Consider the following 57,671-nt stretch of genomic DNA (forward strand, 5'->3'; position numbering starts at 1 on the left):
TCGACGTCCAATAGCACTCGATCCCCCGTCCTGCTCACGAGGCAACGTCCAATAGCACCTAACCCCCCCGTGCTCACAGCCCCCTACAGAACCCGCAAGAAAATCAGCCCATCCGAACATGACGGACAGGCTGATAGCAAACCCTGCAACAACGAACGCGAGCGTTTAATCCACCTTCGCGCCCGACATCTTGACGATTTCCGCCCAACGCGCAATATCCGCCTTGTGCACACGCTCGAACGCAGCGGGGCTGGGATCCGCCGGCGGCGTGATGCCTTGCGTATCGATCAGCCAACGCTTGAACTCAGGCTTGGAAATTTCCTTGATCACCGCATCGCTCATGCGCTTCTGGATATCGGCGGGCAGCTTGGCCGGCCCAAACAGGCCATACCACGTGCTGCTCTCATAGCCCGGCAGCCCGCAGCCCTCGGCCACGGAGGGCACGCCAGGCAGCGCCTCGATCGGTTTGGATACCGTCACACCCAGCGCGCGCACCTGCCCCGAATTCACGGCGGCGATCGATGCCGCGCTCTGATTGAAAAAGAAATCGACCTCGCCCGACAAGAGCGCCGTCATGGCAGGCCCCTGTCCACGATAAGGTACGTGCACAATGTTGACTTTGGCCATCTGCGTGAACAACGCGCCGGCCAAGTGACCCGAGGCCCCATTCCCGGTCGACGAATAGTTCATCTTGCCGGGGTTCTTGCGCGCCAATTCGATCAGATCCTTGCAGGTCTTGATATCGGGGTGCTTTTTCGGGTTGATCAATAACACGTTAGGCACATCGCCCAGCAACGCAATGTGCGTGAAATCGTTCCAGACGTCAAAGTTCAGGCTCTTCTTGTATAGCTCCGCATTGATCGCATGAGTGCCCGCCGTGCCGAACAAAAAGGTATAACCATCAGGCGCTGCTCGCGCCACCATATCCGACGCCACGTTGCCGCCTGCGCCCGTACGGTTCTCCGCCACGATGGGCACACCCAGCGTTTCCGTCAGACCTTGCCCTAATTTGCGGGTATACAGATCCGTCCCCGCCCCCGTCGGGAAACCCCCGACAATGGTAATGGCGTGTGTAGGCCATTTGCTGTCCTGCGCGACGGCCGGCATGGCAGCGGCCAATGTCATAGCCGTCAACGCGGCAATACTGAAACGACGCAACATGATTATTCCCCTTGAAAAAGCATAGCTGCCGAGTCCGGATATCCGAAAATCGTTAGCCTGCGATATTGAATGCGCGTAATGAATCACTATGCGGCAACGACTGCCCGTCGTGACGGACAGCCGTTGCTGCGTTAGCTCAACTGCTCCACTGCCTTTGCAATACGCTCCAACGCCGTCTGCAACTGGGCCTGCGACGTGGCATAGCTGATCCGGAAATACGGCGCCAGGCCAAAAATCGTGCCTGGCACAACAGCCACATCATGATCCTGCAGCAAGTACTCGCAGAAATCCGCATCCGTTTCCAGGCGCTTGCCCTTGGGCGTGGTGCGGCCCAGCACCCCTGCGCAACTGGCGTAGGTATAAAACGCGCCTTCGGGCAGGCGGCAGCTCAAGCCCGGAATCGCATTCAAACCATTCACCACCAAATCCCGCCGCACCTGGAACGAGGCACGGCGTTCTGCCAACACATCCTGCGGTCCGTCCAGCGCCTCGATTGCCGCCGCCTGACTGATCGAGCACGGGTTCGACGTGCTCTGGCTTTGCACCACGGCCATGGCACCGATCAATTCCTTCGGTCCGCCCGCATAGCCCAAGCGCCAACCTGTCATCGCATAGGCTTTCGACAAACCATTCACCGTCAACGTGCGCGACTTCAGATGCGGTTCGACCTGCGCCATGGTCTTGAACGTGAAATCACCATAAATCAGGTGCTCGTAAATGTCATCGGCGAGCACCCAGACATGCGGATGCCGCAACAATACCTCGGCCAGCGCCCGCAGATCCGCTTCGCCATAAGCAGCACCCGTCGGATTGGACGGCGAATTCAACATGACCCAGCGCGTACGCGGCGTGATGGCGCGCTCGAGATCAGCCGGATCCATGCGGAAACCGTTTTCCTCGCGGCATGCGACCTCGACCGTTTTGCCGCCAGCGATGGTGATCATGTCGGCATAAGACGTCCAGTACGGCACGCCCACGATAACCTCATCGCCATCATCCAGCGTAGCCATCAACGCGTTGTGAATCACTTGCTTGGCGCCAGCGCCCACATTGATTTCGTCCAGGCCGTACTTCACGCCATTTTCGCGTTCAAACTTACGCGCGATCGCGGCTTTCAGCGCCAGAGTGCCGTCGAGCAAGGTGTACTTCGTCTCGCCGGCATGTATCGCGCGGATTGCCGCTTCTTTCACATTATCTGGCGTATCAAAGTCGGGCTCCCCTGCACCCAACACGATGACATCGCGTCCTTCGCGCTTTAGCTGGGCAGCGCGCGCGCCGATGCGCAAAATCTCCGACACCGCAATACGGGAGATACGACTGGCGCGGCGAAACGCCGGCGCCTGAGAGTTATCGGTAGACATATCAATCCTGAAAAAACATTCCCGCCTACAACGCGGCGGTCACCATGATTTCGACGAGAATTTCCGGCAGAGCCAGCTCGACAGCGCCGCAGCAACGTGCCGGCGCCTGGCCCGGCACGATCCATGCGTCATAGACCTCGTTCATCGCCTGAAAATCAGACATGTGCTGCAACCAGATCGTGACGTTCAAGAGCTTGGACTTGTCCGTGCCCGAGGCCGCCAACATCTCGTCGATCTTGGCCAGCACCTGACGCGTCTGCCCTGCCGCATCGGCGCTGCGATCGTCTGCCGTATGGCCGGCGAGATACACCGTGCCGTTGTGAATCACCGCTCGCGAACGGCGCGTGTTCTGGTCCAAACGGGTGATAGGCGCGCTCATTGCTGCACTCCCTTGCCCGAAATACGGCGGCAGTGATTCAGCGCGGATTGAATCAGGTTATCGCTCGCCTCGGGGGTACGGAATGCCGAGTGCGCCGACAGGGTCACGTTATCCAGCTTAGTCAGCGGATGGTCCTTCGGCATGGGCTCGGTGACAAACACGTCCAGACCGGCGTGGCCCAGCTTGCCCGACTTCAGCGCGTCGATCATGGCGTCCTCGTCCACCAACGCACCGCGCGCCGTATTGACCAGGATCGCGCCATCACGCATCGCGTTAATGCGCTCACGCGAGATAATGCCGCGCGTCTCGTCCGTCAACAGCAAATGCATCGAGACCACGTGGCTCTTCGCCAGCACCTCGTCCAGTTCCACGAAGCGCACGCCCGGGTGCGATTTCGCACTGCGATTCCAGGCGATGACTTCCATGCCTGCGCCCTGAGCCAGACGCGCGACCTCTGCAGCGATGCCTCCGAAACCAACCAAACCCAGCGTCTTGCCCGTCAATTGCACGGCATCGCTACGCAGCCAATTACCCGCGCGCATTTCACGGTCCATGCGTGCAAAGCCCTTTGCCGACGCCCACATCAAGGCAAACGCACACTCGGCTACGGCCGTATCTCCATACCCTTTGATAATGTGCACCTCGATGCCGATCTCTGCCAATTCCTCAGGATTCATATACGAGCGCGCACCGGTTCCCAGGAACACGACATGCTTCAACCCCTTGCATTGACGAGCAATATCAGTCGGCAGATGCGTATGGTCAATGATGGCGATTTCCGCATCACCCAACACGCCCGGCAGTTGATCCGACGTAATATCCGGTTGACGGTTGATGACCAGCTCCAGATCATCGGCACGATGCAGGCGCTCTGCCACCGCGGACAAAGTAGGATTGGCGTCAACGAAAATAGCTTTCATGAATCTTCCTGGTAAAAGTGAGATGTAAATCAAAACCTGCAATGATGCCGGCTCGCGGCTGGCGTCGAGGAAACGCCCCTCAATCCCTCGTTTCCTTGCCACCATCAGAGGACGCGGCCCAGTCCTCCTGGTGTTCTATAAAACGCGACTCGGCATAATCGGCCAGCGCATTACCCGTATAGATCTCCGCATAACCCGCGCGGGTCAGCTCAATGATGTGATCCAGATGCTTTTCGATATGCTGGCTCATCAACGCCTGCACTGCCGATTGATCACGCGTCTGCAGCGCGCGCACAATATCCGGATGGTCATTGCGGGTCTGCCCGCGCCGGGCTTTCAAATCGATCCAGCGCGGGAAACGCAGGCGCTCGTTGATAGACCGCACCGAACGCAAAAACTCGGGATTGCCGGCCAAACCCGCGAGATGCTCATGAAAAGCCTCATCGCGAGACAATAAGCGCAATGCCTGAGCGTCCGTATCGACTTCGTCCCGGCTGCCTTCGACCATCTTTGCCAAATCGGCCAGTTCTTGATCCGAGGCCCGCATACAGACCAGACGCACAACTCCCAGCTCCACCGTCGCGCGATACTCGTACAGCGCCATCAACTGCTTGGCATCGAGTCCCCTCACGGTGTAACCGCGATTCGGCGTCGCCACCAAAAACCCTTCGGCGGCGATACGGCTGAGTGCCTCGCGTACAGGCGTGCGGCTCACGCCCAGTTGGCGCGACAACTCGAGCTCATTCACTTTTTCGCCCGGGCGCAGGCGGAAAGTAGTCGCCATGGCCTTGATGCGATCGTAGACATGGCTGTGCGAGGCAGCGCGAGAGGCGGAAGATTCAGAAGTCATGCGTCAAATATCAAAAAACTCACGCCGCCATGGCCGCCGGCAAAGACGAACCATGATGCAAGCGTCGTAAAAAGGATTTCAGGCGTTCATTACGCGGATGGCCAAAACTGTACACATATATTGAATATTGTTTTGTATACAGTCAAGTGTTATGCTTTTTGCTCCTCGGGCGAGACGTTATGCCACCCCCTTTATCTCCCGGTCTCGCAATGAGCACAGATCAACACATCGTCATCATTGGCGCCGGCGCGGTCGGTGCTGCAACCGCCGTTCAAGCGCTGAACGCGGGATTGCGCGTCACCTTGGTCGAATCCGGCACGCCCGGCGGCCCACAGGCATCCAGTTATGGCAATGCAGGCTGGCTTTCGTCGCACTCCATTCTTCCCCCAGCCGCGCCCGGGGTCTGGAAACAGGTTCCCACGTGGCTGAAAGACCCGTTGGGTCCACTGGCGATACGTTGGAACTATCTGCCGCGCGCCATTCCTTGGCTGACTCGTTATCTGACCTCGGCCTGGACATGGCCGCGCGTAGAGCGCACCGCTCATGCCTTGCGCTCGCTACTGGCGGGCGCGCCCGCCCTGCATCAAGCATTAGCCGAGCAGGCCGGTGTGTCTCATCTCATCGAGCAACGCGGCCTGTTGCATGCTTATCTCTCGGAACAACATTTCCGCGCCGATCGCCGGGCATGGGACATCCGCCGCAACGAAGGAATCCAGTGGCAAGAATTGGATACCGAGGCCCTGCGCGCGCTGGAGCCCGATCTGCACCCGCGCTACACCTTTGGCGTACTGGTTCCTGAAACTGGCCACTGCCGCAACCCGGGCGCCTACGTAGCGGCCCTGGTACAACTCGCTCAACATCTCGGCGCCGACCTGCGTCACGCGCGCGCCACCGGATTTGACATACAAGCAGGCAAATTGCGGGCCGTGCGCACCGAGAGCGGTGACATTCCCTGCGACAAGGCCGTCATCGCGACCGGCATACGCTCACGCGAACTTGCACGCCTGGCAGGGGATCGCGTGCCGCTTGCGGCCGAACGCGGCTACCACGCCGTCATCAAACAACCAGAGGGTGCGCCGCGCGTATCCACCATGTTTGCCGACTGCAAAGTGGTGATCAACAACATGGAAAATGGCCTGCGAGTCGCAGGCCAAGTCGAAATCGCCGATATCGACGCACCGCCCGACTGGCGGCGTGCCCACATCCTGCGCGACTTGCTGACGTCGATTTATCCCGCATTGCCGGCCAAGCCTGCCGACGAGCGCATCGACTACTGGCAAGGATGCCGCCCCAGCATGCCCGATGGCCTGCCCTGCATAGGCGCGGCGTCAGCGAGTCCTGATATCGTGCATGCGTACGGACACGGCCACGTCGGGCTGGTCGGATCCGCGCGCACAGGAGAACTCGTCGTGCAATTGCTTCAGGGCCTGGCCACAACGATTCCTCTAGAGCCCTTCAGTCCGCGTCGTTTCGCGTGACTACTTCCCCGTCCCTCAAGGCACCCGTCATGTCCACGCTTTCCTCACCCGGCCGCATTGCCCGCGGCGGCAAATCGCTATACGGCGCCCCGCTGGGCATCCTGATGCTGGATGCGCGTTTTCCTCGGATCCTCGGCGACATGGGCAATGGCCAGACGTGGCCATTCCCCGTTCTATACCGGGTCGTACGCGGCGCCAGTCCGGAAAAAGTCGTTTTACAAGGTGCGCGTGGCACATTGGACGCCTTCATCAAGGCCGGTCGGGAACTGGTCGATCTGGGCGCAGAGGCCATCACCACGAACTGCGGCTTCCTGGCCCTCTTCCAACAAGAATTCTCACAGGCGCTGGGCGTCCCCGTCGCCACGTCCTCAATGATGCAAGTGCCATGGGTGCAAGCCACCCTGCCTCCAGGCAAGCGCGTAGGACTAGTCACTGTCAGCGGATCCACCTTGTCCCCGGCGCATCTGGCCGCGGTCAACGTCCCGGCTGACATCCCGGTCGCCGGCACCGAGAACGGCAAAGAGTTCTTCCGTGTCCTCATCAAAGCCGAGAAACAGGACATGGACATCGATCTCGCGCAACAAGACATCCTGGAGGCTGGGCGGGACCTGGTGCGCCGCCACCCTGAGGTCGGTGCGATCGTGTTGGAATGCACCAACATGCCGCCGTACGCCGCCGCGCTGCAAGCCGACCTCGGGTTGCCGGTCTACGATATCTACTCAATGATTACGTGGTTCCATGCAGGGTTGCGCCCCCGAGCGTTTGGTTAGGACCATATCGAACCGGTTCGCGCACATCTCGCTTGTGGCGCGGCAGCCATACCCCTCAACAAAAAAACAAAGAGATACAAATCTCTGCTTGCCTCACCTATCTACTAGTAGATAACATACGTCTCATGGTTGGGCAGTAAACAAATCACCCAACCACCGCGCGATAGAGCAGTCACTAAGCGCGTTTTTATTTCCCTCGTAATCTACCTATAGGTAGATAGTTTTAAAGACCTTTTACTTTAAAGAGAACCATCATGAAAACCATTGCTTCCGTACTGCTGATTTCCGCTTCCCTGGCTGGCACCGCTGCCTATGCTGCCGAACCCTCCGGCGATCTGGACTATCCGCCCACCATCACCCAGACCAGCCAATTGAGCCGCGCTCAAGTCGTCGCTGAACTGCAACAAGCCCGTGCCGCTGGCCAAATCACCTTTGGCGATATCGACGAACCCGTTACGCAAGTGGCCGCCAGCACCGTCACCCGCGCCCAAGTCCACGCCGAAGCCGTTCAAGCCAATACCCACGGCCCTGTCGCATTCGGCGGCGAAGGCTACCCCAACACCGGCGCTTGATCGATTTTTTATTTGACCACAAACCTACCTATAAGTAGATAGCTTTTTAAAGAGAACCATCATGAAAACCATTGCTTCCGTACTGCTGATTTCTGCTTCCCTGGCTGGCACCGCTGCCTACGCTGCCGAACCCTCTGGTGAACTGGACTACCCGCCCACCATCACCCAGACCAGCCAACTGACCCGCGCGCAAGTCGTCGCTGAACTGCAACAAGCCCGTGCCGCTGGCCAAATCACCTTTGGCGATATCGACGAACCCGTTACGCAAGCAGCCGCCAGCACCCTCACCCGCGCCCAAGTCCACGCCGAAGCCGTTCAAGCCAACGCCCAGGGCTCTGCCGCATTCGGCGGTGAAGGCTACCCCAACACCGGTGCCTGATGCGGTCGATCCGACCAAGCCTCTAGCGATAAACGACTAATTTTTTAAAGAGAATCATCATGAAAACCCTCGTATCCGCAGTGATGTTGTCGATGACCATGATGGGCGCTGCCTATGCTGGCGAACCCTCGGGAGAGTTGGACTATCCGCCCGTTCAAAGCAGCATCGGAACGGTCAGCCGCGCCCAGATCCAGGCTGAATTGCAAGCCGCGACAGCAGCTGGTCAAGTGACGTTCGGCGAATTGGAACAACCTGCCGCCTACAACGCCGGCCCGGTTCCTACCCGCGCCGAAGTCCAGGCCGAAGCACAAGCCGCCCGCGATAACGGCAGCGATGCGTTTGGCGAACTCGACTATCAAGCCAGCAATGGCGTGAATTCTTCGTCCCGCAGCTAAGGACAGCACATGTTGTGTACCGCGGCGCCGCCCTGCCTGCATACGGCGGCCCGCCTTTATTCCGTTACTTGAGGAGCCTATCCGCCCCTTTTCTATCAACCCTACACCTACCCGGTAGCGTCCCGACTATGAAATCCGAAAACACCCGCGAACAAATCGTGCAACATGCCCAGCGTCTGATTCAGGAACGCGGCTACAACGGTTTCAGCTACCGCGACTTGGCCGACCTGATCGGCATCAAGACATCCAGCATCCACTATTATTTTCCGCAGAAAGAAGACCTGCTGCTGGCCGTCGTAGAGCAATACCAATCGCGCTGGAATGCAGCCATACAAGAGATCGATCCGACGTTGAGGGCCGACGCGAAATTGCGAGCTTATGTCGATGCGCACCGTCGCGCCTTCTGCGGTACCGAGCGTATATGCCTGGGTGCAGCGCTGGCAGCGGAACTCGGCGCCCTGCCCGGCTGTGCACGGCAAGCATTGCAGAATTTCTACGCTGCAAACGAAACCTGGCTCACCAAACTATTGGAACAAGGCGCCCACGAAGGCAGCCTGCGCGTACCAGGAGACCTGCGCGCATCGGCCCGCGCGCTATATGCCGCCCTGCAAGGCAGTCTGGTCAGCGCCCGCCTTTTTAAAAACGCAGAGCGCGTGGAAGACCTCTTGCCCGCAGTGATGGCTTAACGCAAAGCATCAAAACAAGGCCTGTGCACACGCGCAGGCCTTGTTGCATGATGCGGGCAAATGCCCCGTAACGACGGTGGAATCTCCAGCGCGCACGGGCACGGCCTTTTACCGCACGATGCGGGGCCGTGGTCACCTCAACAGAATCAACTAGGCAGCCACGCCGTGTTTGCAACACACGGCGGTGATCACATCATCCAGGCGTTGCTGGTCCTGAAACAGACGCGAGCCCATCAGCGCCCCCTGGAACGCGGCAAACAGCCAACGACCATCAGCCGCCGTATCGCCGCAAGATTTCAGCGAGCCGGCCTCTACTCCGGCAGCGACGACGTCGGCCAGCCAGGTTTCGTGCATGCGGAAAAATGCCTGCACCGATTGCCGTGCCCGGTCCGACAGCGAGGCAAAATCCGCAGCCAGCATGCCGCATAGACAGATCTGGTCGGAGGGTCCGCCCCGGAACAACGCGGCATAACGTGCCAGCCGCTCGTTGGCGGGCAGGGACTTGTCGATGCCGTGCAACATTGCATAGACCTGCCCCGCGTACTTGTCGATAACGGCGATCAACAGGTCGTCTTTGGCGGGGAAATAATAGTGAATACTGGCGGTTTTCACCCCCACGTGATCGGCCAGGTCCCGGTAGCTAAAGCCGTTATAGCCCCGCCGCCTGATCAGGCACTGGGCATGTTCCAGAAGTTGGTCGCGGGTGGTAGCAGTATTCATAGTAGGGATATTGTTACCTACTAGTAGATCGGGGGTCAAGGCTAGCGAGTATCCTAGACATTATTGTCGTTTTCTCCGCCACAAAGTGGCCGATTATTTACATTCACCCCTGCTGATGTCCGACACTCTAGCCGCCTGGATTCCCCGTTTAACCGCCATTGCCGCCTCAGACAACCAAGACGACGGCGCGCATGATCTGAATCATCTGCAACGTGTCTGGCGTGTCGCCCGGACATTGCTGGACAGCTACCCCGAGGCTGACGCGCTGGTCGTCCTGACCGCCTGCTATCTGCACGATCTGGTCAACCTGCCCAAGAATCACCCGGAACGCGCCCAGGCCTCGCGTCTGGCCGCACTCGAAGCCCGGCACCGTCTGGCCCAGACAGACTTTCCGGCCGACAAGCTCGATGCAGTTACCCACGCCATCGAGGCGCACAGTTTCTCGGCCGGCATTACGCCCATGACTCTGGAGGCAAAGATCGTGCAAGACGCGGATCGTCTCGATGCCTTGGGCGCCGTCGGCCTCGCCCGGCTGTTTTATACCGCCGGCCGCATGGGTTCGGCGTTTGCGCACCCCGACGACCCTTTAGCGCGCAATCGCCCTCTGGACGATCGTACCTATGCCTTGGATCACATTGAAGCCAAGCTCGCAACGCTGCCCCCGACGATGCATACTGCGGCCGCGCGCGCGATGGCAGAGGCTCGGCTGGCATGGCTACGAGAGTTTCGCGATACGTTCGTGCACGAGTGGAGCCATCAGAGGTGATCATTGGACCGGATAGAAACCAACTCATTCCGGCCCCACTTCAATGCGAACGCGTTCGCCGGGGCACCCCATAATATGTCGACGCACATTCAGGTCCGGAGTTATCTATCGACAAACGACACAAACTCATGCAGCTCCAGCTTTTCTAGACTCATATTGTTTTCGGGCACGGTGTTATCAGCATAGCCAAGTGACATGCCCGCCACCACCATCTCTCCATCCGGGATTCCCAAAACGTTCCGCAGCACAGCCGATTGCAGCGACCAGATCTGTTGCGGGCAGGTGTCCAATCCCTGCGCATGAGCAGCCAGCATAATGTTCTGCAAAAAACAGCCATAACAAATAAAGCTCGCCCATTCCAAGCGGCGATCCATCGTAAAGATCAATCCCACTGGCGCCCCGAAAAACTGGAACTGGCGTTCTACGTCTCGCCTTCGTCCCGCCAGATCACTGCGATGTACGCCCTGCGCATCACCGAGCATGCCGCGAAAGGCATTGAAGCGTGACGAGAACGGCACGGGCAGCTCCTTTGGAAAGAAAGGATACTGGGGTGCGAGGGTTTCCGGCCCGGCGCGATATGCCTCGACTGCCGCCGCTGTGACCTTTTCACGCGCCTGACCGGTCAAGACGTAGCAGCGCCATGGCTGTGTGTTGCTCGAACTGGGTGCGTGCTTTGCGACCGAAAGGATCTGCCGTACCACAGCCAGCGGTACCGGCCGATCCAGAAATTTTCTTTTGCTACGCCGTCCGCGAATCAACTCTGCGACAAGACCCGGTTTATCAAACTGCTCGACCGTTGTCGTTTCCATCATTATCTCCATGTCCGTCTTCTCCTTGGCCTGCTCGTCGATTGTGGCCGTGTTGAAAATGATAGACAGATAGCAGTCATCCAACAGCTGGGAAGACTTGCCTTTTGCGTTCATATGTTTGAACGACCGCATGCTCAGGCAACCGGAATCGAGCGTCCATATTCGTGAACGATAAATCCAAGAATCGCCCCTGCACGGCCGCTTCCGAATGACCTATCTTCTGGTCGACATGTCGCTCATCGAACAGCGCCAACCACATTTTCGGAGACGGACTGGATGGAACAATTGAAATGCTTACCTCAGGAGCATATCTTCTGGGGACGGGATATTGCGGGGCAAATCGCCGCATCGCTCAACAGCTACGGCATCACGCGTCCCATTACGTTCACGGTCGAGTTTCTCGAGACATTGCACAGCGTGCATCTGCAGCCTCATATCGTGGATAGTGCGGGGGTCTTCAGCTCGCTCCCGCCACATGTACCGGACTTCGCTGTGCAGCAAGCACTACAAGCCTGCCTGCACGGTCGTGCGGAATCTATCGTCGCACTCGGTGGCGGGTCCGTGCTCGACGCGGCAAAAGCCGTGTCCGACCTGCATTACCGCCAGACAGGACGCTACCTCCCAATCGCCGCCTTTCCGACAACACTGTCAGGCTCCGAGTTCTCTCACTACTTTGGCGTGACGGAAACCGACGGCCCCCGCAAATTCAAACGCAGCTATGCTGTTCGCGAAACTGCACCGAAGCTCGTCGCCATCGATCCGCAGTTGATCATTGATACACCTCGCGCCCTGTTGCTCAGCTCGGCCATCAAAGGAATCGATCACGCAGTAGAAGGTATGCGCCTCGTTGACCGGGACCATCCTCACGCAATACTTGCCGCCCGCGGCGTCGAACGATTCTTCAAAGTGCTGAAGAAATGGCCCAGGCAGCTCGAAACACGCGTGGCCCTCGCGGAAGGCCTGATTGATATCGACGACTTACTCCAACTTCAGCTCGCCGCCTGGCAATGCTATTTCTATCCCGCCTCAGTCATTTATGGCCTCAGCCACCGCATAGGCCATATCCTCGGCGGTACGTATGGATTGCCGCACAGCATGACGTCGTGCATCACTTTAGCCCCCTCCATCCAAGCATGCGCCGGCATCTACGGTGACAAGCTGAATATATTCTCTGCACACCAGCAAGATACCCCACCGGCCACGGTGCTGTCCGAACGGATCTCGAATCTCGTTGAAACGCTGGAGTTGCCCCATCGCCTGCGTTCTTTTGGCATATCTCGCGACCTGCTGCCAGAGATAGGGAAACTGTTGACGCAGCACTACCCTTCCGAAGTCGGCGATCTCGGCGACAACGAACCTGGGAAACTCGCGACACTACTGGAGAACCTGTGGTGATGCACGGCATCGAATCATCTTCGTCCGTCGGGAAAGAGACTCTCGGCCTGCGGCGTATGCACCAAGCCCTCGCAGCGCGAGAGATCACGGCGAGCGTATTGATAGAACAAACACTCAGGGCTGCAGAGGCTAGCCAACGCGCCGTCAACGCGTTTGCCACGATCGACCGGGACGGCGCGTTAGCGGCGGCATCAGAGAGTGACCGACGCTACGGCGAGGGGACGGCGCGACCTCTCGAAGGATTGCCGATTACGGTCAAAGACCTGATTGATACAAAGAACATGGATACATGTTATGGCTCGCAGGCATATCTCGGTCATCGTCCTGCCACTGACGCGGATATCGTCCGCTCACTGCTCGATTGCGGGGCGATCATCATCGGCAAGACCACCACGCATGAGTTCGCATGGGGGGTCACAACTGCCAGTGAGTGTTTTGGCGATACGAGAAATCCAATCGACCCCACACGGATACCCGGCGGCTCGAGCGGCGGTGCTGCTGCAGCGATCGCGTATGGTGCGGTGACTGCCGGCATAGGCTCTGACACTGGCGGTTCCGTAAGGATCCCTGCAGCGTTATGTGGTCTGGTTGGTTTTAAACCCACCCTAGGTGCGCTGTCCACGCGAGGCGTCTTTCCCTTGTCGCCCACTTGCGACCATGTCGGCTTGATGGGACGCGAGGTTGACGATGTGTTGTACCTGAGCGATGTACTGAATCCTCAAACTCCCCGAAGCGATGCGCCGTTATCGGCAAGATTGGGCGTGGTACGCGAGATCGCGCCTGTATCTCTGGCCACTGATGTCGCGATCCCTTTTGAGGCTGCAGTGCAGCGTCTGGAGCGAACGTTTTCATGCGTAGAACTGGATTCTGCAGATCTGTTCCATGGTGCATTCGATGCCTTTTCAAGCATCGTCTTGATTGAGGGTGGCGTTGAGCATTTCCGCCGTCATAGCTGGGAACGTATCGTCGCGAGCTACAGTCCGGAAACAGTCGACAGACTCAGACGCGCGCAAAAGACGGACATGCATGCATATGTCTCTGCCCAACAGGTCAAGGACCGACTCATCACGGGCCTTCATGAGGCGATGCATTCGATTGATTACGTCATCCTGCCCACCTGCCCATGCATAGCGCCTGCGCTGAATACAACGAGCGTCAACACCGGAAATTGGTCCGGTACGGTACGCGAAGCGCTGATGACCTACACCGCACCGTTCAACATCGCGGGATTCCCTGCGATTTCTATTCCGATACCCGTGCGGAACGAGTCCCTACCAGCGTCGCTGCAGATCGTCGCCAGGCCGGGAAATGACCGTGCCCTGCTGCACATTGCGCAACAAATCGAAGCGATCTTGCGCCACGGCGACACCATCGAACGCCAAAGCACACACTCAACCACGAGGAGACCCGCATGAATCAACCGATCACGCATTCCACCGGCATCACACCGGCAGGACAAACCCCTTACAGTGCATGGATACAGACGGATGTGCTTCACACGTTGCAGAACCCTGTCAGCCACCATCCCGGAGAACACGCGTGGATCACGTCGGTGCAAGTCTCGGAGCTGTACTGGATGCTGATCATCAAGGAAATCCGAACAGCCCAGGCACAGTTGAGAAAAAATGACATTACTCAGGCCTGCGACACACTGGAACGCGTCGTGGCGCATCACGAACCACTGAATGCGACGTGGAAATCCATCGCCTGGATGACCCCGGCCGATCTGCTGTCCATTCTTTCGCGTGCAGTGGCCAAGTACGGCCAGGATACTGCGTTGCAAGGATGGACTTATCGGCAAATGGTCTATCTGCTAGGCATCAAACAGCCTGAACACCTGCAGCACTTCATTCCTCAACCGGCGCGCTGGAAACAGCTGAACGATACGCTCGCCGAACCCAGCCTCTATGACGACATCCTGGCCTTTTTGCATCGCGCAGGATTTCCAATACCGGACATGACGGAACGAGATTACCGCGCCCCTTATATCCCTATGCAGGCGGTTGAAAATGCATGGCGCGAAATTTATGCCGACCCTGACAGATACCGTGACCTTCGAAGATTGGGCGAGACACTGGCCGATATAGCGGAAGGTTTTTCGACCTGGAAGCACCTTCACCTCATGGCCACTCGCCGCACATTCGGCCATCGCGCAGCCTACTTTGGCACCGAAGGCATAGCCTGGTTGCTGCCCACACTGCAAGAACTTCCTTTCCCGGAACTCTGGGCGGCGCGCAGCACCATGGGAGAGCCTCCTATGGTGTGTCCGCATATGTCCCGGCAGCCAAAAGGACAAGCAGCATGACGACGCATCAACTCGCCAAACTCGCCCTCGAGGCTCGTGCCCGGATGGCGGACCCTGCACGCAGTATCATCGTCGGCAATGACGCCAATCCTCGCCTCGAACTTTTTCACGCGGCAAGCTCTCTGTGTTCGCAGAAAGTACGAACCGTATTAGCCGAAAAACAATTACCTTATCGCTCGAACGATATGTTGATCCTCAGTTCAATGAGCGACGACGGACTTGTACCGGCAGAGCACTACCATCCGCCTTATGTCCGGCTCCGATTGATGGCGGGGCGCGAAATCGACAAACCGCTCGTCAATAGCTATAGCGGACGCACCTCTGTAGAAACAGAGGGTTTTGATCCCTGTGCGGTGCCGCTGCTGGTCGACTATGAAGCGGGTCGCGTGATCGCCGATTCGATGCGTATTTGCTGCTACCTGGACGAGTTGTCAGCCGTGCCGATCCGGCTGATTCCAGAGACTGAACAGACTCGCGCTGCGGCCATGCATCAGGCCGCCATTGTCGACAGGATTCCGAACGGTGCACTGCTCTATGGATTCCATCCTGAAGCCGATCGCCGGCCTGAAGCACTCCGGACGATGATGCAGACGGTGTACGATTACAAGACGATGGCACTCGAGTCGATGATCGTCGCCAATGCCGACGACATAGCGCTCGTTTCCGCCTACCGTGCAAAAATCATCAAAGAACGGGGCGGAAAGTCGGTTTGCCAAGATGCTGGTTTCCAACGCGCCATACACGGGCACGTCGCAGGACTGCTCCGGCAACTGAATCGAACCCTGATGTCAGGTGTCTCCCCCTGGATTGTCGGTAATTCCTTTACTTTTGGCGACGTAATGTGGGGCGTAAATCTGACCCGGCTCGCTTACCTGGGACTCGCGTCTATGTGGGAGGAACTGCCCGCGGTCAAGCTGTACGCCGATACGCTGATTCAACGCACCTCACTGCGTCGCGAAGCGATACAAGCCACGATAGATTCGCTGCCCTACTCCATCCATTTTGACGAATGGGTCCAACGGGCCAAACATTTATAGAGCCAAATAATCTCCCTCTTTCGTGTTGATAGAGGGAGATCTCGATTCGGCAAATCAGCAGGAACGGATTAAACAGAGATAGGTTCAAGGCGTGCCAATAACTCGTTCTTGCGATCGGCAAGCCAGGGAGGCAGTTGGAATTCTTCGCCAAAATGGCCTGGATTCTCGTCGATGGCAAAGCCAATATCGGTGGTAGCCGCCTCAAAGATCACGCCGCCGGGCATCTTGAAATACATTGACCGGAAGTAGTTCCGATTCACTGACTCCGATGTGTCGATGTAACCCAGAGCCATGAATTTTTCCTTGAGTTCCATCTGCTGATCGACGCTATCCACCGCAAAGGCCACGTGGTGCACGGTACCCTCGCCATAGACTGACGAGCCTTGCATTCGGTCGGGCTCATGTAGAAACGCCACCACCATGCCAGGTCCGCCGGTATGCGTTTCAAAACGATAGTACCCTCCCGATTGGCCGACAAGGCGGAAGCCGATTGCTTCGCTCATGAAGCGAACCGATTCGGCCACCTCGCGTAGCGACAACGTAATGCTGTGCACGCCTCGAACCGCATTCGCTTCGGGGATATCGCCAGCCACGCAAGGCGGTCGTTTATCCAGATCTGTCTCGACGAGATCGAACTCGATTCCGCATGGGTGATAGAAACGCTGGCGACGCTCATCAAAGCGCTCGACAATTTCCGCATCGTACCGAACGCTCATGCGATCGAAGCGACTACGCCAAAATTCAATCGATCCGCGCGGCACCGAGTAGTTGATAACGCGCACCTGGCCCGAGCCGGGGCGTGCCTGGACACCTCGCTGACGGAACGGAAATGAGGTCACCAGCGTGCCGGGATCGCCATTCGCATTGCCATAGTAAAGATGATAAATCGGGTCATCCCCATCTAGCAGAACAGTCTTCTTGACCAGGCTTTGGCCCAACAGTTTTACATAAAAATCCACATCCTCCTGGGCATGCCTGACGCCCGCAGTCAGGTGATGGAATCCTTTGATCATCGACATTTTTCTCTCCACATTGAATTGGCATTACAGAAACAGCATTAGGCTGCTCTTGTGCAATAGCTTAAGCACTTGAATTCGTTTGTGAAGCAGCTTGGCATGTACGCAAAGTTCAGCAAAATCGAACGACGTCCCGGAGGTTTGCCCTTATAGAACAGCCTCTGTCCATGAGGTAATATCGGCGTCCACTTACAGCTCCTTTGCGCGCGCCATCGTGACGATGGTAGAGGCAAACTCACGCCATGCTGGATCTCAAAGACGTCTATTTCTTTGTTCAGGTCGTCGACCGCGGCGGATTCACGGCAGCTGGCGAAACGCTGCAACTACCGAAATCGACACTGAGTCATCGCGTTAAGGAACTCGAGGCAATGCTGGGTGTCCGGTTGATCAACCGGACGTCAAGGCAGTTCAAGATGACCGAAGTCGGCGTGGAGTTCTATCAGTACGCCATGGCACTGCTACGCAGTGCCGAACTGGCCGAAGAAGCCATGCGGCAGCGGTTGACCGAGCCGAGTGGCGTCATTCGTGTGACGGTCGCCATCGAAATCGCGCAATTCGCATTACGCCATGTCCTGCCTACGTACTTATCGCAGAACCCGAAAGTCAACATTATTGAGACCGCGACGGACCGCATACTGGACGTCGTGGGCGACGGGTTCGATTTAGCTATCCGCGGGCACACAGGGCAATTGCAAGACTCCAATCTCGTGCAGCACCCCCTCGCGCGGACCCCTTGGTACCTGTTTGCCGGAACTGAATATCTTCAACGTACGCCGCCGCCGCAGCAGCCCGCAGATCTGGCGTCTCATTCGATCATTTCGCATGCCGGCAAAGCAGCCCAGCAATGGACTCTGCAGGGACCGGAAAAGCGGGTGGAAACGCTGTCGGTAGAGCCACGATTCCAGAGCAACAGCCTGATCTCGCTAAAAGAGGCGGCCTGCTCTAACATCGGTATCGCCGCGCTGCCGGGGTATATTTGCCAAGCCGAACTGAAGACGGGCGAGCTGCGCCAGGTGCTACCGGAATGGATTGCGGCAGATGCGCGGATTACAGCGTTAATCCCCTATCGCACCGGTTTGTTGCCAGCGGTACGGACGCTGGTCGACTATCTCGCGGTGGTGCTGCCGAAAGTGACGGAGTTCGAACGCGACTAACCGCAAGGCGATCAACTATCTGTACTTGGCAGCCCCTTCCGGATAACTGTTATCTGGACGCCGAAACGACATCCCCGGATAACTGCACTTTCTTGACCTCCGAGATATACATCACAATCAACGACACCCAGACGATGCCGTAAAGCAGCATGAAACAGCTGGACCGGATCGGCACCAGTTCGGCCAACACGCCGAACATCAGCGGCAACAAAAAGCCGCCCAGCCCACCGGCCAGCCCCACGATGCCTGTGACGACACCCATGTTCTCTGGAAAATCGTCGGCCACGTACTTGAACGTCGAAGCCATGCCAAAGGCAAACATCGCGCCCAGCACAAAGAGCAGCAACGTGAACAACCACACAGGCAAATAAAGATGAAATGCCGCCGGACCGTTCAAGGTCTTGATCGTCAATGTCGTATCCGGGTAAGACAGGACAAACAAGGCCATCCAAGCCACCCACAGGCACCACCACGTCATTTTGTGCGCACCGAAACGATCGGCCAGGCCGCCACCCACCGCGCGCAGCACCGCGCCAGGCAAGGAAAAGCCCGCGGCCAATGCGGATGCCGCCACCAACGTCAGCCCGTATTCGGCCTGAAAATACTGAGGAATCCACAACGAGAGCGCGGTAAAGCCGCCAAAGGTGATCGAATAATATTGGCAATAACGCCACACGCGGGGATTCTTCAGTATCTTGAACTGCTCGAGCAGTTTGCCGCCGGTTTTCCCGGCGCCGGGATCGGGTGCCGCCACAAACCAGAACATCACAGCAGTCACCAGCAAAGCAACCGCATAGATCTTGGGCACCATGCGCCATCCGTATGCTTCCAGCAACACCGGCGTCACGAATAAATTAACCGCAGCCCCAACGGTGCCCGCGCCAAAAAACCCCATGGCAAAGCCCTTGCGCTCGGCCGAAAAAAAACGCGAAACGTAGGGCGTCCCCACCGCGAACGATGCCCCGACCAGGCCTAGAAACAGGCCGATCACCAAAAACTGCCACAAGGCCTGCGCGTAACTGACCAGATAGACCGGAATCGCGCAGCCCAGCAGCAACACCGTCATCACGATGCGGCCGCCAAATCGATCCGTCCACATGCCCAGCGGCAAACGAAAGATGGCGCCGGTCAACACAGGTGTAGAAGTGAGCAGCCCAAACTCAAACGCATTCAGTCCCAGTTCCTCGCGGATGCGGATACCCAGTACGCCGAACATCATCCACACCACAAAGCACACCATGAACGCAAACGTACTGCTGTACAACACCGCATAGGCACGTGGATGGTTGCTCATCGCGTTATTCCTGTTCGATAGGTTCACATCACGATCAATTGAGTCCGGCTCACTGCAATAGTGGTGAATCCGCTCCGGAAATATCTACGCCCTCGATGCGGGCCTGCCCTACCAGCCACTGCAAATACTGGTGCGTCGCGCGACGCTCGGAAGCCTGCGTCAGCCAGGCGGCGATACGCTCGTGGACGGCGTCAAAAGTCATGAGCGAGCCCTCGACCTTGCGCCCGGTACGCACGACATGAAAACCATGGCGCGTCTGCACCAGGCGATTCAACAAGGTATGTGCGGGCATGGCGAACACCGTCTCTTCGAATTCGGGCAAGGTCTCGCCACGTCCGATATCCCCCAGCCGCCCTCCTTCTTGAGCAGACAGGCAATTTGAATACTGTCGCGCGTAATCTGCAAAGGTCTCTGGAGGCGCTCGATGCACCTCTTGCAAAACCTCGCCCGCGCGGGCGCGCAAGCGCTGCGGATCCACACGCGGCGTGAGTTGGAACAGGATGTGCCACACCTCGACCAGCGCGCCGCTGATGAAGCGATCTGCATTCTGCTCATAGTAGCGGCGGCAACTGGTTTCGTCTGCGACCGGTGTTTTCACCTCTGCGGCCAATACTGCCTGTATCGCGGCATCGTCACCGCCCTGCGCCAACCCCAACTCACGAGATCGCTGCAACAGCAACTCGCGCAACACCAACTCATGGGCTGCGCGCTGTACCGGGTCGGCGTCATTCTGATGGCGCGCCATTTCTGCCTGCACCTGGGCATCGCTGATCGAAACGCCGTTCACGACGATCATATTTACTCCCTGTTAACGCGAGCGTACGAGTTGCCATGCGCGGGTCAGGTATCCCACTGATGCAAAACCGCTCCAGACATGCACCAAACGCGTGAAAGGAAAGATCAGGAACAATGTCATGCCCAGCACCATGTGCACCTGATACACCCATGGCACGCCCACCATCACCTCAGCAGCCCCGGCACGAAAGGTCACGATCCGCTGCGCCCAATCGCCCAGCAACAACATCAAGGACCCGTCCTTGTGCTCGGCTGAGGTCAAGATGGACAACAGTCCCAGCGACAGTACGATCAAGATCCAGATGAGCGTCACCCAATCTGAAACGCGTGAGGTCGCTCTCAAGCGCGGCTCAGACATCCTCCTATAGATCAAAATCAACAAGCCAGCCAGACAGATCAGCCCCAGAATCGCCCCGACGACGACGGCCATCAGTTGCTTCGCTTCGGTGGACAAACCCAATGCGTGATATACCGCGGGCGGCGTCAACAATCCGAACAGATGCGTAAAGAACAGGGACAGGATGCCGATGTGAAACAGGTTGCTGCCCCAACGCAACGCCCCCCGTTTCAACAATTGGCTGGAGTCGCTTTTCCAGGTGTACTGGTCACGCTCGAACCGAGCCAGGCTGCCAAACAAAAAGATAGCCAGCGCAATATAGGGGTACACCGCAAAAAAGAAATGATGCAAATAGGCAGTCATGCGGGGCCCCTTATGACGAAGCAGAACCGGACACAGCCCGTACGCGCCGAGGGTCCGTTTCGTAAAAATGCACGGGCTGTGCCGTTTGCGTGCGCGCCCGCAGCGTGGGCTCGGACCCGTCTGCGTCCGGCCCGAACGTAATCATGGACTCATCCAGTTCCTCTGGTGCAGGATCTGGCAAGGGCTGCGGCACAGCAGAGGTCAGCTCGCGCAATACGGTGAACACCGATGCATAGGGGCTGCCGTATTGCGCCAGCTTGTCGCCGATGCGCGCCAGCACATGAATCGCATCGCCCAGCAATGCAGAGGCTTTTTCGGCAGGAATCTGTCCGAGAAACTCCAGGAACAGCGGCACATAGTCCGGCAGCTCCGAAGTATCCAATATCAATCCATGGCGCAAATACTCATCACGCAAATCGACCATCGCCTGCCCGCGATCGCGCGATTGACCGTGAATGTGCTCAAACAAATGCAGGGAATGCGCGGGCCGCCGATCAAACGTCGCCACGTATCGTTCCTGCACTTCGATCACGTCGTCCGTGTCGCCCAATGCCTCAAACAGCGGTGCCAGCTGCTCGCGCTGCGCCCCCGTCACGCTGGCCTGCAGTTCGGGTAATGCCGCCAACAACGCCTGATCGGGATAGGTCAACAATGCCGACAGTACGCGATACACCGATACCGGCGGCGCCGAGGACTCGCCAGTGTGGTTATGCTCGATCGTCATCATGCCCTCCTACCCCGAGACCTTGTCGCGCTGCACTTCCATGAACACCATTTTCTGGGCATCGCCGCGCGGCTTGCTGCCAAACAGGCTGCCCTCGGATGCTCCATCCGAGCAGCCATTGCCGAACGAGAACCCACAACCGCCCCGCATATCAAAGGCGTCCTCCGCATACTCGCGATGCGAGGTGGGAATGACGAACCGGTCTTCATAATTCGCAATCGCCAGATAGCGATACATTTCCTCTATTTCACTTTTGCTTAATCCCACCTGCTGCAAAATATCAGTGCGTTCCTGACCATCGACGGTACGCGCCCGCATAAAGGCCCGCATCGCCAGCAGACGCTCCAGTGCAAGCGCCACCGGCACCTCATCACCTGCCGTCAACATGTTGGCCAAGTAACGCAACGGAATACGCAGCGATTTCACATCGGGAATATCGCCAAACGCCCCTATGTGACCGCTATTGGCCGCGGCCTGAATCGGCGACAGCGGAGGCACATACCACACCATCGGCAAGGTGCGATATTCCGGATGCAAGGGAAACGCGATGCGCCATTGCACGGCCATCTTGTAGGTCGGTGAACGCTGCGCCGCATCCAGCCACCCCTGAGGCACCCCATCTGCCAGGGCTTGCGCAATCACAGCCGGATCATCGGGGTCCAGGAACACGCTGAGCTGCGCCTCGTAAAGGTCCTTCTCGTCTGCGGTAGCGGCCGCTTGTTCGATACGGTCAGCGTCATATAACAACACGCCCAAATAACGTATGCGCCCCACACAGGTTTCCGAACAGACCGTAGGCTGACCGGCCTCGATGCGCGGATAACAGAAAATGCATTTCTCGGCCTTGCCGCTTTGCCAGTTGTAGTAGATCTTTTTATAGGGGCATCCGGACACACACATGCGCCAGCCGCGGCACTTGTCCTGATCGACCAGGACGATGCCGTCTTCTTCGCGTTTATAAATAGATCCGGACGGACAGCTCGCCACACAGCTGGGATTCAAGCAATGCTCGCACAGACGCGGCAAATACATCATGAAGGTATTTTCGAATTGACCGTAAATATCCTTCTGCACGTCTTCGAAGTTGTAGTCCTGAGATCGCTTGGCAAACTCACCCCCTAGGATTTCCTCCCAGTTCGGTCCCCATTCGATCTTTTCCATGCGCTGACCGGTAATCAACGAACGCGGCCGCGCCGTGGGTGCGGCCTGTAATTCGGGCGCGCTCTGCAGATGATCGTAGTCAAAGGTGAACGGCTCGTAATAATCGTCGATCTCTGGCAGATTTGGATTGGCGAAAATATGCGACAGCAGTCGCAATTTGCCTCCTTGGCGCGGCTCGATTTTTCCCGAGGCGGTGCGTTTCCAACCGCCGTTCCATCGTTTCTGGTTTTCCCAGTCCTTGGGATAACCAATGCCGGGTTTGGTCTCGACATTGTTGAACCATGCATATTCCATGCCTTCGCGTGACGTCCATACGTTCTTGCACGTCACGGAACAGGTATGACAGCCAATGCACTTGTCCAGATTCAGCACCATGGCGATTTGCGCGCGTACTTTCATCGTTCGGCTCCAGTGCTCAGGCTTGAGGGGTTTCGGCATGGTCGGCACGTTCGCCTTCCAGCCAATCGATCTTGCGCATCTTGCGCACGATCACAAACTCATCGCGGTTCGAACCCACCGTGCCGTAGTAATTCAAACCATACGACTGTTGGGCATAGCCGCCGATCATGTGGGTGGGTTTGAGCACGATGCGTGTCACAGAATTGTGGATGCCGCCACGCGCGCCGGTGATCTCCGAGCCGGGCATATTCACAATTTTTTCTTGCGCGTGGTACATCATCGTCATGCCCTCGGGCACGCGTTGGCTCACCACCACTCGGGCAACGAGTGCACCGTTCTCGTTGTAGGCCTCGATCCAGTCATTGTCGACCAGGCCTGCCTTGACGGCGTCTTTTTCCGAGATCCACAAGATCGGCCCACCGCGCGACAGGGTCAACATGATCAGATTGTCGGTATAGGTGGAATGAATCCCCCATTTCTGGTGGGGCGTAATGAAGTTCAACACGATCTGCGGATTGCCATTGTCATGGCGGCCGTCTGTCATGCCCCTGAGCGATTTCGTATCGACAGGTGGTCGATAGACGCAGAGGGCCTCGCCGAACGCGCGCATCCAGAGGTGATCCTGATACAGCTGTTGACGCCCCGTGAGCGTGCGCCACGGAATCAACTCGTGCACGTTGGTATAGCCGGCAGTGTAGCTGACATGATCGGATTCCACGCCTGACCAGGTGGGCGACGAAATGATTTTGCGCGGCTGCGCTTGCAGGTCGCGATAGCGAATTTTTTCGTGTTCTCGAGGCAAGGCCAGATGCGTATGATCTCGGCCCGTCATGACAGAGAGCGCCTTCCACGCCTTGACCGCGACTTCGCCATTGGTCTCCGGCGCCAATGTCAGGATCGTCTCGACCGCATCGATGTCCGTATCGATGCGGGGCAATCCTTGGCTGACGCCTTCCTCTTGCACCTCATAATTCAGCTTTGCCAGCAGATCGCATTCTTCGCCAGCGGGCCAGTTGATTCCCTTGCCGCCCACGCCCAATTTGCGCGTCAAGGGTCCCAGCGAGGTGAATTGTTTATAGATCTCGGGATAGTTGCGTTCGACGACTGCGATGGCTGGCATGGTCTTGCCCGGGATCATCTCGGCCTGACCGCGTTTCCAATCCTTGACACCAAAAGGGTCGCCCAGCTCTGCAGGGCTATCGTGCTGCATGGGCGTCAACACCACGTCTTGCGATGCCGGCAACTCGGCCTTTGCGATCTCGGAAAAAGCGCGTGCAATGCCTTTGTAGATTTCCCAATCGCTGCGAGATTCCCAGACAGGATCGACGGCGGCCGAAAACGGATGAATGAACGGATGCATATCCGAGGTATTCAGATCGTTTTTTTCATACCACGTGGCCGTGGGCAACACCACATCGGAATACACACAGGTCGTAGACATCCGAAAATCGAGCGTGACCAGCAGGTCCAATTTCCCGCGCGGCGCCTCGTCGTGCCAGGCCACCTCTTGCGGCTTGTCGCCGCCCGTCTCGCCCAGGTCTTTACCCTGCACGCCATGTTCGGTGCCGAGCAGATGCTTGAGAAAATACTCATGCCCCTTTCCTGACGAGCCCAGCAGATTGGATCGCCACAAGAACATATTGCGCGGATAGTTGTCAGGATGATCCGGATCCTCGCAAGACAGCTTCAAACGTCCGTCTCGCAGCGCCTGCACCACATAGTCAGCGGGCGATTGTCCTGCCTCGCGGGCATCGCGGGCGACTTGCAGCGGATTGGTCTGCAACTGCGGAGCCGATGGCAACCAGCCCATGCGTTCTGCACGCACATTGAAATCGATCAGCTCGCCCTGGAACGTGTCGGGCTCGGCCAATGGCGAAAGGATTTCAGAGACCTTCAGTTTTTCGTAGCGCCATTGATCCGTGTGCGCATAGAAAAACGAGGTGCCGTTCATGTGACGTGGCGGACGGCACCAGTCCAGGCCAAAGGCCAAGGTGGTCCAGCCTGTCTGCGGGCGCAGCTTTTCCTGGCCCACGTAGTGGCACCACCCGCCGCCTGATTTCCCGACACAGCCACACATCACCACCAGATTGATGATGCCGCGATACGCCATGTCCATGTGATACCAGTGATTCAGGCCGGCTCCCAAAATCACCATCGACTTGCCCTGCGTCTTGTCAGCTGTCTCGGCAAACTGCCGCGCCACCGTAATGACGTCCTCACGTTTGACGCCAGTGATACGCTCTTGCCACGCAGGGGTATACGGCACGTCATCGTCGTACGACATCGCGACGTTCGCGCCCCCCAGACCTCGGTCCAGTCCGTAATTGGCCATCAGCAGGTCGTACACCGTCACTGCCAATACCTCGCCCTCGACGGTCTGTACTCGCCGCACTGCCATGTTGCGCTCCAGCACCTCGGGATGATCCGTGCCCTGGAAATAGTCGTGCTGACGCCCGCCAAAATACGGGAACGCCACCGGCACCACTTCGTCATGGCTACCCACGAGCGACAGGCGCAGCGGCAGGGGATTCCCATCCGCGTCTTTGGCGTCCAGATTCCATTTGCCAAGATCTCCGCCTTCCTTCTGCCCCCAACGAAAGCCTATCGATCCATTCGGCGCGACCAGATCGTCCGTCGCGTCATAGCAGGCCACGGTCTTCCATTCGGGATTATTGGTTTGCCCCAGACCATCGGCAAAGTCCGAAGCGCGTAACATACGCTCAGGCACATGGCGCGTGCCCTGGCGCACCAGTCGCACCAGGAACGGCATGTCGGAATACTGCCGGCAGTACTCGCGGAAATACTCGCTCTTTCCCTCGAGGTGAAATTCTTTGAGAATCACATGCCCCATGGCCAACGCCAGTGCAGCGTCGGTGCCCTGCTTGGGATGGAGCCACACATCGCCGAATTTCGCGCCCTCGGCATAGTCGGGAAAAATCGACACGATCTTCGCGCCGCGGTAGCGTGCTTCGACCATGAAATGCGCATCCGGCGTACGCGTCTGGGGCACGTTCGAGCCCCACATCATGATGAAGCTCGAGTTATACCAATCCGCGGATTCGGCCACGTCCGTTTGTTCGCCCCAGGTCTGGGGGCTGGCGGGCGGCAGATCGCAATACCAATCGTAGAAGCTCAGAATCGTGCCGCCCAGCATCGATAGATATCGACTGCCCGCAGAAAACGACACCATTGACATGGCGGGAATAGGCGAAAACCCGATGATGCGATCCGGTCCATAACGCTTGATCGTGTGGACGTTGGCCGCCGCAACCAACTCGTTGACCTCATCCCAGGTGGCCCGAACAAAGCCTCCCAGACCCCGTACGCGCTTGTACTCGTCTGCGAGGCCTGGTGTCGTACAGATATGCTCCCACGCCGCCAAGGGCGCCATCGTCTTGCGGGCCTCGCGCCACAGCCGAGCCAGGCGCCCGCGCAGCATGGGATATTTGATGCGGTTCGCGCTATACAGATACCAGGAATACGATGCGCCACGAGAACAGCCGCGCGGTTCGTGATTCGGCATGTCGGCACGGGTACGGGGATAGTCCGTCTGCTGAGTTTCCCACGTCACAATGCCGCCCTTGACGTAGATCTTCCACGAACAGGAGCCCGTGCAGTTCACGCCATGGGTCGAGCGTACGATCTTGTCATGCTGCCAGCGATCCCGATACGCTTTTTCCCAACCCCGGTCTTCGTGGACAACGGCGCCGTGGCCGTCCGAGAAGGACTCTTTGGCGCGCGTAAAGTATTTGAGGCGATCGACGAAATAGCTCACTGTCAGGCTCCTGGCGTTATTGGGAAAGCAACAACATGCTCAGGAGCTAGGGTGGAGGCCGAAAGCGTCTGCACGAGAGAAATGCCATCGAAACGTCCTTATCGACGATCAAGCTGCAAGCAAAACGTTACTACCGTACTGTGTACGATAAATGACGTCAAGATTCGCAATATTTAACAAGAATCACCATTACTGGTAGAAATATCGCTTTCTGAGCAACAGGATGACGATAAAGCCCCCTACCGCCCGGATACGGGCGCCGACCCATTGAAAGATTGATAACGATCAAGCGCGCAGCATTTAGTCTCGCGCCGGCCCTAACAATCCGATCAAAAAAGATACAGTTTTGCGCAGTGAGGGCTTGCTAAGCTTGCTGGCTTCACAGAGAGGAACCAGCATGCAAGGGATCACCGCACCGTTTGCACTGACCTTTCGCCTATGGCGGCGCTTTTGGCCGCAATTGGTCGCCCTCGTACTAGTCGGCAGCCTGGCCCACGCGCTCCTGCTGCGCTTGGCGGTCCATACCGGCTTCGCAAACCATATGGCCGGCCTGGCGGTGTTGACGCTCGTGGCCCTGGCCCAGCTGGTGGTCACCGTGACGATGTTTCAGATGTTGCTGCCGGGCCTGCCTGCGATACGTGCTGCCCAGGAGGCCGCGCGCGGCGATGCCGCACCAGACTCGAACTCGCGCCGATTTCTGTCCGCCGTGTCCGTAGCCCTGCTGCCCTTTTTTGCCTACTACGCCGCCTGGGGATTCCTGGGCGATACCGTGAGGCAATACTCTCGTCTCGCTCTCAGCCTGGACCCGATGGGACAACACGGCATGATTCTGGACGCCCTGGATTCACGCTGGCTATTGATTTCGGTCGCCATCTCGTGGCTGGTGCGCAAGCTGGCACTGCGATGTCAGAAAGCGACGGGACGCCCCTTCTGGCAGATCGTCGTGGTGATCTGTGAGACCAACTGGATCCTGGTCGGTCTGTATGTCATCAGCCGCTGGAAAGACCAGCTCTGGGCCTGGATCGCGACCCATTCCGTGTGGGAAAACCTGCTGTCCTTCCTGAATGTATTGCTCACGCCCATTGCCACGGCCTGGGCGGCAGCCACGGACAACGGCCCGCCCATCCCTGTCGAAGACCTGGTCGACACCCCGGGCAAACTGCTGGTGAGCCTGTTTTTCTATGCCTTGCTGCCCGTGGTCTGGTTGGTGATGACCGCCTTGGTGTACGGCTATGATGTGCGCAATGATCAAGAGCTGCTGCGATCCCATCGCCGCATCGAGCGTTTCGGAGAACGCTACCAAGCCATTCCGAAATTTTTGCGCGACTTCCTCGCGCACTTCATCGGCGGATACCGGTCGCGTTATCTGCCGGTCGCCAACAGCGTGCGGCTGACACTGAATGCCGGCGTACTGCTGTTGATCACCTTGATTGTGGGTTACCGCCTGATTGATTGGTGCAGCGTTCAGTTATGGATCATCGGCGGCCGCCTGATTGGGCCGCTGGATATTGATTCGGCTCAGGTGGTCGCCCAGGGCTTGACCTTGTTGCTTGGCAGCCCGTTTCGGGATTCGTCTACAGGCATTTTGATCGAACCGTTGCGGATATGTTTTCTGGTGGCGATTCTGGAAACAGCATTTGCCCAACCTCTGCGACGCAACGCATCCCCTGCCGGACAAGCTGCCTGATCGCGCTTTCGGCGATTCCCTGACGGCCTGTCGACAGGGCCCTCCTCTTGTCTCGAAAACAACAATTCGAAAAAACAATAATGGAAATGAGAATCATAATTATATAATATCCATGCCGGTCACCTATCTAAGAAGAATTCTCATGTGCCACGCAGGTCCTCGAAAGCTGCTCCCCTTTGTCCTGTGCGCCGGTACGCTGATCCCCCTGCCGCTCGCTGCGCAAGACGCTGACACCACGACATTGGCACCCGTCATCGTCCAGGGTTCGGATGACGGCGAGAACGATCTGGCCACCGCGCCCGTATCCAACGGCGCATTGGGGACCCGCAATGCGTTGAATACGCCTTTTTCCATCACGTCGGTCGGCGAAGAGGCGTTGGCCGACCGCCAGGTGTCGTCGTTAGGCGAAGTCTTCGCGCGCGACGCCAGTGTGATCGCGGTAGGCAACAGCTATAACAGCCGGCCGTCGACTCTGGTGGTGCGTGGCCTGCAACTGGATGCCTTCAACAGCTACAAGATCGACGGCATGTCCATCGTCAACTATGGCGTGGAGCTACCGCTGGAACAGTTCGAACGCGTGGACCTATTGAAAGGTCCTGGCGGATTTATGTACGGATTCGGTTCACCGGGAGGCATCGTCAACTACGTCACGAAAAAGCCGACCGAAGATTTTCTGGCCAGTGTTGATGTGGGCTACCGGTCAGACAGCATTTTTCAAGAACATGTGGATCTGGGCGGACGCGTAGGGCCGGACAAGCGTCTAGGCTACCGCCTGAACTACACGCATGAGCAAGGCGATACCTATAACGATGGCAGCATCAACCGCGACTCGTTCTCGCTGGCGCTGGATTTGCGGCTGACGCCGGATCTGCTCTGGACATTCGAAGGCCTGTATCAAGACCGCGACACCGACGGCACCGTGCAGGCCGTCTCGCTGTCAGCGGCGCGATATACAGGCAACGGCCTGCCGGATACCATCAGTGGCCGTACGCAATTGTCGACCAATGGCAGCGGCTATCACGCAGTCAGCAAATTCGCCAAAACGGGACTGCAGTGGAAGTTTGCGCCCACATGGACGGCGTCCGTGGACTACAGTTTCAGTCAGGCGATTCGTACCTACAAAGAAGAAACCCTGAATCTGCTGAATGAGGCAGGCGACTATGACGACTACATGTACGATCAGAAAAATGCGTACCGTTTTAACCAGCTGCAAGCGATGGTCCAAGGCCAATTCGCTACCGGGTTTCTGACGCATGAGGTGGTGCTGGGCGCCGCCACCCAAACGCAGGCCAACGATTTCAATTCGAATGGATTTTACGGGTCGATCGGCTACGGCAATCTCTATGACGGCGCACGTCCGTCGCCCTACAACGGATCGCGGACGCCTCAAATGTACCGTGGTGCGGAATACGAGCAGGATGCCTTGTTTGCCAGCGATACGATCAGCATAGGCGAGCATTGGTCGCTATTGGCCGGCGCGCGTTATATCTCGTACCGCCAGCACAGTATCAATGCCGCAGGGGTCGCAGGCGAAGCCTACAAAAAACATCCTCTCACTCCGACTTTCGCGTTGATGTACAAGCCCGCTGCAGGAACCACGGTATATGCCAGCTATGTCGAGTCCTTGGAACAGGGCAGCACGGTGGGCAGTCAGTATGCGAATGCGGGCGCAACCCTGGCACCTCTCAAGAGCAAGCAGTACGAATTCGGCATCAAGACGGCGCAAAGCGATTGGGGCGCCTCCGCCGCGCTGTTTCGCATCGAACGCGGAACCGGCTACGTGAACAACGCCAATGAATATGTGCAGGATGGCGAGGGGCGCATTCAAGGGCTGGAACTGGCCGGCAATGTCCGCGTGGCGCGCGATTGGGATCTCCAGGCCAACGCCATGTGGCTGAGCGCAAAATACCAGACCGGCAATGCCGCCTTGGAGGGCAATCGTTTGCCGGGCTCCGCGCGCTTTATCGCATCGGGTCAAGTCACCTATGCCCTGCCCGCGATGCCGGGGCTCAGTGTGGCTGCCGGCGTGAAATACATAGGATCGTCCAACCTCGATTCGACCAATAATCTGACCGTGCCCAGCTATTACACCGTGGATCTGGGCGCGGTATACCGTACGCGGATCGCCACCAAAAACGTGGTGCTGCGCGCCGCTATCGATAACCTGACCAATCGCCGCTACTGGTATTACGTGGGAGAAAACAGCATCCTGCCCTCACCGTCGCGCACTGTCAGCCTGAATGCCCAGGTCTATTTCTGATTATCCGGCGGCTTGACCTGGATCAACTGTGGCGGTTGTGCGAAGCGTAGATAGCGAGGTTGCTGCGGCTGCAGCGTCACTGCGACTCTGAGCGAGTCGGCCACATCGCGGGGCGCGAGAAACGCCTCGCGCACACGCACGGTAGAGCCGGCCTTTGCGCCCGACATATAGATCGTCGTCGTGCAGGGTCTCGCTTCCGAACGAGGCAGGCGCATGGCCTCTGTCGGGGCCCAACGCCGGCCATCGGGACTTTCCAGGGAAATCGTGCATCCACGCCAGTTCTTGGCCAGATCCGCGTCCTGCACCTGTACTTCGAATTCCGCCAACATCCCCATCGCCCCCTCGGGAATGTCTTTGCCGGCGGGGACCGGCAACATACGGAATTTGCTCAGTTTCCATTGCGAGCCACCGAAATCACCGCTGCCGTTGAGCTCAACATCTTGTGCCAGACGATCCCGGCTCACCCACCATGCACTGATCGACTCATAGGCGGACACACCGATAAGCAGGGGCAACAGCACGATCAACGCATAAAGACTGCGGCGGCGCCAGCGCTTTTCGTCGGCATCTACCGGACCGTCGCTGCGCCCGTTCATGGTTGGGCTCCCTCCAGTCGATTGAGAGAAACCAAGTCTGTGACTTCCAACGCCCCATTCGCTGCCCGCGGCAAATCGTCCAATGCGATATGGGCCTCGGCATCCAGGCGCGGCGGCAGCCCTGACGGCCACACGACCAAGGTCGCATCGCCCACCTGGTCCGGCCGAATCTCGAACAGAAAACGCCCGAATGTGGACAGACCCGGATCCAACCGGATGGGCGTCATATGGGGCGGGTTCACGGCGCGATCGGATTGCTCGTAGCGCAGCCCTTGCGGCCCATCCCAAAAACCTCTCGTGATGGACATCGATTCCGAACGCGCCGTCAGGCTGGCTGTCACAATCGCCCACAGTCCCGATGTCGTGAGCACCACGTCTTTACCGATATACCGATACGCGATTTTCCGGGCAAATTGCACGCGCTGCACCTCGATATCGAACAGCCGCGTCGATGCGGTCTCGTGCATGCCGGCACGCACCGGGATCGCGCCCGTCAATTCGTCATAGCGCGGCGTGGTGCGCTGCATCGCGAACAATACGGCAGCGGCGATCAGAATCAGCGCCAATGTCGCCAAACGCCGCTTCACGAAGTTCGCTCCGTCGAGCCGGCAGCCGATGGCGCGGCTGGGGGTGTGCGAATGGCCGGTGCTGCGGCGGTGTCCAACGGCAAGGTGAATTGTCCAATCACTTTCGGGTTGGTCCACAAGGGCGTGCCATACAGGTTATCGACTGGTTTGTAGGTCTGGGCGATAACTTCTATCGGCATTTTTTCCGGCAGCGACACCGAGCCGGACAATACCCAGACGTAGGCCACGCGTTCAGGCATGCCAGGATGCAGCAGCGGTATCAGTTTTGAATCGCGCAATAGCGCCACATCAGGATTTTCGGGTTTGGCGCCCGCGGGCCATTTGGGTTTGAGCGTATCGTTGTACGCGCGGCTCGACGATGCCGAGCGATTATTCAAATCGACTTCCACGACCAGGGCTTGTTGCCCTGGCTGCACTCGCACGCCGTAGACGCGTTCGTCTTTGCTGATCCAGACGCGATGCGGCACCACCTGCCAGCGGCCGGCATCGATTTGCGCACCTGCTGGATATTGCGTCACGGGCGCAACAGCCCCCGCACCCATGATGGTGTAGACCGTCGCCGTGCAGACTGCCACGGTAGAACCCACCCCAGTGGCAATCCTTGTTTTGAGTTTGCCGAGTGCTGGACGCATCCGCGCTCCCGTATCAACGTGCGTAGATTGGGTATTGCCGAAAGTCCGAAATCGTAGCCGCCCTCGCCGCGCGAGAATCTTGCAGTTTTGTTTCTATACGTACAGCATTATTTCTTGCTGCAGTGCATGGTACGTCGACCTAGGCGAAAACGGCGCCTCGATCGGCGAGCAACTGGCGCAATACACTGCGATGGCAGCGATTTTCGTCCTCGCAATAGCACCCCACAGAGAAATCCGTCGTCGCAGACAGCGCCGCCAACACATCGAGCACCTTGGCCGCGTCGCCATGATCCAGCTCGGCGTGCATCTTGCGAGCGACCGTGCGCCATTGCGCGTCCGTGGTCACGGCCAGTGCTTGCGTGACCAGCTCGGGGCTGGGAGACAACGTAGGCAGCCAGACATCGTAGTAATTGCGGCTGGCGAACTCGGCTTTCGGCACACCGCGCGGCGGACGCCGCACTGTCCCGATGCGCAACCCTTCGCCTTCGACACGAGGCGACCCCAATCGCACGATACGAACACTCATGATTCCCTCCGTCGCCTGACTGCCTCATCGAATCGAGGTGTTACGCCTCGACCACGGCCTGATCTCGGTCCCGGTCCCCGTCCAGGTCCAGGTCTGGATCTCGGTCCCGGTGTGGGTCTGCGCCATGCTCCGGCACGACATCGACCGGAGTATCGGGCGCTACTATGCTCGCCGCTGCAGCCGATATACCAGAGTATCCAATTTTGCCAGGCCACGCTCTTTGAATTTTGGCTCCTTGTCCAGAATATCGCGCCGGTCGATCAGCGTCGCGTCAGAATGTCCGGCATAAATCGCCTGCACCTCGGCATCGCCCACGGAAAACGGAGGCCCTTCCATCTGGCTTTGATCGTAGTCCAGGGTGATCAACAGCGCGCGATAGGCATCAGACAACTGCCCGTAAACGTGCTTCGCATAGCGTTCACGCATATCCTCGGGCAGCGCCACCAATGCCGCGCGATCATAGGCACCCACGCATTCACCGAGCACATCCGCATCCAACGCGAAAATATCGCCGCAGTAGATCTCGATATTGCCGGCAGCGTAATACCGTCCTTGATCGGCGTCGCGCACCGTGGGCGTCAGATTGTTTTCTGCAAAAAACTGCTCCACGGCCAGCGACGACAATTCAACGCCCAATACCTGATGCCCCTGCTCGGCCAGCCACACCATATCCAAAGATTTCCCGCTCAACGGCACCAGCACTTTGCTGTCTGGCGGCAATTCCAGCGTAGGCCAATATTTCGCCAACAACGGCGTCACGCGTGTTTGATGAAAATGCGTACGCCCATCACGCCAGCGTTCCAGCCAAAATTCTGCGTCCATCCTGATGTCCCTGCTCCAAGTGTTCTCGATATGGATATTATTGTAGAAACAAACGAGGTGCGGCTCTCCCTCTGTCCGATTCGGGCTTTCACAAACCACAATCGTCCGGTATGCTCTTATGTATGGACAACACATACGCCAGCTTCTGCGACTCGCATTCGCGACGAACGACTCGACGATTTCGTTGAGTGGCTTTGTCTTGTCCTGACACCGTAATGGGTGTCCCCCTCAAAGGCCACGATACCGCGTGGCCTTTTTGTTGTGTAGTGCGTTCCTCGCCCCGGGGTATCCGAATTGGCCTTTGTTTTTTCAACGTTGAAGGAACAAAGTGTGAATCCGACCGAGTTTTCAATCCGGACCTACCAACCCGCTGACGCGGATGCCGTCGTGCAATTATGGACAGCCTGCGGCCTGACACGGCCGTGGAATGATCCCTACAAAGACATCGCTCGCAAACTCACCGTGCAACCCGAGATGTTTCTGGTGGGAACGGTAGGCAATACCATTGTGGCGGCAGTCATGGGTGGTTATGACGGCCATCGCGGCTGGGTGAACTATCTGGCTGTCGCGCCTGACTATCAGCGGCGCGGCTATGCCGCGGCATTGATGCAGGAAATCGAGCAGCGGCTGCTGGCCCTGGGCTGCCCCAAAATCAATCTGCTCGTACGTGGCGGCAATACGGCGGTGGTGGCGTTCTATGAAAAGCTGGCTTTCAAACAGGATGATGTCATCAGTTTGGGCAAGCGACTCATACCCGATATGGCCCCCTTGCCAGCGGCTGCGGCGGTCACTAGCGGCTAGCGGCTACGCGTTCGTACGCATCGCAAGTTGAATTTTTGCTGCATTTTGCCGCTTGCCGCCGCTCGCACTAAATGTGTACGCTAGTCACTTGCCCCATGGGTTTTACAGAATTCGGGCGCACGGTTTTCCACGCCCGAATACGTCATCCGGAGGAGTTATGAAGCGTCATCTGAAGGTCACCTTACTGGCAGGATTACTCGGTTTGGCGGCAAACGCCTATGCCGATGTCACGGTACCGCTCCACCAGGCCACGGATAAAGGCCCGGGTCAGGAAATTGGCTCCGTCAGTCTGGCCGATAGCAAGTACGGCCTGGTTTTGACGCCAAACCTGAAAGACTTGCCGCCGGGTGTGCATGGATTTCATGTGCACGAAAAAGGCAGTTGCGATGCTACGCAGCAAGATGGCAAAACCGTACCCGCGGGCGGCGCCGGCGGACACTACGATCCGGACGGCACCAAAAAACACAGTACGCCCTGGGACGACGGCGGCCATCGCGGCGACCTGCCCGCGCTGTATGTCGGTGCTGACGGCACCGCGACCACGCCAGTGTTGGCTCCCCGCTTGAAACTGTCAGAAGTCCAGGGCCGTGCGTTGATGGTGCATGCGGGCGGCGATAATCACAGCGATCATCCCAAACCGCTGGGCGGCGGCGCGGGCCGTATCGCTTGCGGTGTTATTCCGAAATAATCGCCGGTAACGCATAACGCAATCGTTCGCCGCGGAAAACTCCGGCAGGAGTCTGCCGCGGCGATCATTCCCACTAGCCCGCGGCCGCCTCCGGCTCTGCTACCGGCGCCTGAGTTTCTTGCCCATCGATCGCGTAGCGGATCGCATCCTCTATTCGGTCGAGCAACAGGAACTTCAGTTTCTGACGCGCTTCGGCGGGCACATCGTCCAGATCCTTTTCATTGCGTCTTGGGATCATCACCGTCGTGATCCCCGCACGCAATGCGGCCAGGGTCTTTTCCTTGACGCCGCCGATAGGCAATACCAACCCTCGCAGACTGACTTCACCGGTCATCGCGATATCCGAACGCACCGACCTGCCGGACAGCAGTGAGGCCAATGCCAGGAACATGGCAACGCCCGCACTGGGACCGTCTTTGGGCGTGGCACCTGCGGGGACGTGGATATGCACGTCGATTTTCTCCAACGAATCGCCGCTCCAGATCTTGGCCAGCGTCAACGCGGTCTGCGCGGATTCCTTCATCACGTCGCCCAGTTGGCCGGTCAAAATCAAGCGGCCCGCACCTGGCGTTTTGCTCGCCTCGATGAAGAGGATATCCCCGCCCACCGGCGTCCAGGCCAAACCTGTAGCCACGCCTGGCACGCTGGTGCGCAAGGCGACTTCGTTCTCGAAACGATGAGCGCCCAGAATCGCAGGCAAATCAGCGGCATCGATCACGATATGCTCGGCCTTGCCCTCTGCCACCTGCATGGCGGCGTGGCGCAGCGTCGCGCCAACCTCGCGCTCGAGTTGCCGCACGCCTGCCTCGCGGGTGTAGTCGCCCACGATGGAGGACAAAGCAGCATCCGTCAATTCGGCTTGCTCGGGTTTGAGCCCATTGGCTTCCAACTGACGCGCGACCAGATAGCGGCGAGCGATCTGGATTTTTTCTTCTTCCGTGTAACCGGGGAGTTGAATGATTTCCATACGATCGCGCAGCGGCCCTGGAATCGTGTCCAGCATGTTTGCCGTGCAAATGAACATCACATGCGACAGATCGAAATCCACGCCCAGGTAGTTGTCTCGAAATTTGTGATTCTGCTCGGGATCCAGAACCTCTAGCAGCGCACTGCCCGGATCACCATGAAATCCACCGGCGCCGAGCTTGTCGATCTCATCCAGCATCACGACCGCATTATTCGTACCCGCACGCCGCATCGCCTGGATGATATTGCCCGGCAAGGCGCCCAGATAGGTACGGCGATGGCCTCGAATTTCCGCCTCGTCGTGCACGCCCCCCAGTGCCACCCGCTGAAACGCGCGCCCGGTCGCCCGAGCGATGGATTGGCCCAGCGAGGTTTTGCCCACCCCTGGAGGGCCGGCAAAACACAGAATCGGGCTGCGGCCCTGCGGATTGAGTTTGCGTACGGCCAGATATTCCAGAATGCGACGCTTGATCTTGTCCAGGCCGAAATGGTCTTCGTCCAGGATTTTGCGCGCTTCGGTCAGGTCGATGGGCGGCTGCGGCGACTGTTTCCAAGGCAGCTCGGTCAGCCATTCCAGATAGGTGCGGAGCATGGCAGACTCGCCACTGGCCTCGCCCATGCGTTGCAGACGGCCCAGTTCCTTGCGAGCGTGGCTCAACACCTCGTCGGGCATGCCCGCGGCTTCGATGCTTTCCTTCAGGCGTGCGACTTCCGCCGCGCTGTCATCGACCTCGCCCAGCTCTTTCTGAATCTGGCGCAGTTGCTCGCGCAGCACCGTCTCGCGCTGACGCTCGTCGAATTGTGCGCGGGTGCGGTCGCCGATCTCTTTGGACAGCCGCAATACCTCGACGCGCCCTGCCAGCAGTTCGATGGATTTATCCAGGCGGCGCGACAAGTCGAACGTTTCCAGGATGTCCTGTTTTTGCTCGGGCTTGATATCGATCATGTGCGTGACCATATCGGCCAGCAACCCGGGAGACTCGATGCTGCGCACGACGCCCACCAGCTCGTCGGGCACGTTGGGCAACAGCGCAATGGCCTCTATCGCCTGCTCTTTCAATTGCAGGAAACGGGCCTCGACCTGGCTGTCCTGCGCCTCGGCCTCTGCGACCTCGGCGACACGGGCCACCATGTACGGCCACCCTTCCAGGAACTCCAGCACGCGAAAACGCGACTGCCCCTGCACCAGCAGATGATGCGCGCCTTCCTGGCCCGTGATGTAGCGGGCGATCGGCCCTTCGGTGCCCACCCAGCACAAGTCATTCGGCCCGACGTCGTTCTTGGACGGATCACGCTGCAGAAGAAACCCGACGGGGCGCTCGGTTTTCACGGCCTCTTGGGCCGCAGCAATGGAAGACTCGCGCCGCACTGTCACAGGCGACAGTACGCCGGGAAATAGCACCGCGTCGCGCAACGGAATGATGATGCGTGCGTCGTCGGGCAGAATGCGGGTGTCGCTCATGGAGCCTCCCTTACTTTGTTCAGCGTCAAAACCAGGCAGCCATCTGCCAAGGTAGAGGATTCGGGTTCCAGCGCGTGCAGCGGCAACGCGATGCGGCGGCGGAAGCGGCCGTAGGGAATTTCAAATCGATGAATGCGGGCGTTGGCCGCACACGGCATGGGGCGCACGCCCGACACCGTAATGCCGCCAGGATCGAACGCCACCACGAGCGTGTCAGACGGCACACCCGGCAGCGCCACATAGACCATGACGGCAGTAGCGGTTTCAATGATGTCCACCGGGGGTTCCCAGTGGGGTGCATCCGCGGGGCCAGCGCGCAGCAACTGACGATGCAGGCGCTCGGCGTGATCTAGCAGCGATAGTGCATCGCCCCAGATCCAGGATGAAAAATCTCGCGATCTCATGAGCTTGCCCTCTTAACCATACTAGGTATGTAGCGGCGAGTTGGCGTATTTCAAGCCGGTCGGGGCGAATCGCGATCAGGCCGCGCGGCTCAACATTTTTTGATGTGGTGCGTGAGCGACACCACGGAGACATCAAGCAAAATCCATTTGGACCGGATCCATGCCGGTCCCCTTCAGGTTACCTCTACATGATGTGCCGTGCACACCTCGTTCAGTGACGCCTACGCCGTCTTGTCCGCCACGGCGACGGGCCTGCCATAGAACGGGTAGCTGGGATCGTTATAACCCGGTGTCGAGGCATGGCCAGGCGTCACCCATGCATTGACCATGGCTTCCTCCTCAGGCGTGATCTCCAGATCCACGGCGGCGTAGTAATCCTGCATCTGGGCCAGCGTACGCGGGCCGGCGATGACGGCGGAAATCAAGGGATTGGCCAACACCCATGCGGTGGCCAGTTGGCCTGGTTTGACGCCTCGCCCTTCGGCGTAGGCTGTCAATTCAGCGGCGATTTTCAAGGATTCCTCGCGAAACTCGGTGTCCATGATGCGCTTATCCCCACGGCCTGCACGGGTATCCGCTGGGGGCTGTTGACCCGGCGCATATTTGCCCGTCAACACGCCGCGGGCAATGGGGCTGTATGGCACTACCCCCAACCCATAATGGCCGCAGGCCGGCAAAATCTCGACCTCAGGGCCCCGATTCAGCATGTTGTAGTAGGGCTGGCACACCACTGGCTGCGGCACGCCGAGTTCGCGGCACAAACGAACGACTTCGGCAATCCGCCAGCCGCGGAAATTCGACAGGCCGAAACTGTGCAGTTTTCCTGCGCGAATCAAATCGCCCAACGCGCGAATCCCCTCTTCGAGGTTCTCTTCGTGGAAGTCCCGGTGCATGTACAGAATATCGATGTAGTCGGTAGCCAGACGAGCCAGGCTGGACTCCACGCTCTGCACGATCCATTGACGGGAATAATGCGAGCGGTTCGGGGCTTTGGCCACGGCGTTGCCCATTTTGGTGGCCAGGATCCAGTCATGGCGCTGTCCGGTCAGCAATTTGCCCACGACCTCTTCGGACCGTCCGCCGTTATAGACGTCGGCAGTGTCGATGAAATTGATCCCGGCCTCGCGGGCCGACGCAACGATGCGCTCGGCCTCGTCGAACGGCGTTTGCTCGCCAAACATCATAGTTCCCAGGCACAACGGGGAAACACGCAAATTGCTGGTACCGAGACGGCGGTATTTCATTCGAGATTTCCTTGCTGAAGAAATTGAAAAACACACAGACGATCTATAAGCGACAGCGTACTGCGGCAACCTTTCAATGCCTAGGGCCTGGGCGAGCTGCCTTTCAGGGCGAACAGATGCTGGGGGTCGCCCCCAGCCATATCCCCTGCTCTGCAAACGCTCTCGCCATGCGGGTCAACATCACGCGCGCTGCGAGTCCGGCAGGTGATAACTCATCATCAGACAGGCTGACCAAAAAACATTTACGTGCCATGCGGCTGCCTGCGACGGGAATGACAGACAGGTCATCATCCTTGCCATAACCAAAAGTGGGAAAGCCAGCCTGGCTCGACAACAACGAACCTGGCTGGACGCTGGCGCCCACCCCGGCCCGCACCGCCCTCATCAAGGTATGGGCGCCGTCGATTTCGAGGATCACATTAGGCGTCGCGCCGTCAGTCCGAAAACCCTCATCGACCAGCGAACGCAAAGCATGCCCGGGCCCCGGCAGAATGAGGGGCAGCCGCTCGATGGCGCTGAGCCTGATTCCGTCCGTGTTGCTACAGGCGGGCCATCCTGCCAGATTGGGCCTGCCGATAATGAACAGGCGCTCTTCGGCCAACGGGATGACGCTCCAGCGTTTTGCTTCGATCCCCCCAAAAACGACGGCGAGATCGAGCTGCCTCGAATTAAGCATCACCTGCAGATTGCTGGTCAGGCCTTCGATAAGGCGCACATTGACTGTGGGATAACTCTCGCGCATCGCTTGCACAAAGGGCAAGGCCAACATGGTCGCAGTGGATCCTGTCATCCCCACGGTCACCTGGCCGGACAGCCGGCCTTTCTGTGCCACAGACGCCGCGATATCGACCTGTTTAAGAATGACTTGCGCCTGGTGCCAGAAATCCAGTCCGGCATCGGTCGGATAAACCCCCGTCGGCCTGCGCTGCAATAACCGCGTGCACAACTCGCTTTCCAGCATGCTGATCTGCTGGCTCAGCGTAGAAGTCGCCAATCCCAGTTCCACCGCGGCGCGTCCCATGCTGTTGAGTTCCACCACACGAACGAAAGAACGCAATTGTCTGAGTTCCATGAGAAACCTGGAAATGAGGGACCGATCAACAGATCGAACCAGTATAGCGTGTTCGAAAAAACCGAAGCCCTCTTTGCGCCAACCTAATGCGTGGGTCCGCAGAACCCGTCAGACTTTCTGGATACCCAACGTCCGCCTATGTCCGGCCACATTATTAGCCGCCAAGGGCTGAATGCACGACAACCCGTCAACCACGAGAAGCACATGTCTCATACAGGTCGAATCCATATCCCGTCGATGAAATCCCACTGCAGCGAAGCGGAATGGAAGGCCCGCGTCGATCTGGCGGCCTGTTATCGGCTGGTCGAGCTCTATGGCATGGCCGATATGATGGCGAACCATATTTCCGCCCGCGTACCGGATGAAGACGGCGCTTTCCTCATCAATCCGTACGGCATGATGTACGAGGAAATCACTGCCTCCAGTCTCATCAAGGTCGACCTGGCCGGCAATATTCTGTCCAAACCGGATTTTGGTGATTTGAACTACGGCATCAACAAGGCCGGCTATGTCATCCACAGCGCCATCCATGGCGCGCGTCACGAGGTGGACTGCGTCATTCACACGCATAGCTGGGCCTCAATGGCCGTCTCGTCTCTCGCGTGCGGGCTGCTGCCGCTCACGCAGACGGCAATGCGATTCCTGAAAATCGGCTATCACGATTATCAGGGTGTGGTGCTGGACACCAAAGAACAAGCCTCGCTGATCGAGGACTTGGGTAACGGAGAGGCCTTGATTCTGCGTAATCACGGCGCCCTTACGGTGGGCCGCACGGTCGGCGAAGCCTTTAACTGGATGCATCGACTGGAACTCGCGTGCCGCGCGCAGTTGGCTGCACAGGCTGCGCAACAACCCTTGCAGGCGGTTTCGCCTGAAGTATTAGAGGAAACCTGGAATAACTACCAACCAGGCACACGGCGCCCCTACGGCGTCATGGAATGGCCCGCATTGCTGCGCAAGCTGGATCGTCTGGACAGCAGCTACCGCGACTGACGCACCGGCGCACTTGCCGGGCTAAATAATGATAAAGACGAGGAGACCCCTATGAAAACAAGCTGCACTTCGATATTGGCCGCGGGCATTCTGACGCTGGCTGCGGCCCTACCCACCGAGGCAGCCAACTACCCTGAGCGGCCCGTCAAGGTCGTGGTGGCATTCACCGCAGGCGGCACCACCGATATCCTCACGCGCACCACCAGTGAGCAACTATCCCAAAAACTGAAGCAGTCCTTCATCGTGGAAAACCGCCCAGGCGCGGGTGGCAACATCGGCACCGAATACGTCGTGCGCGCCGACCCCGACGGCTACACCCTGATCGTCGATTCAGTCGGGCCGATCGCGGTGAACCCGTCGCTGACCAAGCTCAGTTACGACCCGCTGACCGATCTCGTCCCCATCATTCAGATCGCGACCGTGCCGAATGTGCTGGTCGTTCCTCCCGAGCTGCCAGTCAAGAATTTCGACGATTTCCTCAAATACGCCAAATCCAAAAGCAGTCTGAACTATGGGTCTACCGGCGTGGGAACATCGTCACATTTGTCCAGCTACATGCTGATGCAACGCCTGGGGGCTAAAGACGCCACCCACGTCCCGTACAAAGGCGCCGACGCCATCAACGACCTGATCGCAGGCCGGCTGGACTTTATGTTCGCCACGGCTCCCTCCGTCATGCCGCAGATCCGCGCAGGAAAATTGCGTGCATTGGCCGTCAGCACCAATAAGCGATTGGCCTCGCTGCCGGACATTCCAGCCGTCGAAGAGAAAGGCTTCGAAGATTTTGATGCCGGTTCATGGTTTGGTTTCTTTGCCCCCAAAAACACCCCGGCCAACGTCATCGACACTATCAATAAAGGCGTCAACGAGGCACTGCCCGGGCTGAAAGACAAAATGCTCAGTGAAGGCGCAATTGCAGTAGGCGGCTCTCCTGAGGACTTCGACAAGTTCACCCATGTCGAATACGAAAAATGGAAGAAAATCGTCGAACAGGCCAACATACAAGCACAATGACCGAGAACTCGCCTCTACATATCCTCTGCTCCGAAAAAGAGGCCCCGCTGCTGGCGCCTCAACTTGGATCGATGGCGCGCGCCATCGCGCTGTGCCATCCCGGCGACACTCAGGCGGCCCTGGCAGAGGCTGCCTTTATCTCCCGCGATATCACGGGCCGCTCGACCAAATTCGAGATCATGCCCGAGACGGAGCGATTCTATGACGCGATGCGCGCTGCTCCCAACATGCAATGGATGCACGTGCACTCGGCCGGGATTGATCGCGATTTTTATCAAGAGCAACAACAGCGTGGCGTTCGGGTCACAGCATCTCATGGCGCATCGGATGCCGTGGTCGCCCAAACCGCGTTGACGGGCCTGCTCGCCCTGGCACGAAAGTTCCCGCAATTAATGCGTGCGCAACAGCGGCACAAGTGGGAACCATTGTTCGGCGAACATACCCCACGCGATATCCAAGGGCAATGTGCAGTCATCGTCGGTTGGGGCGGCATCGGCCAACGTATCGGGCAATTGCTGCAAGCCCTCGGCCTGAAGGTTTGCGTCGCCAGGCATGGGGGAGAACCGGCGGGCCCTGATCTGCGCACCGTGCGCTATGACGGCCTGCGAGACATTTTGCCCGAAGCCTCCTGGCTCATTTTGGCCTGTCCGTTAACGGACACCACGCGTGGCCTCATCAGCGCGGAGTTGCTTGCGATGTTGCCCGCGCATGCTTGCCTCATTAATGTGGCACGCGGTCATGTAATTGATGAGCCCGCGCTCATTCAGGCACTACAGAGCAACCGGCTCGCTGGGGCCTTTCTGGATGTGTTCTGCCACGAGCCACTGCCTGCCGAATCGCCAATATGGGATTTGCAGAATGTCATTGCCTCCCCGCACAGCGCGGGCTTTTCTGATGGGAATCCTGCGAGGGTGCGGCAGATATTCATTGACAACCTGCAACGGTGGATACAAGGCACCCTTTGACGTGACGCGATGCCGATTCGCGTCATACGGTTGAAAAATGGCGCGCCGTACAGATAACACTGACGGCGCACTGCCATGATTACTCTACGGTAATACCACCGCGCTTTATCAACTCGCGCCACGTGGCGATCTCTGTGTTGATACGCTGAGCAAATTCCGCAGGCGAGCTGCCGACTGGATTAAAGCCCATATCGGTCAATTGCTTATGCATACTGCCGGACCGTATCGAGGTCGCGACCGTCGAAGATAATTTGTCGATCACGGCGACAGGTACGCCTGCCGGCGCAACCAGGCCGAACAAGGGTGAGAGATTCACGCCTGGCAGTCCGGCTTCAGTAAAGGTGGGCACGTCAGGCAATTGCGTTGAGCGTTGAGCACTGGTCACTGCCAATGCCCGCAAGCGCCCCGCCAAAATATGGTCACGCAGGCTAGGCACGGTCGCAAACGCAAACTGGATTTGTCCGCCCAGTAAATCGGTAAAAACAGTGCCGCCGCCTCGATAAGGCACGTGCAAGATATCAATGCCGGCTTCCTGCCGTAATTGCTCGCCGGCCAAATGCGGGCCGCTGCCTACGCCCGCGGATCCATATGACAGCGTGCCCGGCTTGGACTTTGCCAGCTTGATGAAGCCTGCCAGATCCTGCACCGGGACGGAAGGATGCACGACCAGGACAAACGGCGCCGTTGCCATCAACGAGATAGGCGCAAAGTCTTTCAGCGTGTCGTAGGGCAGACGGTCGCCTAACAAGCCGGGATTGATCGTGAAAGACGAATCCACCATCCCTATCGTGTAACCATCCGGCTTGGAGGTCGCCAGCGTGCGCGTACCGATCGTCGTACCGCCGCCGCCGCGATTTTCCACGATGAACGATTGTCCCAGCGTCTGGGTATAGGTCTGGCCTGCCATCCGCCCCAAGGTATCCGTTGCCGCCCCGGGAGGATAGGGAATGATCAGGCGCACGGGTTCCGTGGGATAGTCTGCGGCAAAAGCCGGCCGCCCCCATGCCGCTGCCATCGAACCGACGGCGAACGCGGCGCTGCCGGCTATGAATGTTCTGCGTGATGTGTTCATGGTGTCTCCTGTCTTTTCATGGATCTACGAGGCTGCGCCGATACTGACCATCCACTTTTTTGCGCAATACATCGCCGGGTTCAGATCAAGCTGTCTATTTCCGATACTGTCCTTGGGCCAGCACCTGCTCCGGATCTGCACCCAGCCCCGGCGCGTCGGGCACCGCGACCCATCCGTCCTTGATCGGCACCGTTTCGCCGTAAGGCACGTGCGCGAGCTCTACATACAAGCGCTCCAACGACACCTCGTCCTGTTGTGCGGCGATCAGATGCAAGCTCGCCAAATATCCCGGCCCGAAAAACGCCACCTGCGGCGCACACCGTACCGACGTTCCCTGGCATTGCTGCGCCAGCCCCCATGCTGCGGTAAAGCCCAGTTTGATGACGCTCGGTTGCACATACTGCACCGCCTCTTGCTCGATCAGGCGCCTTAGCGCATACACGCTGCTGGCGTTTTCCCCCACGGCCAAAGGCACCGCACATTGATGCCCTAACTGCATCAACGCCTGGTCGTCCTCCGGCGGCCACAAGGGCTCCTCGATCCAGAACGGGACATGCGGCATCATCGCAGCGATGGCGGCTGGGGCTTCGGCTGGCAGCCATGCGCAGTTGGTATCGACCATGACGGGAACCTGCGGGCCTGCTGCGCCTCGTGCTGCGCCCAAGGCATCGGCCGTGCGCTCATGCAATTTGATTTCGGTATAGCCTTCGTTCAGAGCACGCGTCACGACTTCGTGCAAACGTTGCGCATCGCCGTAGTACTGCAACAAAGACGCGTAGGCGCGAACGCGATCCCGGCGCTTGCCACCCAGCAGCGCATAAAGCGGAACGCCTTCGCGCTTGGCGCGTAAATCCCATAGTGCAATGTCCAGGCCTGCCAGCGCATGCACTACCGGCCCTGATCGCCCCAGGTTATGCAGCGTACGCTGCATGACCGGCAACAGCGTCGGGTCCGCGGCATCTTTGCCGCATGCCAGCGGCGCAATCAATGTCTCGAATACCGCCTGCAGCGCGCGCGGCTCTACACAATAGGACTCGCCCCATGCGACTGTACCGTCATGAGTCTGGACACGAACCAATGCGCTGTCCAACTTGTCGCGCGGACGCCCCGCAAACAAAGGGGGAGGATTCCAATGAAAAAAAGGCAGTCGCATCGGGATGCAGTCGACGGACACAATCGTATTGGCGCTCATTGATTCGGCTCGAGCCGAGCACCGCGGATCTGGCGGGCAGCTCATCTCACAAAACAGGATGACCAGGATTGTGTTGGCTCGCTTCCCATATGGTCAAATAGATAAATCAGCTGATTTCATACAAATTTCATATGCTCAACCGTCGCGAACTGACCTTGTTGCGCGCCATGTACCAACACGGCACGGTGACCGCCGCAGCCGCTGCTGCTCACATGACGCAGCCGGCAGCCAGCGCCCTGCTGCGCGATCTCGAAATCCGCCTCGGCTTTGCGCTCTTTAGCCGCGAAAACCGCCGGCTGCAGCTCACGAGTCAGGGACGCACGTTGATACCCGAAGTCTTGAACGCGCTGGCCGGGATTGAAGCCGTCGACCGGTTGGCGGGAGACATCCGTCAAGGCGCTCAAGCGCGCTTGGCGGTGGGTGCTGTAGCTATCGCCGCCTCCAGCCTGCTGCCCGCAGCACTGGCCAGCATGCGCGAGCGCCATCCTTCGATCGCCGTCACCGTGCGGGCAGGCACAGCGCTGGAAATCATCGAAATGGCCGTAGATCATCGGATCGATCTGGGTATCATTATTGGCTCCCCCGCCGATCAGACGCGCGTAGCCAGCCAGCGACTCAGCCCGCTGAGCTTGTATGCCGTCATGCGCGCCGATCACCCTTGGGCCGAATTGCCCGACCTGACGCTGGAGAAAGTCGCGGCAGCCTCCCCCATCGTGCTCGCAGCGGCCCTGCCCGCCGGCCGTGCTACCCGGCAGGCCACCGAGGGGCGTGGCCTGGCCTTTCAGCCCACGATCGAAGTCGCCCAGTCATCCGCCGCCTGCGCCCTCGCTGCCGAAGGATTGGGTATTGCCATCGTCGAGAGCCTGGGCGCACGCTATGCCCAGCGTCAGGGATTGCTGGCTCGCCACCTCCTGACGCTCTCCGATCCGGTATTGGCGCTGGTATGGGCTCACGACCGTGCGCTCAGCGATGCCGCGCGATGCCTGCAGCGATGCCTGCAGTCGCAGGCGACAGGCCAGACTGAATCATTGCTGCCGGCCTGACGACACGATTGCGCATAATTTGTTCACTTTTACCGATTTCAGGGGGTAAAAACGCGCAAAAGGGCGGCAACACGTGCCCATCTGCCTCACTCCCTGTAAACTGCCGGATTTTGACTCCGGCCGTATGGTGCAAGTACTCCGGCGAGGTGTCAGCGGCCCCACGCTTATCCGTCTGCTTGCCCGGCTGACGGACGCTGACGTTTCCGAATCCCGCCAACCCCTGTCAGATCGACTCAGCCTATGGTTAGGCTGGACGGACGCGATCGCCCTTTCTACTGTGTTAGAAGGCGGTCCGTTGGCGGTGACCGCCAATCCAAAGTCGCTCGATAGCGCCGAAATGCGGGAATACGATCGCATGCGCGCGGCGCTGACCTATGCCATCGCCGACGAAAAGGCGTATACGGCGGACGTGTTTGTGCCCACTCAACGCGGCGCGCCACGAACCGCCCCTGTCTCGCCCGACGAGGCGCTGCTCGAATACACGATTTACCGGAAACGCTATCAGACAATCCAGCAGGCGATGGAAACCAGCATCGCCAAGCTGCGGGGCAGCCTGCGAGCCGTTCTCGCCGCGCAAACACCTGACCGGGCTCGCCTGGCCATGGTGGACGCTATCCTGGAACGCTCATTGAGCCTGCAGGAGCGCCGGCTTTTGGCTACCGTACCCGGTCTGCTGGAAAAGCACTTCAAACGTCTGCGCCAAGCCGCTCAGAAAGCCGAAAAAGAAGCCCAAGAGCGCGCAGCGAAAGCCGCCGAGGCGGAGACGGCTGCGTCTGCTGGCCCGGCCGCCGACCCCGTAACTAATGTCGCCCAGGCAGACTCCGTCGGATCCTCCCGTAGCGAAGGGACCCAGTCCGCTGGCGAACCCGTGCCGCAGACATCAGCCTCCCAGGCCTCTGCAGCAAAAAATATCGCATCATCTCGCTTTGCAGCGGCAACGGCCACGACTGCCGAAGCCGCCGCAACGACCTCTCCCGCTGTCCAACCCACGACGCGCGCCGTTCCCTTGGCCAATACCCGCTACACAGCGAACCGCGCCAATAAACCGGCCGCGCCCGTCGTGCCCTTGTGGCTCTCCACGTTTCGCAAAGACATGCGCAGCGTGTTGCTGGCCGAACTGGACATCCGTTTACAACCGATCGAAGGCTTGCTAGCCGCTCTGCGCGCCAGTTGACCGAACCCCTATGACCCGAACAATCATCTCTCTCGTCGTTTTCCTGGCCGGTCTGGCCGTTGTAGGCTGGATCGGTGCCGGTTACATAGGCACCAACCTGCTGGCGTTAGCCATCATTGTCCTGATTGGTCTCGTCTATCTGACCGGGGTCATAGAACTGCAACGCTATCAGCGCAGTACCGACACGCTATCCCATGCCGTCGGCAGCCTGACTGTGGCGCCATCGAGCCTGGACAGCTGGCTGAGCCAATTGCACCCCAGCCTGCGCGGCGCGACGCGCCTGCGCATCGAGGGCCAGCGCGTCGCCCTGCCCGGCCCCACGCTGACGCCCTATCTGGTGGGAATGCTGGTGTTGCTCGGGATGCTCGGGACTTTCCTGGGGATGGTCGCCACCTTGCGCGGCACGGGCGTTGCCCTGGAGAGCGCCGTCGATCTGCAAGCGATCCGCGCGTCTCTCGCCGCTCCCGTCCAGGGTCTGGGTTTCGCGTTCGGCACCTCGGTCGCCGGCGTAGCGACCTCCGCAGCATTAGGTTTGCTGGCCACGCTTTGCCGGCGCTCGCGTATTCAGGCGGCGCAACAACTCGACGTCATGATCGCAACCACGTTGCGGCCCTATTCCCAGAACCATCATGGCGAACAGACCTACAAACTGATGCAGCAGCAAGCCGAGGCCATGCCCCTGCTGGTCGAACGCCTGCAAGCCATGATGACGTCCATGGAAAAGCAGAGCCAAGCCCTGCATGACCGCCTGGCCGCCAGCCAGGACGCCTTTTACGGCAAGACCGAGACCGCGTACACTGGCCTGGCCTCGTCCATCGAACAATCGCTCAAGCAAAGCGTCATCGACAGCGCTCGCATGGCCGGCGAGGCCATCCAGCCTGCCGTGCAAGCCACACTGGCAGGCTTGGCGCGCGAAACCAGCGCCTGGCAAGACACCCTGGCCATTGCCGTTCGCCAACAGTTGGAAAACCTGTCCGGCCGTTTCGAAGCAACCACCTCATCTGTTGCTGATATCTGGAATCAGGCCCTGTCGCAACAGCAGCAAGCCAACACCAAACTGGCAGACGACAACCAACGCGCGCTGACAGCCGCCACCGCCAGTTTGGAACAGCACGCCTCGGCTTTGCTGCGCAGCGTGGACCAGTCCCATACAGCGCTGCAAAACAAGCTGGCCGCGCACGATCAGCAACGCCTGGATACCTGGAAAGCGTCATTCGACCAAGTCGCCTCCGGATTGAACGCGTCGCTGGAAAATACCGCGTCTGCCTTGCAAACATCGATCGCGGGGATCGCGTCGTCGCTGGATACCTCACTGCAAGGCACCGCCTCGGCGATGCGCCAAGAATGGCAACAAGCCAGCGCTCACGCCGTTGAACGCCAACAGGCCATCTGCGATACCCTGGCTCAAACTGCCCAGGAGCTGACCGCGCAAACGCAGGCTCATGCTCGCGACACCATTACCGAAGTGTCCCAGCTGCTGCATACCGTTTCCGAAGCCCCCAAGGCAGCCGCCAGCGTCATCGCCGAGCTGCGCCAATCGCATGCCGACCTGCAGGCCCAGCTGATTGCCCAGGATCAACAACGCCTGGACAACTGGAAGGCCTCGCTCGATCACATCGGATCCGCGCTGGGCTCGTCGATGAAGGACGCGACCTCGACACTGCGCCAAGAGTGGGAACAAGCGAGCGCGCACGCCACCGAACGCCAGCAACTCATCTGCGATACCCTGGCCCAGACTGCCCAGGAACTGACCGCACAAACGCAGGCTCACGCTCGCGACACCATTACCGAAGTGTCCCAGCTGCTGCATACCGTTTCTGAGGCCCCCAAGGCCGCTGCCAGCGTCATCGCCGAGCTGCGCCAATCGCACGCCGATCTGCAGGCCCAACTGATTGCCCAGGATCAACAGCGCCTGGACAACTGGAAGGCCTCGCTCGATCACATCGCATCGAACTGGAATACCTCTCTGGAAACCACGGCAGGCGCGCTGCATACGTCGATGGCGGACACGGCATCCACATTGCATACGTCTTTCGAGAGCCTGTCGTCCTCATTGGACACCTCGTTGAAAGACACCGTCTCGACGCTGCGCCAGGAATGGGAGCAGACCAGTTCGCGGGCTGCCGAGCATCAGCAAGCCATCCGCGAGACGCTGGCCCAGACAGCGCAGGAACTGACCTCGCAAACGCAAGCTCACGCACGCGACACCATCACCGAGGTATCCCAGCTGCTGCATATCGTCTCCGAGGCGCCCAAGGCTGCAGCCGACGTCATCGCAGAACTGCGCCAATCGCACGCCGATCTGCAAGCCCAGCTGATTGCCCAGGACCAACAACGTCTGGACAACTGGAAAGCCACGCTCGATCACATCGCATCGACCTGGAATACCTCGTTGGAAAGCACAGCAAGCACACTGAGCACCTCGCTGGAAACCACCGCGACCGCGCTGAATGACTCGCTCGAAAAGACCACCACCGCGTTGAACGCCTCCATGGAGGACACTGCGGCGTCCTTGAACGCCTCGCTGACGGGCACGACCTCCACCCTGACCGTCACGCTGGAAAACACCGCGTCCACGTTGCACAACTCGTTCGACGACATTGCATCCTCGTTGAATGTGTCTCTGGAGAACACCGCCTACGCACTGCGCCAGGAATGGGAACAAGTCAGCGCCCAGACGACCAGCCGTCAGCAGGAAATCTGCGACACGCTGATCCGAACCGCACAGGAACTGTCGTCCCACACGCAGACCCAGGCACGCGACACGATTGCCGAAGTCGCGCAGTTGGTGCAGACGGCCGCCGAAGCTCCTCGCGCCGCTGCCTCGGTGATCTCCGAGCTGCGTCAAAAGCTGTCCGATGGCATGGCCCGCGACAACGAATTGCTCGACGAGCGCAACCGCCTGATGGAAACCCTCAGCACGCTGCTCGATGCAGTGAATCATGCCTCGACGCAGCAACGCGATGCCGTGGACTCGCTCATCTCCAGCTCGTCCCAGCTGCTGGAACGCGTCGGCTCGCAATTCACCGACACCGCCCAGACAGAAACGGTCAAACTGACTGACGCTGCCGCGACCATCACCGGCAGCGCCGTCGAAGTCGCCAGCCTGGGCGAAGCCTTCGGCACCGCGGTGCAGCTTTTCAGCCAGTCCAACGACAAGTTGGTCGAACACCTGGAGCGCATCGAAACCGCCCTGGAGAAATCCATGGCGCGCAGTGATGAACAGTTGGCCTATTACGTTGCACAGGCTCGCGAAGTCGTGGATCTGAGCGTCATGTCGCAGAAACAGATCATCGAAGACTTGCAACTGCTTGCCGCCCAACAGACTGCAGCCAATAGCGAAGCCTCCGCATGAAAGACGACATCGACGCGGGCGTAGAGCCCTCCGCCCCTGCGTGGGCGGTATTCGGCGACTTGATGTCGGTGCTGCTGGGCGCCTTTGTGCTGATCCTGGTCGGCGTCATCGGCATGCAGTTGGAGCTGTCCACCAAACTCGAGACCGAAGTCAAAAAACGCCTGGACCTGTCCAGCAAACTGGAAACCGAAGTCCAGCAGCGCGAGGTGGAAACGCAGCGCCGCGAAGCCCTGGAACACGCATTGGCCGTGCCCTTGGCCGCGGGCCAGGTCACGCTGATAGATGGCCGCATCGGTATCAGCGGCAGCGTGCTTTTTGCGCTGAATTCCGATCAACTGCAACCCGAAGGCCGCAAGGTCCTGCAAAGCCTGATCGCTCCGCTGTCCGCCTATCTGAAAGAGCATGACGAAGTCCTGATGGTGAGCGGCTTTACCGATGACCAGCCTATCCACGAGAACAATCGACGCTTTGCCGATAATTGGGAACTCTCCGCGCAACGTGCATTGACGGTAACGCGCGCCCTGATCAACGACGGGATCTCGCCAGAGATCGTGTTCGCTGCCGCCTTTGGAGAACAACGCCCCGTCGCTGCCAACACGGACGAGGCAGGCCGCGCCAACAACCGCCGCGTAGAGATCGCCCCGATTCCGAAATCCTCCAATGCGGGGGCTGCGACCAGTGAGTAACGCCCAGCCTGCCGACATTCAACAGACCTTGGACGCTTGGCGCGAACAGGGCGCTGATCGTCTGGATCCGGTGCGATTTCAACTCATCCAGACCATGGCGAATCGAGCAGCAGGCCTGACTGACGAGAATACACAGCGCGTACTGCACGCGAGGCTGGCGCAATTACTCCAGCAATATGGTGCGCGCATAGAAGATGCGGCCAATACCGGCACTACGGCAGCCGCCACAGCGACATCCCGCGAAGGCGCTCTCACCGGACTGCTCGCTCACCTCGCAGCGTTGACGCCCGCCGACCACACGCGCACGTTTGCCACCAGCGTCGGCAATCTGCGAGAACGCTACCCGGAGCTTCCGGTACTCGACGAGTTCCGTTCGACGTGGTCTCGCGTCAGCGCGAATCGGCAAGTACGCCAGTCCGAAGAGCAAGTCCACGAAAACGCGGGACCGCTGAACTCAAATCATCTGGTGCACCGCGCCCTGGCATACATGCGCGATGTCTCGCCGGGTTACTTGCACCAATTCTTGAGTTACCTGGATACGCTGGCTTGGGTGGAGCAACTGCAAATGAGCAGCGAGCCGCCGGCGAAAGAAACCAAACGCGGTGCGGGCAAAGCCGCGAAAAGCACCAAAAGCCCTGCAAAAGCCGCCAAGAAGAAAGCACCCAAAGCAGACAGTTAAGCGCTCAGTACCCGCGCCACCTCTCGCAAACATTTCAACAACTGCCGGCTGCTGGCCGAGAGTTTCGCCTCACGCAAGGTCATCACCCCCACGGGCGGGACCGATACCTCCAGCGGAATATTCAAGACCCGGCACAGGCCTTGCTGCTCAAAATACTGCGCTGCAAACTGTGCCAGAAAACCTACAGCGCCTCGCTGTCCGACACATGCCAGTGCCGTCAAATACGAGGACGTCTCTATCAAATCGGTCGACGGAGTCACATCGTGCCGATGAAACTGCTGCTCCAGTTTGACACGCAGTGATGCCCACGGCGGCGGCATGACACAGGGCAAGGCCGCGATATCCGCCCAGGTCGGAGTCCGCTTTTTCGCGATGGCGCTCTTTCTCGCCCCCACCGCCACCATCGGTTCCTCGTACAACACTTCCGTAGATAAATCCGGGGCGGCATAGCCGGGCTCCAAGCGGCCCACAAAAAAATCCAATTCTCCCAAACGCAATTTAGGCAGCAAATGGGTCAGGTCGCCTTCTTCGACCAAAACTGTCGCGCGCGGGGACCGGAGCTTCAGACGCTCAACGGCCTGGGTCAACAACACAGGCACTGTCACCGCCATCGCCCCGACTCGCGTCTTGCCCACCGCGCCGCTGGCAGCGGCATCGATCTCGTCACGCGTACGCTCATATTGTGCCAACACGCCGCGCGCAAAACGCACCACAGGCTCGCCCGCCAGAGTAGGCTCCGTCCCACGCGATGAACGTTCGAACAGAGTCAGCCCCAACATGGACTCAACCTCGGACAACATACGAGACACTGCAGGCTGGCTGACGGCCAGGAATTCTGCCGTTCGCCCTAAATGGCGAAACTCATCCAGCGCTACGACCAACTGCAAATGTCGCAACTTCAGATTTGAACGGAACACGCGGTCCAAATGTGCCATGACGATAAACGGCCTTTGTAATCGGGCAATGGAGGGGAACAGTCTTTACATAACAATTATGTTATCTAAAGATGCACTCATTTTATTGGATTGTTATAAAAACCTCCCACAAAATGGCCGTCGATCACAGCAAGCCATACGAGCACGACAACCCGCTGACGATCGTATAAAAACCAAGGAGACGCCCCCATGAAGCCCGCATTCCCCCTGGATCATCAGCGCCGCCGGTTACTGGCAGGCGCAGCCTGTGCTGGCGTGGCCAGCCTGCTCGCCCCGCTATCAGTCCGCGCCGCCAGCTATCCTTCGCGGCCCATCACATTCATCTGTCCCTGGCCCGTCGGTGGCACGGCAGATCAATCGATGCGCGCGCTCTGTCAGGTGGCTTCCAGCAAACTGGGCGTCTCCATCGTCGTCGAGAACCGTGCGGGCGCTTCTGGCATGATAGGAACCGCGGCCCTGGCGCAGGCCCAGCCTGACGGCTACACCATCGGCCAAATCCCGATCTCGGTCACCCGGTTTTCGCAGCTGGGCATGCTGCAATTGGACCCGCGCAACGACTTGACCTATCTGGCTCGCACGTCTGGCCAGACGTTCGGCATCGCGGTACTGGCCAGCTCACCCTTTAAATCCCTGCAAGAGGTCGTCGCCTACGCCAAAGCCAACCCCGGCCGCGTCACCTACGGACATGCAGGCGTAGGCGGCGCCACTCACGTGGGCATGGAACAGTTCGCCATGGCTGCCGGGGTGCAATTCAATCCCATCGCCTACAAAGGCGGCTCGGCCGCACTGCAAGATCTGCTCGGCGGCCAGGTCGACCTGCTCGCGGACTCCAGTTCCTGGGCTCCCCATGTCGAGTCGGGAAAACTACGCCTGCTGGCGACATGGGGCGCCGAGCGCACGCCGCGCTTTAACCAGACCCCCACGTTGAAAGAGCTCGGTTACGACGTCGTCGTAGAAGCCCCCAACGGTGTCGGCGCTCCCAAAGGACTGCCGCCCGACGTCGAAAACAAGCTGCGCGACGCCTTTCGCGCTGCTGTCGAGAGCGACACGTTCAAGCAGGTCGCCAGTCGCATCGATGCCCCCGTCATGTACCTGGACGGCCCCGACTACAAAGCCTACGTGGCAGAGGTCTACCAGCAAGAGACCGCATTGATAGACAGCCTGAAACTCAAAGCCTTGCTGCAAAAGGGTTGATGCCGCAGTGAATAACCTTCCTCTGATACGGTTGCACGCCAACGACAATGTCTTGATCGCCAAACAGACGCTGGCATTAGGCATGGCCATTGGCGAACTGGGGCTGCGCCTGCGCGCGCAGGTCCCCGGCGGACACAAAATCGCAGCGTGCCACATCCCGGCCGGCGCACCGGTACGCAAATACGACACCGTCATCGGCGTCGCTGCACGCGACATCGAAGCCGGCGAACATGTGCATACCCATAACCTGGCGCTGGTGGATTTCGACCGCGACCCCGCCTTCTGCCAAGACATGCGCCCCGTGACGCTTTTGCCCGATCACGAGCGCGCGACATTTCAGGGTTACCTGCGCCCGGACGGGCGGGTCGGCACGCGTAATTTCATCGGAATCATTGCCTCGGTCAATTGTTCCGCTACCGTCATCAACCATATCGCCAATCACTTCACTGCCGAGCGTCTGGCCGCCTTTCCGAACGTCGACGGCGTGGCGGCGTTTGCGCAGACCAGCGGCTGCGGCATGTCGTCGCCCAGCGAACACTTTGACGTACTGAGACGCACACTGGCCGGCTATGCCCGCCATCCGAATCTGGCCGGCGTGCTCATTGTGGGATTGGGCTGTGAGCGCAATCAGGTTGCCTCTCTCGTAGAATCGCAAAACCTGGCATCGAGCTCCCGGCTGCGCACGCTGGTCATGCAGGACAGCGGCGGCACGCGCGCCACAATCGCCGCCGGCATTCGCGCCATCGAGGAAATGCTGCCCGCCGCCAATGCCGCACAACGCCAGACGGTGTCGGCGAGCCACCTCAAAATCGGGCTCGAATGCGGCGGCTCCGATGGATTCTCCGCTATCACGGCCAACCCGGCATTGGGTGCCGCCATGGATATCCTGGTACGCCACGGCGGCACCGCGATTCTGTCGGAAACGCCCGAAATCCATGGCGTCGAATACATGTTGACCCGCCGTGCCGTCACGCCTGAAGTCGGCAAGAAACTCCTCGATCGCCTCGCCTGGTGGGAACAATACACTGCCGGCCACAACGCCCAATTCAATGGCGTGGTCGGCCACGGCAATCAACAAGGCGGCTTGGCCAATATCTTTGAAAAATCGCTAGGCTCTGCGATGAAGGGTGGGACAACTCCTCTGCAGGCGGTCTACGAATACGCGGAACCGATCGATAAAGCAGGGTTCGTGTTTATGGATTCCCCAGGCTACGATCCCGTGGCAGTCACCGGACAAATCGCCAGCGGCGCAAACATGATCTGCTTCACCACGGGACGCGGTTCCATGTTCGGCTCCAAGCCTGCTCCCACGCTGAAACTCGCCAGCAACACCGCCATGTATTCGCGGCTGCAGGACGACATGGACATCAACTGCGGTGTCGTACTCGACGGCGAACTGGACATTGACGCCATGGGCCAGCGGATCTTCGAACGCATTCTGAGCGCAGCCTCTGGCGAACGCACCAAAAGCGAAATGCTAGGCCTGGGCAGCTACGAATTCGTTCCGTGGCATTTAGGTATTGTGAGTTGAGCCGATACTCTGAGACCATAACGGCCCCGCTTCCCTTTTTTCACATAGGCGCTTTCACATGTCCGCAGACAACTCCTTTAAATCCGCCTTGACGGCAGGTCAGGCACAAATCGGGCTATGGCTTTCCATGGCGGATCCCTATCTGGCCGAAGTCTCAGCCACAGCGGGATTTGACTGGCTGTTGATCGATGGCGAACACGCCCCCAACGATCTGCGCAGCGTCCTGGCGGCATTGCAATCCATCGCTCCCTATCGCTCGCAGCCCGTCGTACGTGTCGTGGCGGGAGAAACCGCGCTCATCAAACAGGTGCTGGACATAGGCGCCAAGAGCATTCTGGTGCCCATGGTAGACACTGCCGAACAAGCCAAAGCCGTCGTCTCGGCAACGCGCTACCCCCCCGAGGGCGTACGCGGTGTCGGCAGCGCCGTTGCGCGCGCGTCGCGCTGGGCGCAGCGCAGCGACTATCTGGATGTCGCCGACGACGAAATCTGCCTGCTCGTCCAAGTCGAAACCGTCACGGCGCTCAACAACCTGGAGAGCATCTGCGCGGTACCAGGTGTAGACGGCGTATTTATCGGTCCGGCGGATCTGGCAGCGTCCATGGGCTTTCGCGGGCATCCAGAAAACCCCGCCGTGCAGGCTGCCATCGAAAACGCCATGAAAACCATCATCGCCAGCGGCAAGGCAGCAGGCACATTGACCTCGGACCCGGCGTTGGCACGACGCTACCTGGACCTGGGATGCACCTTTGTCGCCACGGGTGTGGATGTCTTGGTCTATGCTGGCGCCGCCCGTCGATTGGCCGCACAGTTCCAGGCGCCCGGCGCCTCTTCTGCAGCGCCAGCCGCTTCTTCCGCCGCCTATTGAGCTTGGCGTTTCCGGCAATCGCCCGGAAACGTTTTATCTCTCCGCTCGGGCAATCGATACGCCGCGCATCCTTGCGCGGTGCAACGATGCAATATACCTATCCGCCAGAGCCGCAAAATCTCGTCCTGCACCTGTCACGGTACGGATACATCGCTTACGCACACTTGCAAATACTTCGCCCGCTCCAGGGGTATGCAACGCCGATTGTCACGGGCGGCATAC

General features: G+C 59.0%; 53 protein-coding genes. 27 read left to right on the forward strand and 26 right to left on the reverse strand.

The window, feature by feature from the left end:
- Positions 1-165: 165 nt before the first annotated feature.
- The 5 genes from ACNA0I_RS19135 to ACNA0I_RS19155 form a co-directional block, all read right to left on the reverse strand.
- The gene (locus tag ACNA0I_RS19135) at positions 166-1,161 is read right to left on the reverse strand and encodes a Bug family tripartite tricarboxylate transporter substrate binding protein (RefSeq protein ID WP_415807623.1); all 996 of its coding nucleotides are present in this window, start codon (positions 1,159-1,161) and stop codon (positions 166-168) included.
- A 131-nt stretch (positions 1,162-1,292) separates the two neighbouring features.
- Positions 1,293-2,522: a pyridoxal phosphate-dependent aminotransferase gene (locus ACNA0I_RS19140; protein ID WP_415807624.1), complete on the reverse strand. Its 1,230-nt coding sequence runs from the start codon at positions 2,520-2,522 to the stop codon at positions 1,293-1,295.
- 25 nt (positions 2,523-2,547) lie between these two features.
- A complete protein-coding gene (locus ACNA0I_RS19145; RefSeq protein ID WP_415807625.1) occupies positions 2,548-2,901 on the reverse strand; it encodes a RidA family protein in 354 nt (117 codons plus the stop codon).
- Entirely contained in the window at positions 2,898-3,821 is a 924-nt protein-coding gene (locus ACNA0I_RS19150) for an NAD(P)-dependent oxidoreductase (RefSeq protein WP_415807626.1), read from the reverse strand. The genes ACNA0I_RS19145 and ACNA0I_RS19150 overlap by 4 nt, the downstream gene beginning before the upstream one ends.
- 79 nt (positions 3,822-3,900) lie before the next feature.
- Positions 3,901-4,671 carry a GntR family transcriptional regulator gene (locus tag ACNA0I_RS19155; protein WP_415807627.1) on the reverse strand — a complete coding sequence of 257 codons (771 nt, stop codon included), beginning with the start codon at positions 4,669-4,671 and terminating at the stop codon, positions 3,901-3,903.
- Positions 4,672-4,880: 209 nt separating this feature from the next.
- Between ACNA0I_RS19155 and ACNA0I_RS19160 the strand changes: the two genes are divergently transcribed.
- From ACNA0I_RS19160 to ACNA0I_RS19185, 6 genes are all read left to right on the forward strand, one after another.
- Positions 4,881-6,149 (forward strand): NAD(P)/FAD-dependent oxidoreductase, encoded by a 1,269-nt coding sequence (locus ACNA0I_RS19160; protein WP_415807628.1) that lies wholly within the window; start codon positions 4,881-4,883, stop codon positions 6,147-6,149.
- A gap of 29 nt (positions 6,150-6,178) precedes the next feature.
- The gene (locus ACNA0I_RS19165; protein WP_415807629.1) at positions 6,179-6,919 is read left to right on the forward strand and encodes an aspartate/glutamate racemase family protein; all 741 of its coding nucleotides are present in this window, start codon (positions 6,179-6,181) and stop codon (positions 6,917-6,919) included.
- A 254-nt stretch (positions 6,920-7,173) separates the two neighbouring features.
- The gene (locus ACNA0I_RS19170; protein ID WP_415807630.1) at positions 7,174-7,491 is read left to right on the forward strand and encodes a DUF4148 domain-containing protein; all 318 of its coding nucleotides are present in this window, start codon (positions 7,174-7,176) and stop codon (positions 7,489-7,491) included.
- A gap of 61 nt (positions 7,492-7,552) precedes the next feature.
- Entirely contained in the window at positions 7,553-7,870 is a 318-nt protein-coding gene (locus ACNA0I_RS19175) for a DUF4148 domain-containing protein (protein WP_415807631.1), read from the forward strand.
- 59 nt (positions 7,871-7,929) lie between these two features.
- Positions 7,930-8,265, forward strand: a complete 336-nt coding sequence (locus ACNA0I_RS19180; protein ID WP_415807632.1) for a DUF4148 domain-containing protein — start codon at positions 7,930-7,932, stop codon at positions 8,263-8,265.
- A gap of 128 nt (positions 8,266-8,393) precedes the next feature.
- The gene (locus tag ACNA0I_RS19185; protein WP_415807633.1) at positions 8,394-8,951 is read left to right on the forward strand and encodes a TetR/AcrR family transcriptional regulator; all 558 of its coding nucleotides are present in this window, start codon (positions 8,394-8,396) and stop codon (positions 8,949-8,951) included.
- 150 nt (positions 8,952-9,101) lie between these two features.
- Here ACNA0I_RS19185 and ACNA0I_RS19190 read toward each other — a convergent pair whose 3' ends face one another.
- A complete protein-coding gene (locus ACNA0I_RS19190) occupies positions 9,102-9,671 on the reverse strand; it encodes a TetR/AcrR family transcriptional regulator (protein WP_415807634.1) in 570 nt (189 codons plus the stop codon).
- Positions 9,672-9,786: 115 nt separating this feature from the next.
- On the opposite strand from ACNA0I_RS19190, the gene ACNA0I_RS19195 reads away from it, so the two are divergent.
- Complete coding sequence (locus ACNA0I_RS19195; RefSeq protein ID WP_415807635.1) at positions 9,787-10,437, forward strand: HD domain-containing protein; 651 nt, start codon at positions 9,787-9,789, stop codon at positions 10,435-10,437.
- Between the two features lie 101 nt (positions 10,438-10,538).
- Here the strand turns inward: ACNA0I_RS19195 and ACNA0I_RS19200 are convergent, their stop codons facing one another.
- Positions 10,539-11,246 (reverse strand): nitroreductase, encoded by a 708-nt coding sequence (locus ACNA0I_RS19200; protein ID WP_415807726.1) that lies wholly within the window; start codon positions 11,244-11,246, stop codon positions 10,539-10,541.
- 276 nt (positions 11,247-11,522) lie between these two features.
- Between ACNA0I_RS19200 and ACNA0I_RS19205 the strand changes: the two genes are divergently transcribed.
- Genes ACNA0I_RS19205 through ACNA0I_RS19220 form a run of 4 tightly spaced genes read left to right on the forward strand, consistent with a single transcriptional unit; the run spans position 11,523 to position 15,983 of the window.
- Positions 11,523-12,641, forward strand: a complete 1,119-nt coding sequence (locus ACNA0I_RS19205) for an iron-containing alcohol dehydrogenase (RefSeq protein ID WP_415807636.1) — start codon at positions 11,523-11,525, stop codon at positions 12,639-12,641.
- A 56-nt stretch (positions 12,642-12,697) separates the two neighbouring features.
- Complete coding sequence (locus ACNA0I_RS19210; RefSeq protein WP_415807637.1) at positions 12,698-14,056, forward strand: amidase; 1,359 nt, start codon at positions 12,698-12,700, stop codon at positions 14,054-14,056.
- Entirely contained in the window at positions 14,053-14,946 is an 894-nt protein-coding gene (locus tag ACNA0I_RS19215) for a tryptophan 2,3-dioxygenase (RefSeq protein WP_415807638.1), read from the forward strand. Before ACNA0I_RS19210 ends, ACNA0I_RS19215 begins: the two co-directional genes overlap by 4 nt.
- Entirely contained in the window at positions 14,943-15,983 is a 1,041-nt protein-coding gene (locus tag ACNA0I_RS19220) for a glutathione S-transferase family protein (protein WP_415807639.1), read from the forward strand. The genes ACNA0I_RS19215 and ACNA0I_RS19220 overlap by 4 nt, the downstream gene beginning before the upstream one ends.
- 68 nt (positions 15,984-16,051) lie before the next feature.
- Here ACNA0I_RS19220 and ACNA0I_RS19225 read toward each other — a convergent pair whose 3' ends face one another.
- The gene (locus ACNA0I_RS19225) at positions 16,052-17,002 is read right to left on the reverse strand and encodes a ring-cleaving dioxygenase (protein ID WP_415807640.1); all 951 of its coding nucleotides are present in this window, start codon (positions 17,000-17,002) and stop codon (positions 16,052-16,054) included.
- A 239-nt stretch (positions 17,003-17,241) separates the two neighbouring features.
- On the opposite strand from ACNA0I_RS19225, the gene ACNA0I_RS19230 reads away from it, so the two are divergent.
- Positions 17,242-18,153: a LysR substrate-binding domain-containing protein gene (locus ACNA0I_RS19230; RefSeq protein WP_415807641.1), complete on the forward strand. Its 912-nt coding sequence runs from the start codon at positions 17,242-17,244 to the stop codon at positions 18,151-18,153.
- A 49-nt stretch (positions 18,154-18,202) separates the two neighbouring features.
- Here the strand turns inward: ACNA0I_RS19230 and ACNA0I_RS19235 are convergent, their stop codons facing one another.
- Genes ACNA0I_RS19235 through ACNA0I_RS19260 form a run of 6 tightly spaced genes read right to left on the reverse strand, consistent with a single transcriptional unit; the run spans position 18,203 to position 27,001 of the window.
- On the reverse strand, positions 18,203-19,447 hold the full coding sequence (locus tag ACNA0I_RS19235; RefSeq protein WP_415807642.1) for an MFS transporter: 1,245 nt from the start codon (positions 19,445-19,447) through the stop codon (positions 18,203-18,205).
- A 49-nt stretch (positions 19,448-19,496) separates the two neighbouring features.
- Entirely contained in the window at positions 19,497-20,243 is a 747-nt protein-coding gene (locus ACNA0I_RS19240) for a peptidylprolyl isomerase (RefSeq protein ID WP_415807643.1), read from the reverse strand.
- Between the two features lie 12 nt (positions 20,244-20,255).
- A complete protein-coding gene (narI, locus tag ACNA0I_RS19245; protein ID WP_415807644.1) occupies positions 20,256-20,942 on the reverse strand; it encodes a respiratory nitrate reductase subunit gamma in 687 nt (228 codons plus the stop codon).
- A 10-nt stretch (positions 20,943-20,952) separates the two neighbouring features.
- Positions 20,953-21,666 carry a nitrate reductase molybdenum cofactor assembly chaperone gene (gene narJ / locus ACNA0I_RS19250; protein ID WP_415807645.1) on the reverse strand — a complete coding sequence of 238 codons (714 nt, stop codon included), beginning with the start codon at positions 21,664-21,666 and terminating at the stop codon, positions 20,953-20,955.
- Between the two features lie 9 nt (positions 21,667-21,675).
- Positions 21,676-23,226: a nitrate reductase subunit beta gene (gene narH / locus ACNA0I_RS19255; RefSeq protein ID WP_415807646.1), complete on the reverse strand. Its 1,551-nt coding sequence runs from the start codon at positions 23,224-23,226 to the stop codon at positions 21,676-21,678.
- A gap of 16 nt (positions 23,227-23,242) precedes the next feature.
- Positions 23,243-27,001 carry a nitrate reductase subunit alpha gene (locus ACNA0I_RS19260; protein WP_415807647.1) on the reverse strand — a complete coding sequence of 1,253 codons (3,759 nt, stop codon included), beginning with the start codon at positions 26,999-27,001 and terminating at the stop codon, positions 23,243-23,245.
- 397 nt (positions 27,002-27,398) lie between these two features.
- Here ACNA0I_RS19260 and ACNA0I_RS19265 point away from each other — a divergent pair, with 397 nt between their 5' ends.
- Complete coding sequence (locus ACNA0I_RS19265; RefSeq protein ID WP_415807648.1) at positions 27,399-28,688, forward strand: hypothetical protein; 1,290 nt, start codon at positions 27,399-27,401, stop codon at positions 28,686-28,688.
- Between the two features lie 142 nt (positions 28,689-28,830).
- Positions 28,831-30,948, forward strand: coding sequence for a TonB-dependent siderophore receptor (locus ACNA0I_RS19270; RefSeq protein ID WP_415807649.1), 2,118 nt, complete (start codon positions 28,831-28,833; stop codon positions 30,946-30,948).
- On the opposite strand, the gene ACNA0I_RS19275 is transcribed toward ACNA0I_RS19270, so the two are convergent.
- From ACNA0I_RS19275 to ACNA0I_RS19295, 5 genes are all read right to left on the reverse strand, one after another.
- Entirely contained in the window at positions 30,939-31,544 is a 606-nt protein-coding gene (locus ACNA0I_RS19275; RefSeq protein ID WP_415807650.1) for a hypothetical protein, read from the reverse strand. The genes ACNA0I_RS19270 and ACNA0I_RS19275 overlap by 10 nt on opposite strands.
- Entirely contained in the window at positions 31,541-32,131 is a 591-nt protein-coding gene (locus ACNA0I_RS19280) for a hypothetical protein (RefSeq protein WP_415807651.1), read from the reverse strand. Before ACNA0I_RS19280 ends, ACNA0I_RS19275 begins: the two co-directional genes overlap by 4 nt.
- Complete coding sequence (locus ACNA0I_RS19285) at positions 32,128-32,763, reverse strand: hypothetical protein (protein WP_415807652.1); 636 nt, start codon at positions 32,761-32,763, stop codon at positions 32,128-32,130. The genes ACNA0I_RS19280 and ACNA0I_RS19285 overlap by 4 nt, the downstream gene beginning before the upstream one ends.
- A gap of 139 nt (positions 32,764-32,902) precedes the next feature.
- Positions 32,903-33,289, reverse strand: coding sequence for a DUF488 domain-containing protein (locus ACNA0I_RS19290; RefSeq protein WP_415807653.1), 387 nt, complete (start codon positions 33,287-33,289; stop codon positions 32,903-32,905).
- A gap of 162 nt (positions 33,290-33,451) precedes the next feature.
- The gene (locus ACNA0I_RS19295) at positions 33,452-34,111 is read right to left on the reverse strand and encodes a thiopurine S-methyltransferase (RefSeq protein WP_415807654.1); all 660 of its coding nucleotides are present in this window, start codon (positions 34,109-34,111) and stop codon (positions 33,452-33,454) included.
- A 330-nt stretch (positions 34,112-34,441) separates the two neighbouring features.
- Between ACNA0I_RS19295 and ACNA0I_RS19300 the strand changes: the two genes are divergently transcribed.
- Together ACNA0I_RS19300 and sodC are read left to right on the forward strand one after the other, a co-directional pair.
- Positions 34,442-34,912 carry a GNAT family acetyltransferase gene (locus ACNA0I_RS19300; RefSeq protein WP_415807655.1) on the forward strand — a complete coding sequence of 157 codons (471 nt, stop codon included), beginning with the start codon at positions 34,442-34,444 and terminating at the stop codon, positions 34,910-34,912.
- A gap of 157 nt (positions 34,913-35,069) precedes the next feature.
- Positions 35,070-35,600, forward strand: a complete 531-nt coding sequence (gene sodC, locus ACNA0I_RS19305; RefSeq protein WP_415807656.1) for a superoxide dismutase [Cu-Zn] SodC — start codon at positions 35,070-35,072, stop codon at positions 35,598-35,600.
- 73 nt (positions 35,601-35,673) lie between these two features.
- Here sodC and lon read toward each other — a convergent pair whose 3' ends face one another.
- The 4 genes from lon to ACNA0I_RS19325 form a co-directional block, all read right to left on the reverse strand.
- Complete coding sequence (gene lon, locus ACNA0I_RS19310) at positions 35,674-38,028, reverse strand: endopeptidase La (protein WP_415807657.1); 2,355 nt, start codon at positions 38,026-38,028, stop codon at positions 35,674-35,676.
- On the reverse strand, positions 38,025-38,432 hold the full coding sequence (locus tag ACNA0I_RS19315) for an Hsp20/alpha crystallin family protein (protein WP_415807658.1): 408 nt from the start codon (positions 38,430-38,432) through the stop codon (positions 38,025-38,027). Before ACNA0I_RS19315 ends, lon begins: the two co-directional genes overlap by 4 nt.
- A 221-nt stretch (positions 38,433-38,653) precedes the next feature.
- A complete protein-coding gene (locus ACNA0I_RS19320; protein ID WP_415807659.1) occupies positions 38,654-39,676 on the reverse strand; it encodes an aldo/keto reductase in 1,023 nt (340 codons plus the stop codon).
- 103 nt (positions 39,677-39,779) lie between these two features.
- Complete coding sequence (locus tag ACNA0I_RS19325) at positions 39,780-40,748, reverse strand: LysR substrate-binding domain-containing protein (protein ID WP_415807660.1); 969 nt, start codon at positions 40,746-40,748, stop codon at positions 39,780-39,782.
- Positions 40,749-40,952: 204 nt separating this feature from the next.
- On the opposite strand from ACNA0I_RS19325, the gene ACNA0I_RS19330 reads away from it, so the two are divergent.
- From ACNA0I_RS19330 to ACNA0I_RS19340, 3 genes are read left to right on the forward strand one after another with little or no spacing between them, the layout of a single operon-like run.
- On the forward strand, positions 40,953-41,741 hold the full coding sequence (locus ACNA0I_RS19330; protein WP_415807661.1) for a class II aldolase/adducin family protein: 789 nt from the start codon (positions 40,953-40,955) through the stop codon (positions 41,739-41,741).
- A gap of 51 nt (positions 41,742-41,792) precedes the next feature.
- Complete coding sequence (locus ACNA0I_RS19335) at positions 41,793-42,755, forward strand: Bug family tripartite tricarboxylate transporter substrate binding protein (RefSeq protein WP_415807662.1); 963 nt, start codon at positions 41,793-41,795, stop codon at positions 42,753-42,755.
- A complete protein-coding gene (locus ACNA0I_RS19340; protein ID WP_415807663.1) occupies positions 42,752-43,720 on the forward strand; it encodes a D-2-hydroxyacid dehydrogenase in 969 nt (322 codons plus the stop codon). The genes ACNA0I_RS19335 and ACNA0I_RS19340 overlap by 4 nt, the downstream gene beginning before the upstream one ends.
- Before the next feature lie 79 nt (positions 43,721-43,799).
- Here the strand turns inward: ACNA0I_RS19340 and ACNA0I_RS19345 are convergent, their stop codons facing one another.
- Together ACNA0I_RS19345 and ACNA0I_RS19350 are read right to left on the reverse strand one after the other, a co-directional pair.
- The gene (locus ACNA0I_RS19345; protein ID WP_415807664.1) at positions 43,800-44,792 is read right to left on the reverse strand and encodes a Bug family tripartite tricarboxylate transporter substrate binding protein; all 993 of its coding nucleotides are present in this window, start codon (positions 44,790-44,792) and stop codon (positions 43,800-43,802) included.
- 94 nt (positions 44,793-44,886) lie between these two features.
- Positions 44,887-45,984, reverse strand: a complete 1,098-nt coding sequence (locus tag ACNA0I_RS19350) for a mandelate racemase/muconate lactonizing enzyme family protein (protein WP_415807665.1) — start codon at positions 45,982-45,984, stop codon at positions 44,887-44,889.
- Positions 45,985-46,115: 131 nt separating this feature from the next.
- Here ACNA0I_RS19350 and ACNA0I_RS19355 point away from each other — a divergent pair, with 131 nt between their 5' ends.
- The 5 genes from ACNA0I_RS19355 (at position 46,116) to ACNA0I_RS19375 (ending at position 52,921) form a co-directional block, all read left to right on the forward strand.
- Positions 46,116-47,027 carry a LysR family transcriptional regulator gene (locus ACNA0I_RS19355; protein ID WP_415807666.1) on the forward strand — a complete coding sequence of 304 codons (912 nt, stop codon included), beginning with the start codon at positions 46,116-46,118 and terminating at the stop codon, positions 47,025-47,027.
- 124 nt (positions 47,028-47,151) lie between these two features.
- On the forward strand, positions 47,152-48,201 hold the full coding sequence (locus ACNA0I_RS19360; protein WP_415807667.1) for a DUF3348 domain-containing protein: 1,050 nt from the start codon (positions 47,152-47,154) through the stop codon (positions 48,199-48,201).
- A gap of 10 nt (positions 48,202-48,211) precedes the next feature.
- Positions 48,212-51,556: a DUF802 domain-containing protein gene (locus ACNA0I_RS19365; protein ID WP_415807668.1), complete on the forward strand. Its 3,345-nt coding sequence runs from the start codon at positions 48,212-48,214 to the stop codon at positions 51,554-51,556.
- Positions 51,553-52,242, forward strand: coding sequence for an OmpA family protein (locus ACNA0I_RS19370; RefSeq protein WP_415807669.1), 690 nt, complete (start codon positions 51,553-51,555; stop codon positions 52,240-52,242). Before ACNA0I_RS19365 ends, ACNA0I_RS19370 begins: the two co-directional genes overlap by 4 nt.
- Entirely contained in the window at positions 52,235-52,921 is a 687-nt protein-coding gene (locus ACNA0I_RS19375; protein ID WP_415807670.1) for a DUF2894 domain-containing protein, read from the forward strand. The genes ACNA0I_RS19370 and ACNA0I_RS19375 overlap by 8 nt, the downstream gene beginning before the upstream one ends.
- On the opposite strand, the gene ACNA0I_RS19380 is transcribed toward ACNA0I_RS19375, so the two are convergent.
- Positions 52,918-53,856 (reverse strand): LysR substrate-binding domain-containing protein, encoded by a 939-nt coding sequence (locus ACNA0I_RS19380; RefSeq protein WP_415807671.1) that lies wholly within the window; start codon positions 53,854-53,856, stop codon positions 52,918-52,920. The genes ACNA0I_RS19375 and ACNA0I_RS19380 overlap by 4 nt on opposite strands.
- Positions 53,857-54,045: 189 nt before the next feature.
- Here ACNA0I_RS19380 and ACNA0I_RS19385 point away from each other — a divergent pair, with 189 nt between their 5' ends.
- Genes ACNA0I_RS19385 through hpaI form a run of 3 tightly spaced genes read left to right on the forward strand, consistent with a single transcriptional unit; the run spans position 54,046 to position 57,449 of the window.
- Complete coding sequence (locus ACNA0I_RS19385) at positions 54,046-55,050, forward strand: Bug family tripartite tricarboxylate transporter substrate binding protein (protein WP_415807672.1); 1,005 nt, start codon at positions 54,046-54,048, stop codon at positions 55,048-55,050.
- Positions 55,051-55,057: 7 nt separating this feature from the next.
- Positions 55,058-56,581, forward strand: a complete 1,524-nt coding sequence (locus ACNA0I_RS19390) for a UxaA family hydrolase (protein ID WP_415807673.1) — start codon at positions 55,058-55,060, stop codon at positions 56,579-56,581.
- Positions 56,582-56,639: 58 nt separating this feature from the next.
- Positions 56,640-57,449, forward strand: a complete 810-nt coding sequence (gene hpaI, locus ACNA0I_RS19395; protein WP_415807674.1) for a 4-hydroxy-2-oxoheptanedioate aldolase — start codon at positions 56,640-56,642, stop codon at positions 57,447-57,449.
- The last annotated feature ends 222 nt before the right edge of the window (positions 57,450-57,671 follow it).

The sequence above is a fragment of the Bordetella muralis genome (genome assembly GCF_965139205.1).
In the GTDB taxonomy this organism is placed as follows: Bacteria; Pseudomonadota; Gammaproteobacteria; order Burkholderiales; family Burkholderiaceae_B; genus Bordetella_A; species Bordetella_A muralis.

Coding starts and splice junctions, on each gene's coding strand:
- ACNA0I_RS19135 (WP_415807623.1), bottom strand. CDS start 1,161: ATGTTGCGTCGTTTCAGTATTGCCGCGTTGACGGCTATGACATTGGCC.
- ACNA0I_RS19140 (WP_415807624.1), bottom strand. CDS start 2,522: ATGTCTACCGATAACTCTCAGGCGCCGGCGTTTCGCCGCGCCAGTCGT.
- ACNA0I_RS19145 (WP_415807625.1), bottom strand. CDS start 2,901: ATGAGCGCGCCTATCACCCGTTTGGACCAGAACACGCGCCGTTCGCGA.
- ACNA0I_RS19150 (WP_415807626.1), bottom strand. CDS start 3,821: ATGAAAGCTATTTTCGTTGACGCCAATCCTACTTTGTCCGCGGTGGCA.
- ACNA0I_RS19155 (WP_415807627.1), bottom strand. CDS start 4,671: ATGACTTCTGAATCTTCCGCCTCTCGCGCTGCCTCGCACAGCCATGTC.
- ACNA0I_RS19160 (WP_415807628.1), top strand. CDS start 4,881: ATGAGCACAGATCAACACATCGTCATCATTGGCGCCGGCGCGGTCGGT.
- ACNA0I_RS19165 (WP_415807629.1), top strand. CDS start 6,179: ATGTCCACGCTTTCCTCACCCGGCCGCATTGCCCGCGGCGGCAAATCG.
- ACNA0I_RS19170 (WP_415807630.1), top strand. CDS start 7,174: ATGAAAACCATTGCTTCCGTACTGCTGATTTCCGCTTCCCTGGCTGGC.
- ACNA0I_RS19175 (WP_415807631.1), top strand. CDS start 7,553: ATGAAAACCATTGCTTCCGTACTGCTGATTTCTGCTTCCCTGGCTGGC.
- ACNA0I_RS19180 (WP_415807632.1), top strand. CDS start 7,930: ATGAAAACCCTCGTATCCGCAGTGATGTTGTCGATGACCATGATGGGC.
- ACNA0I_RS19185 (WP_415807633.1), top strand. CDS start 8,394: ATGAAATCCGAAAACACCCGCGAACAAATCGTGCAACATGCCCAGCGT.
- ACNA0I_RS19190 (WP_415807634.1), bottom strand. CDS start 9,671: ATGAATACTGCTACCACCCGCGACCAACTTCTGGAACATGCCCAGTGC.
- ACNA0I_RS19195 (WP_415807635.1), top strand. CDS start 9,787: ATGTCCGACACTCTAGCCGCCTGGATTCCCCGTTTAACCGCCATTGCC.
- ACNA0I_RS19200 (WP_415807726.1), bottom strand. CDS start 11,246: ATGGAAACGACAACGGTCGAGCAGTTTGATAAACCGGGTCTTGTCGCA.
- ACNA0I_RS19205 (WP_415807636.1), top strand. CDS start 11,523: ATGGAACAATTGAAATGCTTACCTCAGGAGCATATCTTCTGGGGACGG.
- ACNA0I_RS19210 (WP_415807637.1), top strand. CDS start 12,698: ATGCACCAAGCCCTCGCAGCGCGAGAGATCACGGCGAGCGTATTGATA.
- ACNA0I_RS19215 (WP_415807638.1), top strand. CDS start 14,053: ATGAATCAACCGATCACGCATTCCACCGGCATCACACCGGCAGGACAA.
- ACNA0I_RS19220 (WP_415807639.1), top strand. CDS start 14,943: ATGACGACGCATCAACTCGCCAAACTCGCCCTCGAGGCTCGTGCCCGG.
- ACNA0I_RS19225 (WP_415807640.1), bottom strand. CDS start 17,002: ATGTCGATGATCAAAGGATTCCATCACCTGACTGCGGGCGTCAGGCAT.
- ACNA0I_RS19230 (WP_415807641.1), top strand. CDS start 17,242: ATGCTGGATCTCAAAGACGTCTATTTCTTTGTTCAGGTCGTCGACCGC.
- ACNA0I_RS19235 (WP_415807642.1), bottom strand. CDS start 19,447: ATGAGCAACCATCCACGTGCCTATGCGGTGTTGTACAGCAGTACGTTT.
- ACNA0I_RS19240 (WP_415807643.1), bottom strand. CDS start 20,243: ATGATCGTCGTGAACGGCGTTTCGATCAGCGATGCCCAGGTGCAGGCA.
- narI (WP_415807644.1), bottom strand. CDS start 20,942: ATGACTGCCTATTTGCATCATTTCTTTTTTGCGGTGTACCCCTATATT.
- narJ (WP_415807645.1), bottom strand. CDS start 21,666: ATGACGATCGAGCATAACCACACTGGCGAGTCCTCGGCGCCGCCGGTA.
- narH (WP_415807646.1), bottom strand. CDS start 23,226: ATGAAAGTACGCGCGCAAATCGCCATGGTGCTGAATCTGGACAAGTGC.
- ACNA0I_RS19265 (WP_415807648.1), top strand. CDS start 27,399: ATGCAAGGGATCACCGCACCGTTTGCACTGACCTTTCGCCTATGGCGG.
- ACNA0I_RS19270 (WP_415807649.1), top strand. CDS start 28,831: ATGTGCCACGCAGGTCCTCGAAAGCTGCTCCCCTTTGTCCTGTGCGCC.
- ACNA0I_RS19275 (WP_415807650.1), bottom strand. CDS start 31,544: ATGAACGGGCGCAGCGACGGTCCGGTAGATGCCGACGAAAAGCGCTGG.
- ACNA0I_RS19285 (WP_415807652.1), bottom strand. CDS start 32,763: ATGCGTCCAGCACTCGGCAAACTCAAAACAAGGATTGCCACTGGGGTG.
- ACNA0I_RS19290 (WP_415807653.1), bottom strand. CDS start 33,289: ATGAGTGTTCGTATCGTGCGATTGGGGTCGCCTCGTGTCGAAGGCGAA.
- ACNA0I_RS19295 (WP_415807654.1), bottom strand. CDS start 34,111: ATGGACGCAGAATTTTGGCTGGAACGCTGGCGTGATGGGCGTACGCAT.
- sodC (WP_415807656.1), top strand. CDS start 35,070: ATGAAGCGTCATCTGAAGGTCACCTTACTGGCAGGATTACTCGGTTTG.
- lon (WP_415807657.1), bottom strand. CDS start 38,028: ATGAGCGACACCCGCATTCTGCCCGACGACGCACGCATCATCATTCCG.
- ACNA0I_RS19315 (WP_415807658.1), bottom strand. CDS start 38,432: ATGAGATCGCGAGATTTTTCATCCTGGATCTGGGGCGATGCACTATCG.
- ACNA0I_RS19320 (WP_415807659.1), bottom strand. CDS start 39,676: ATGAAATACCGCCGTCTCGGTACCAGCAATTTGCGTGTTTCCCCGTTG.
- ACNA0I_RS19325 (WP_415807660.1), bottom strand. CDS start 40,748: ATGGAACTCAGACAATTGCGTTCTTTCGTTCGTGTGGTGGAACTCAAC.
- ACNA0I_RS19330 (WP_415807661.1), top strand. CDS start 40,953: ATGTCTCATACAGGTCGAATCCATATCCCGTCGATGAAATCCCACTGC.
- ACNA0I_RS19335 (WP_415807662.1), top strand. CDS start 41,793: ATGAAAACAAGCTGCACTTCGATATTGGCCGCGGGCATTCTGACGCTG.
- ACNA0I_RS19340 (WP_415807663.1), top strand. CDS start 42,752: ATGACCGAGAACTCGCCTCTACATATCCTCTGCTCCGAAAAAGAGGCC.
- ACNA0I_RS19345 (WP_415807664.1), bottom strand. CDS start 44,792: ATGAACACATCACGCAGAACATTCATAGCCGGCAGCGCCGCGTTCGCC.
- ACNA0I_RS19350 (WP_415807665.1), bottom strand. CDS start 45,984: ATGAGCGCCAATACGATTGTGTCCGTCGACTGCATCCCGATGCGACTG.
- ACNA0I_RS19355 (WP_415807666.1), top strand. CDS start 46,116: ATGCTCAACCGTCGCGAACTGACCTTGTTGCGCGCCATGTACCAACAC.
- ACNA0I_RS19360 (WP_415807667.1), top strand. CDS start 47,152: ATGGTGCAAGTACTCCGGCGAGGTGTCAGCGGCCCCACGCTTATCCGT.
- ACNA0I_RS19365 (WP_415807668.1), top strand. CDS start 48,212: ATGACCCGAACAATCATCTCTCTCGTCGTTTTCCTGGCCGGTCTGGCC.
- ACNA0I_RS19370 (WP_415807669.1), top strand. CDS start 51,553: ATGAAAGACGACATCGACGCGGGCGTAGAGCCCTCCGCCCCTGCGTGG.
- ACNA0I_RS19380 (WP_415807671.1), bottom strand. CDS start 53,856: ATGGCACATTTGGACCGCGTGTTCCGTTCAAATCTGAAGTTGCGACAT.
- ACNA0I_RS19385 (WP_415807672.1), top strand. CDS start 54,046: ATGAAGCCCGCATTCCCCCTGGATCATCAGCGCCGCCGGTTACTGGCA.
- hpaI (WP_415807674.1), top strand. CDS start 56,640: ATGTCCGCAGACAACTCCTTTAAATCCGCCTTGACGGCAGGTCAGGCA.